Genomic DNA, 55,811 nt, shown 5'->3' on the forward strand with positions numbered 1-55,811 from the left:
CGGCGCCTTGCGGGGCCGCCGCGGTCCGCACCCGCCACCGGGAAACCGGCGCGCCGACCCGTTCGCGGGGCCGGGGCGCCCCGGTTCTCCGGTGGTGATTTTTTTGGAACCGGCCCATATAGGGCGCCATGACCTCCTACGCCAATTCCCTCGGCTTCGCCAAGCGTCCCCAGGACACCCGCGTGGTCGTCGCCATGTCCGGCGGCGTCGATTCCTCCGTCACCGCCGCCGTCCTGCGGGAGGAGGGCTACGACGTGGTCGGCATCACGCTCCAGCTCTACGACCACGGCATCGCCCTGCAGAAGCCGGGCGCCTGCTGCGCCGGGCAGGACATCTACGACGCCCGTCAGGTGGCCGACCGCATCGGCATCCCGCATTATGTGCTGGATTACGAGGGCAAGTTCTCCCAGGACGTGATCGACGACTTCGCCGACACCTACCTGCGTGGCGAGACGCCGATCCCTTGCGTGCGCTGCAACCAGCGGGTCAAGTTCCGCGACCTGCTGAACACCGCCCGCGATCTCGGCGCCGACGCGCTGGCGACCGGCCACTACGTGCGCCGCGTCCAGGGCGAGGCGGGGGCGGAGCTGCACCGCGCCATCGATCCGGGCCGCGACCAGAGCTATTTCCTGTTCGCCACGACGCGCGAGCAGCTGGAGTTCCTGCGTTTCCCGCTGGGCGGCCTGACCAAGCCGGAGACCCGCGCCCTGGCCGAGCGCCACGGGCTGGAGGTGGCGGCCAAGCCGGACAGCCAGGACATCTGCTTCGTTCCCAACGGCTCCTATGCCGACGTGGTGGCGAAGCTGCGCCCCGGCTCAGTCGAGCCCGGCGACATCGTCCATGTCGACGGGCGCGTGCTGGGCCGCCACCGCGGCGTGGTCCATTACACGGTGGGCCAGCGCAAGGGGCTGGGCATCGGCGGCATCCGGGGCGAGGAGGAGCCGCTGTTCGTCGTGCGGCTGGAGCCCGGCCAGCGCCGCGTCGTCGTCGGCCCGCGCCGGGATCTGGCGCGCCGCGTGGTGACGATCCGCGAGGTCAACTGGCTCGGCCCCGCCCTGGCCCCCGGCGAGGGGCTGGAGGTCGAGGTGAAGCTCCGCTCCGCCCAGCCGGCGGCCGCGGCGGTGTGGCGGCTGGGTGCGGACGGCACGGCGCAGGCCGAACTGCATGAGCCGCAATACGGCGTGGCTCCCGGCCAAGCCTGCGTCGTCTACCAGGGCGACCGGGTGCTGGGCGGCGGCTGGATCGCCGGAACGGGGACCTGACGAAAACTTCGCAAAAAGTGAAATTTCAGCGTTGACACCCCGGTCCCCCTGGAATACATAAGCGGCCCCGGCACGAACCGCGGCGGCCAACACCGAAACGGACCGCGCTGGGACATGATGGTAAGCACGATGGCAGCGTAGCTCAGTGGTAGAGCAGGGGAATCATAATCCCTTGGTCGGGGGTTCAAATCCCTCCGCTGCTACCATCACAAAAAGTCAGTCAATCCAACGGATTGGCTGGCTTTTTTATTTCCGCTCCATGCTCCATGAGTGCCGTTAGACCCGCGGTTAGACAGGTCAGGCACCGCAGCTGTTCCGCGCGTGTTGGAACCGACGGCAGGGACCTCGAAGCAGCGTGGTCGGAAGGACGTGCGCGAACATGTCGCGCCGGTTGGCAGGCGACGTTCGGATAGGGTCGGCACGCGTGCACACGCTGCCACCGCCTTTCGAAAATCGAGACCCTTCATCCCATCATGGGCGCCAAGACGAACCTGCAAGCCGCGTTGGCGAAGCATATGGCCGGGGATCTGCGTGGCGCCGAGGCGCTGTACCGGGACATGATCCGCCGCCATCCCCGCGCTCCCGAGACGCGGCACGCCCATGGCAACCTTGGCGCCATCCATTTGGTCGAAGGGCGTCTGGAGCAAGCGGAACAAAGCCTGCGCGCGGCCTTGCGGCTTGCGCCCAACGACCCAGGCGTGCTCGGCAACCTCGGGCTCGCGCTTCGTGGGCTTGGTCGTCTCGACGAGGCGGTGTCGTGTCATCGCAAGGCGCTCGACGGCGCCCCGACCTCCGCCAACGCGCTCAACAATCTGGGCGTGTCGTTGACGGAGCGTGGCGATACGGAAGAGGCGGTCGCTTGCTTCGAGCGGCTTCTCGGGCTGACGCCGGGCGCCCCGGATGCCCTGTTCAATCTTGGCGTCGTGTTCGAGCGGGCGAACCGGCTCGAGGAGGCCGCCCGTCACTATAGAAAGGTTCTGGACCGGGCGCCGGGGCACATGGGCGCGTTGAACAACCTGGGCAACACGCTGGGTGAACTGGGTGCCGTGGACGAGGCGCTGGATTGTTACGGTCGCGCGCTGTCCATCGATCCGGAGAGCGCCGACGCCCATTGGAATCGCGCGCTGACGCGGTTGCTGCTCGGCGATTTCGCAAACGGATGGCGTGAGTTCGAATGGCGCTGGAGAGCGCCGGTCATGCAAGGCCAGCGTCGCCGGTTCGACCAGCCGGTGTGGGATGGTGGTGGGCCGCTGACCGGCCGGACCATCCTTCTGCACGCCGAACAGGGGCTGGGCGACACGCTTCAGTTCCTGCGCTTCGTGCCCTTGCTGCGGGGCTCGGGAGCGACACGCGTCCTGCTGGAGGTCCAGCCGCCTCTTCTTTCCCTGTTGCGGGCGTCTCCGGCCGTCGAGGGCGTGGAGGTGATCCCACGTTCCCCCGACTTTCCAGGCGGGAGCAATCTGCCACCCTTCGACCTGCACGCGCCGTTGATGAGCCTGCCGTTGCTGCTGAACCGCAGCCATCCCGCAGCGCCGGACACCCCGTTGCTGCGCGCGTCGGAGGCCGCCACCCGCATCTGGACGGACCGCCTGACCGCCGCTGCGCCGAGCGCCCGGATCCGTTGCGGCCTCGTGTGGGCCGGGCGGCGCGAGCACGCCAACGACCGCCGCCGCTCCCTTCCCCTTGCCGCCCTCGCCCCGCTCCGGGAGGTGGCCGGAATTCAGTGGGTGTCCCTGCAGGTCGGCCCGGCGGTGGCTGATCTGGCCTGCTGGTCCGACGCTCCCTTCGACGCGTCGCCCTTCCTGACCGATTTCGCGGCGACGGCGGCGGCACTGGAGTCGCTTGACCTCGTCGTCACCGTCGACACCGCCGTGGCGCACCTGGCCGCCAGCCTGGGCCGGCCGACCTGGGTGCTGCTGCCTTTTGCGCCGGACTGGCGTTGGATGCTCGGACGCGCGGACAGCCCGTGGTACCCGACGGCCCGCCTGTTCCGTCAAAGCCGCGTGGGCGATTGGTCGGGCCCGGTGTCCGAAGTCGCCGTGGCGTTGCGACGACTGGCCGATGGGCGGAGCGTCCCTCAATCCTCCGTCAGCGCGTGCGCCATGGCGTCCTGCAACGGCGCCAGCACATAATCGATGGCCCGCCGCTGGCCCGTCGCGATCAGCACATCGGCGGGCATGCCGGGATGCAGGGCCGCCGGGCCGAGGCGCTCCAGCGTGCCGGGCAGGGGGCGGACGCGGGCCACGAAGTAGGGGGCGTGGGTCGTCGGGTCGGTCAGGCGGTCGGCGGAGACATCGACAACGGTGGCGTCGATCGACGGGGTGCGGCGCGGCTTGAAGGCGCTGAGGCGGACCTGCGCGGTCTGGCCGGCCTTCACCACGTCGATGTCCAGCGGATCGATGCGCGCCTCGATGGTCGGCGGGCCGCTGTCCGGAACGATGTCCATCAGCGGCTCGCCCGGCTTCACCACGCCGCCCACCGTGAAGACGGTCAGCCCGACCACGCGGCCCGGAACCGGTGCGCGGATCTCCGTGCGCTCCACCGCGTCGCGAGCCGCCTTCAGGCGGGCGGCGGTCTGGTCCAGGGCGTTCTGCGCCTCCTCCATCTCGGCGGCGATGTCGGAGCGGCGGGCCGTCTCCTTGGCGTGGAGCTGGGTGTCGGCGACCGTCACCGCCTGCTCGGCCAGCAAGGCGCGGGCGCGGGATTGGTCGCGGGTGCCGGCGAGGTCGGCCATGGCGCGCTTCAGCGACAGGACCCGCAGCTTGCGTTCCAGGCCTTTGTTGAAGAGGTCGAGAACGCCGGCCAGTTCCTCTTCGATGTAGACGATCTGCTCGGCCGCCGCGCGCTCCTGGGCGCGGTGGGCGGTCACCTCGCGTTCGGCCTGGAGGCGCTGCTCGCGCAGCACCGCCATGTCGCCGTCGTGGCGGGTCCAGCGGGCGGCGAACAATTGCTGCTGCACGGCCAGGGCCCGCCGGGCGGCGGGGGCGCCGTCCACCAGCTCCGCCGGGACGGAGAAGGCGCGCTGCCCGGCGTATTCGGCGCGCAGCCGGGCCATGCGGACCAGGGCGGCGGCCTGCTCGGTCGTCAGCTCCTCCAGGGTGGCGCGGCTCTGCGTCCCTTCCAGGCGGAGCAGGGTCTGGCCGGCGGCCACCGTGTCGCCGTCGCGCACCGCCAGTTCGGCGACGATGCCGCCCTCCAGATGCTGGATGGTCTTGCGGTTGCCGTCCACCACCACCGTGCCCGGCGCGTGGGCGGCGCTGTCCAGCGGGGCCAGGAAGCCCCAGCCGAGCCCGGCGCCCAACGCCAGGGCGATCACCGCGCAGCCCGCCCGCACGGCCCCGCCGATGGAGGGCGCGGCGCCGCGCGGCTCCGCCGGGATGGCGCCTCGGTCCAGCAGCGTGTCGGTCGTCGTCATCGTGAACTCTCCAGTCAAGGGGTGGCGGCAGCGGCAACCGGCTGCGGGGTGGCGGCGCCACTGGGGGTCCCCAGCCGCCGGACCATTTCGGCCCGCGTCGCGGTCTGGTCGATCAGGCCGTCGCGCAGCACGACGATGCGGTCCACCGCGTCGAGGACGCAGCGGCGGTGGGCGATCACCACCACCGCGGCGCCCCCGGCCTTGGCCTCGGCGATGGCGCGCAGCAGCGCCGCCTCGCCGGCCTGATCGAGGTTCGCGTTGGGCTCGTCGAGAACGAGCAGGCGGGGCTCGCCGTAGAGGGCGCGGGCGAGCGCGATGCGCTGCCTCTGACCGCCGGACAGCCGGGCGCCGCCCTCGCCGATCGCCGTTTGGTAACCGTCGGGGAGGCGGCCGATCATCTCGTGCACGCCGGCCCGCCGCGCCGCCTCGGTGACCAGCGCCGGGTCGGGCTCGCCCAGCCGGGCGATGGCGTCCTCCACGGTGTCGCCGAGCAGGCCGACGCCCTGCGGCAGATAGCCGACGTGCCGGCCGCAGTCGTCGCGGTGCCAGCGCCACACATTGTGGCCGTCGAGATAGACGCCGCCCTGGGTCGGCTCCAGCACGCCGACCAGCAGCCGGGCCAGCGTGGATTTGCCCGCCGCCGAGGGGCCGACGATGCCGACCGCCTCGCCCGGCTCCACCGAGAAGGAGAGGCCGCGCAGCGTCGGGCGGTCCGATCCCGGCGGGACGTAGGTCACGCGGTCCAGCAACAGGTGACCGCGGGGGCGGGGCAGGGGGACGCCCGGCGCGGGAGGCGCGTCCGCCGTGAACAGGCCGCGCAGGCGTCGCAGGCTCTCGCGGGCCGAGGACCAGTTGCGCCAGGAGTCGATCAATTGCTCGAAGGGGGCCAGCGCCCGGCCCATCAGGATGGAGGCGGCCAGCATGCTGCCCGGCGACACCTGCCGCTCCAGCACCAGCATCGTGCCGGCGGCGAGGATCGCCACCTGGGCGGTCATCCGGCAGACCTTGGCGAGCGAGGCGACGGCCTGGGCCCGTCCGGCCGTTTGGTTGACCAGATGCAGGTGATCGTCCTGGACCGCCTGCCAGCGGCGGCGCAGCGTGCCCATCATGCCCATGGCGGCGACGGCCTCCACTCCAAGGGACGCCGCCTCGACCTCGGCGCCGTGGCGGCACAGGGCGCGGTTGGCCTCGGCGGCACCCGGCATGGTCAGCACGCGGCCGAGCAGGCTCACCCCAACCAGACAGAGGATGCTGCCGCCGCAGACAAGGCCGTAGAGCGGGTGGATCAGCGTCAGGAACAGCAGGAAGACGAGGCTGAGCGCGGCGTCGAGCGGTGCCATGAGGCTCGGCCCGGACAGGAACTGGCGAAGCTCGTTCACGTCGCGCAGCACCTGGGCCGGGCGGCTGGCGCCGCCGCGCAGCAGGCCGCCCATCGACGCCTCCAGCGCGTCCATGGTCAGGCTGCGCGCCGCCAGATGGCCCATGGCCTGGGTCAGCCGTCCGCGGATCGCCTCGACCAGCCCGAACACGGCGAAGCAGCCCAGCGCCAGCAGCGACAGGGCGACCAGTGTCTCCACGCTGCGGCTGCCCAGCACGCGGTCGTAGACCTGCATCGTGTAGAGCGGCATCGCCAGCTGGATCAGGGCGAGAAAGACGCTGAACCCGCCCGCGGCGGCGAGGCCGGTCGCGATGCGCCGGCGGATCGCGCGCAACGACGGCGGGCTGGCGGATGGGCTGCGGCGGGTTTCCCGTGCGGCCATGGGAAGGGCGCTCCTGTCGTCTGAGGGAAGGGAAAGGGGCGCGCCGGGAAGGACGGCGCGCCCGGGACCTCGGTCAGGCGGATCAGTAGAAGGAGATGTCGCCCATCGGGTTGTCGCCCTTCACGATCAGATCGTGGAAGCCGGTGTCATTCGCCGCGTTCCACGTGACGACGTAGTAGCCGTCCTTCTGCCAGATGCTGTATTGGCCGTCGGCGGGGGCGCTGGTCGCGCCGGCGTAGCTGTAGCTGCCCTTCAGCCAGATCTGGTCCTCGTCCTTGAAGTCGGTGATGGTGTCGGCCTTGCCGGCGTAGATGTCGCCGCTGTCCTTCGTCTCGAAGAAGAACCAGTCGGCCCCGGCGCCGCCGGTCATCTGGTCCTTGCCCGTGCCGCCGTAGAGGTCGTCGAAGGTGTCGCCGCCGCTCAGCGTGTCGTCGCCGTCGCCGCCGTAGAGCTTGTCGTACCCGCTTTCGCCGTAGAGCTGGTCGTTGCCGGTGCCGCCATAGAGCGTGTCGGTGCCGTTGTAGCCCATCAGCAGGTCGTTGCCCGACTCGCCGTAGAGCACGTCGTTGCCGTTCCAGCCGTCCAGCGTGTCGTTGCCGGACCAGCCGAGGATGGTGTCGTTGCCGTCATAACCCTGCACGTAGTCATTGCTGACGCCGTACTTGATCATGTCGAGATAGTCGGCGTTGTTGGTGCCATAGACGTTTGCCATTGATGCGTTTCCTTCGGATCAGGGGATTGTGCCGTGCAGGGGGAGGCATTTTCTTCGGCGTTCCTTTTGCCGGTTCGTTCCGAAGACCTCGCCCTTGCACAGCCATTCTTCCCGGATCGGGCATCCGGCACTGTTGTCCACTTCACAGTTTTGCACAGGAGAGAAAAGGTGCGGCGGTCAGCGCCGCCGGTGCAGGATCATCCCGCCATGGTGCAGCACCCCGTCGATGAAGTCGCCGTCGGCGGTGAAGCCGGTGTCGTCCCAATAGTCGATGTGGTCGCCGGTGACCCGGTAGCGGCCCTGGTAGGCCTTCTCCCGGCTGCCCCGCGCCTCCACGTAGCGGTTGTTGGCGAGAAGCTCGTGGCGGACGCGGCCGTCCTCCGTCACCCACAGGCCGACATAGGGATGGTCCGCTTGCTCAACCCCAGGCGGGTCGGCGGTTTGGGCCGAGGCCCTGCGGTCGGGCAGGGCCTCGGCTCCGGAGGCGAGCAAAGCGGCGGTCAAGGCGACGGCGCGTTTCATGGCGTGCCTCCTTCCGCCGCGGGACGGCGTTCGGCGAACAGCTCCGACAGGGTGCGCGCGGCGGTGATCGCGCGGGGGAAGCCGGCCGGGACCGTCACCATGTAGACGATCTCCTTCAACTCGTCCTCGGAGACGCCGGCGTTGAGCGCGTAGCCGGCGTGGATCTTCATGAAGGCCGGCTCGCCGATGGCGGCGAAGGCGGCGACCGCGGCCAGCTGGCGGGTCCGCGTGTCCAGCCCCGGCCGGGACCAGACGTCGCCCAGCGCGTAGGCCTCGGTGGCCTCCGCCAGGAAGGGGAACTCCTCGCGCATCCGTTCCAGGGTGGGCTGGGGCTGGCCGTTGTTCAGGCTGCGGACCACATCGCCGCCGCGCTTGGCGCGCTCCTCGGTGGTCGGGGCGCTGGCCAGGGCCGCGGCGGGCATCGCCGGAACGGCGGCGAGCAGCCCCGCCGCGACGAGGGTGCGCAGGCGCGCGGGTGGACGGGTGAGGGTGTCGGTGCCGTGGGTCATGCTCGTCCTCCTCGATTGTGGGCTCAATGGCTGGCCGTGGGACGGACCACGATCTCGTTGGTGTCCACGTCGTCCGGCTGCTCGATGGCGTGCAGGATCGCCCGCCCGATGGCGTCCGGCTTGATGGAGACGGCGCGGTAGCTGCGCATCAGCTCCTCGGCCTCCGGGTCGGTGATGGTGTGGGCCAGCTCCGATTCCACGACGCCGGGGCAGACGCAGGTGACGCGCAGCCGCTCGTTCTCCTGGCGCAGCCCGTCGGAGATGGCCCGCACCGCGTATTTCGTCGCGCAGTAGACGGCGGCGGTCGGCGACACGGCGAGCGCCCCGATGGAGGCGATGTTGATGATCTGGCCGAAGCCCTGGCCGTTCATGATCGGCAGCACCGCGGCGATGCCGTAGAGGACGCCGCGGATGTTCACGTCGATCATGCGGTCCCACTCCTCGACCTTCAGCGAGGCCATGGGGGACAGCGGCATGACCCCGGCGTTGTTGACCAGCACGTCGATGCGTCCGAAGCGCTCCTGGGCGAAGGCGGCGAAGGCGGCCATGTCCTCGCGGTCCGTCACGTCCAGCGCGCGGACCTCCGCGGTGCCCCCGCCGGCCCGGATGTCGGCGGCGAGCGCCTCCAGCCGGTCGGTCCGGCGGGCGCCGAGCACCAGCTTCGCCCCGGCGGCGCCCAGGACGCGGGCGGTGCCCTCGCCGATGCCGCTGGAGGCGCCGGTGATGAGGATCGTCTTGTCGGTGATCGCGGTCATGGTCTGCTCCTCTCCGTCGATTGTTGCGGTGACGGAGAAAAGCTATGGCCGGCCGGTGGAATGTTCGAGTTGCCAATCATGAACGGGCTGGTTAGCATTCCTAACCAATGAACGATCCCTTCGAAGGCATGGCGGCGTTTCTGGCGGTGGCCGAGACGCTCAATTTCCGCCGCGCGTCCGAGCGTCTCGGCGTCACCCGCTCCGCCGTCAGCCAGGCGGTCCGCCGGCTGGAGGACCGCATCGGCGTGCCGCTGCTCCAGAGGACGACGCGCAGCGTCCGGCTGACCGACGCGGGCGCGCATCTCCTCGCCGCAACGCGCCCGGCGCTGGCGGAGGTCGGCACGGCGCTGGAGAGCATCGCTTCGGCGCACGGCGCACCGTCCGGCACGCTGCGGCTGGCCGTGTCGTCCATCGCCGAGAGCATTCTGGAAGGGGAGGCGCTGGCCGGCTTCCTGGCCGCCCACCCGTCGGTCGGCGTCGACATCCTGGTGACGGACGAGGAGTTCGACATCGTGGCGGCGGGCTTCGACGCGGGCGTCCGGCTGGGCGAGGCCATCGAGCAGGACATGATCGCGGTCCCGGTCTCCGCCCCGCAGCGGCAGCTGGTCGTCGCCTCACCGGCCTATCTGGCAGGGGCCGGCCGTCCCGCCCATCCGCGCGATCTTCTCGCCCACCGCTGCATCGGCTGGCGTCCGGCGCCGGATGTGGCGCCCTACCGCTGGGAATTCACCGAGGACGGCCGCGACTTCGACATCGCGGTGAATCCGAGGGTCGCCACCAACGACATGGGGATGATGGTCCGGCTGGCCCTGGCCGGCGCCGGGCTCACCTGCGGCATGGAGGAGACCTTCCGGCCCCATCTGGAGCGCGGTGCGCTGGTGGCCGTTCTGGAGGATTTCTGCCCCCCTTTCGCCGGCTTCCACCTCTACTACCCGAGCCGCCGGACCGTGCCGCCGCGGTTGCGCGCCCTCATCGACCATCTGCGGGCGCGGAACGGCGGACGACCGAGCCCCTGACTGTCTTCTCCGGAAAGAAAAAGGCGGGTGCCGGGGCCCGCTAAAGCGGATTGTCGCTGAGTATAGACGGAATTTTGGCTGGCCTGAGCGGTTGGAGGAAGACACAGCTGAAGGACCGCGCGCCATGGGCCAGCCATATTCCTCCGATCTGCGCGAACGGGTTCTGCTGGCTTATGAGCGCCACGAGGGCGGCCCCGAGTTGCTGGCGCGGCGCTTCCAGATCAGCCGAGCCTGCGCGTACAACTGGGTGCGGGCCGCACGCCTTGAGGGGCGGCGGGTCGCCAAGCCGCATGCCGGCGGCGTACCAGCCAAACTGGACGCGGAGGGCGTGAGCGTGCTGCGGGCCTTGGTGCGGGAGGATAATGACGCGACACTGGCACAGTACCGCGACCGGTTGGCCGCACGCACCGGCATCGCGCTGAGCCCGGCGGTGGTGTGCCGCACCTTGAAGCGGCTGGGGTTGGCGCGCAAAAAAAGACGCTGAGGGCCAGCGAGCAAGAGCGCGCGGATATCGCCGCGGAACGCGCGGCCTACCGGGACGATGCGGTGGTCCATGAACCGGCGCGTTTGGTTTTCCTCGATGAAACCGGCATCAACACCCAGATGACGCCCACCCAGGCCCGGGCGCCGCGCGGCCAGCGGGCGCTCGGATCCGTGCCCTGTGGGTCGTGGCACCGCGTCACGGTGCTCGGGGCGTTGAGCGCCGAAGGCATGCTGGCCGCCATGAGCATCGAGGCGTCCACCTCCTCGGCCGTGTTTCTCGCCTTTGTCGAGCAGGTGCTCTTGCCCGTGCTTCGGCGCGACAAACCCGGCGCCGTGGTCGTGATGGACAACCTTTCCGCTCACAAGCGGGCCGATATCCTCGCCGCCTTTGAGACGGCGGGGATCCGTGTCCGCTTCCTCCCGCGCTACTCGCCCGACCTCTCGCCCATCGAGCCCGGCTGGGCCAAGCTCAAAGGAATCCTGCGCGCCAAGGAAGCCCGCACCGTCGAGGCCCTCAACGAGGAACTCGGCCCAGCCCTCAATGCGATCACCGCTACCGACGCCAAAGCGTGGTTTAAGCTATGCGGCTACCCGAATCTAAACTGAACCGAAATCCGCTTTAGGCCTCGGCACCCGCCGTTTACGGATGGCGCGGTGCGCTGTCGTCGCTGCTCAGGCGAACCAGGCGGCGACGTTTCCGGTCTGGCCGAGGATGGTGATGCGGTTGCCGGCGCCGAGGTCGAGGGTGGTGCTTCCGCCCTCGACCCGGGCCGAGCGGATCACCGCGCCGAGGTCGAGGCCGGCGTCGTAGAGCGCCAGCCGGTCGACCCCCGCCTGGAAGTCCATCACCACCGACCCGCCCGACGCCCGGCCGAAGGCGAAGACATCCGCCCCGGCGCCGCCCCACAGCGTGTCCGCCCCGCCGTCGGCGAACAGCAGGTCGTTGCCCGCCCCGCCGTGCAGCACGTCGTTGCCCGCCCCGCCGAACAGCGTGTCGTCGCCCTCCTCGCCGAACAGCGTGTCGTTGCCATCGCCGCCCAGCCCGAGGTCGTTGCCCGTGCCGAGCCCGATCAGGTCGTTGCCCGCCCCGCCCAGCGCCGTGTCGTTGCCCGCCCCGCCGCTCAGCGTGTCGTCGCCCTCGTCCCCCAGCAGCAGGTCGTCGCCCGCCTCGCCGAACAGCAGGTCGTCGCCCGTCCCGCCGCTCAGCGTGTCGTTGCCCGCCTCGCCGGTCAGCGTGTCGTTGCCCGCCTCGCCGAACAGCACGTCATTGCCCGTCCCGCCGAACAGCCGGTCGTTGCCCGTGCCGCCGCCGATCAGGTCGTTGCCCGCCCCGCCGACCAGCCAGTCGTCGTCCTCGCCGCCATGCACCAGGTCGTCGCCGTCGTCGCCGTACAGCGTGTCGTTGCCGCCGGCGCTGGTGATCGTGTCGTTGCCGCCGCCGCCGTGCAGGATGTCGTCGCCGGCCCCCAGATGCATGAACTGCTCGTGGTCGTCGCCGTAGACGATCTGCTCGCCGTCGCCGCCGACCAGCGTGGCGTTGCCGACCACCGCCGCGAACTCGACGTTGTCGAGCTGGATGGTCACCGGCCCGGCCACCGCCGCGGTGTTGAGCACCACCGCGGTCGGCGCCGTGCTGGTGGGGCCGGTGCCGCCCAGCGTGGAGCCGGTCACCCGGGTCTGCACCGCCTGGCCGGCGGCCACGCCGGGGGCGCTGAAGTCGATGGCGCGGACCAGCAGCTGGGCCTGGGTGGACAGCACCGAGAGGAAGCCCGAGCCGCCGCCGGTCAGGGTGCCGCGCGCGGTCGTGCCCGCGTCGGTGCGCGCCTCGATGGCGGCGATCAGCCCGCTCAGGCCGCTCAGCGCCTGGGCGGCGGTCTGCCGCTCGGCGCTGCCGGTGGCGGTCACCGCGACGCCGGTGGAGACGCTGACCGTCAGGGTGGTCTGGGTGGAGACCTGGCCGGTCTGGCGGTCGACCACCTGCTCGCGCACCACCGGGACGTCGGCGAGGTCGGGGTTGGCGGTGCTGCTGTCCTCGACGCGGGCGGCGTTGCTGGCCGCGATGGTCACGGTGGTGGTGCGCGAGCCGTCGCTGCCGGTGGTGACCGCGCCGCTGACGGTGGCGCCGTCGACGGTGGCGACCGCCGGCGGGGCGACGGGGGCGGGCTTGTCCACCGTGGCGGTGAGCTTCTGCGTCGTCGCGGTGAAGGGCGGCGAGGCGTTGCCCGCCGGGTCGCTCAGGCCCAGCGTGAGGGTCAGCGTGCCGTCGCCCAGGCCGGAGAGGTCGAGGCCGTCGACCCGCGCGGTCGGACCGGCCATCACGCCGCTGCCGGTGACCTGGCCGCCGCCCGCCGAGGTGATCGTCCAGGTGAAGGCGGCCCCGGCCTCGCCGCCACTGATGGTGAAGGCGGCGCCGGTCTGTTCGATGGCGTCGATGCTGTCGTCCTCGAACAGGACGGTGGCGGTCGGCGGGGTGGTGTCGACGACCAGCGACCGCGTGCCGGCCGGGGAGGTGTTGCCCGCCGCGTCGGTGGCGGTGACCGACACCGGGTTGGCGGCGTTGGCGGTGAGGCTGAGCGTGCCGGCGGCCGGGATGGCCGTGGCGAGGTTGAGGCTCCAGGCGCCGGCGCCGGTGGCGGTGGTCGTGTAGGTGGCGCCGCCCACCGTGACGGTCACCGTGCTGCCCGCCTCGGCGGTGCCGGTGAGGGTCGGGGTCGTGCTGTTGGTCAGCGCCGTGGTGACGGTCGGAGCGTCCGGCTTGGTGGTGTCGATGGTCAGGGTCTGGGTGCCCGGAGCCGAGACGTTGCCCGAGGCGTCGGTGGCGGTGGCCGAGACCGGGTTGGCGCCGTTGGGGTTGAGGGTCAGCACGCCGGCGGTCGGCGTCGCGGTGGCGAGGTCCACGCTCCACGTGCCGCCCGTCGCGGTGGTCGTGTAGGTGGCGCCGCCGACCGTGACGGTGACGGTGCTGCCCGCCTCGGCGATGCCGGTCAGGGTCGGGGTGGCGCTGTTGCTCAGCGCGGCGCTGGTGACGGTCGGGGCGTCAGGAAGCGTGGTGTCGACGACCAGCGACTGCGTGCCGGCCGGGGAGACGTTGCCCGCCGCATCGGTGGCGGTCGCCGAGATGGGGTTGGCGCCGTTGGTGTTGAGGCTCAGCGCGCCGGAGGCCGGCGTCGCCGTGGCGAGGTCGATGGACCAGTTTCCGCCCGTGGCGGTGGTGGTGTAGGTCGCCCCGCCCACCGTGACGGTGACGGTGCTGCCGGCCTCGGCCGTGCCGGTGAGGGTCGGCGTCGTGCTGTTGGTCAGCACAGCGCTGGTCACCGCCGGGGCGCCGGGGGGCGTCGTGTCGATGGTCAGCGTCTGGGTGCCTGGAGCCGAGACGTTGCCCGCGGCGTCGGTGGCGGTCGCCGCGATGGGGTTGGCGCCGTTGGGGTTGAGGGTCAGCACGCCGGCGGTCGGCGTCGCCGTGGACAGGTCCACGCTCCAGCTGCCGCCCGTCGCGGTGGTCGTGTAGGTGGCCCCGCCCACCGTGACGGTGACGGTGCTGCCCGCCTCGGCCGTGCCCGCAATGGTCGGGGTGGCGTTCTTGGTCAGCGCGGCGCTGGTCACCGCCGGCGCGTTGGGCAGCGTGGTGTCGATGGTCAGCGACTGCGTGCCGGCCGACGAGGTGTTGCCCGCCGCATCGGTGGCGGTGGCCGAGACCGGGTTGGCGCCGTTGGGGTTGAGGGTCAGCGCGCCGGCGGTCGGCGTCGCCGTGGACAGGTCCACGCTCCAGCTGCCGCCCGTTGCCGTGGTCGTGTAGGTCGCCCCGCCCACCGTGACGGTGACGGTGCTGCCGGCCTCGGCGGTGCCGGTCAGGGTCGGCGTCGTGCTGTTAGCCAGCGCCGTGGTGATGGTCGGCGCGGTCGGCGCGGTGGTGTCGATGGTCAGCGACTGCGTGCCCGCCGTGGAGACGTTGCCCGCCGCATCGGTGGCGGTCGCCGCGACCGGGTTGGCGCCGTTGGCGTTGAGGCTCAGCGCGCCGGAGGCCGGCGTCGCCGTGGCGAGGTCGATGGACCAGCTGCCGCCCGTCGCGGTGGTCGTGTAGGTGGCCCCGCCCACCGTGACGGTGACGGTGCTGCCCGCCTCGGCGGTGCCGGTGAGCGTCGGCGTCGTGCTGTTGGTCAGCACGGCGCTGGTCACCGCCGGTGCGTTGGGTGCGGTGGTGTCGATGGTCAGCGTCTGGGTGCCCGGAGCCGAGACGTTGCCCGCCGCGTCGGTGGCGGTCGCCGCGACCGGGTTGGCGCCGTTGGGGTTGAGGGTCAGCACGCCGGCGGTCGGCGTCGCCGTGGACAGGCCCACGCTCCAGCTGCCGCCCGTGGCGGTGGTCGTGTAGGTGGCCCCGCCCACCGTGACGGTGACGGTGCTGCCCGCCTCGGCCGTGCCCGCAATGGTCGGGGTGGCGCTGTTGGTCAGCGTGGCGCTGGTCACCGCCGGAGCGCCGGGCAGCGTGGTGTCGATGGTCAGCGACTGCGTGCCGGCCGACGAGGTGTTGCCCGCCGCGTCGGTGGCGGTGACCGAGACGGAGTTGGCGCCGTTGGCGTCGAGGACCAGCGCGCCGGAGGTCGGCGTCGCCGTGGCGAGGTTGATGGACCAGGTGCCGGTCGGCGACGCCGTGGTGGTGTAGGTGGCGCCACCCACCGTGACGGTCACCGTGCTGTAGGTCTCCGCGATGCCGGTGAGCGTCGGCGCCGTGCTGTTGGTCAGCGTCGCGCTGGTCACCGTCGGGGCGTTGGGCGCGGTGGTGTCGATGGTCAGCGTGTGCGTGCCGGCCGACGAGGTGTTGCCCGCCGCATCGGTGGCGGTCGCCGCCACCGGGTTGGCGCCGTTGGGGTTGAGGGTCAGCACGCCGGCGGTCGGCGTCGCCGTGGCGAGGTCGATGGACCAGCCGCCGCCCGTGGCGGTGGTCGTGTAGGTGGCGCCACCCACCGTGACGGTCACCGTGCTGTAGGTCTCCGCGATGCCGGTGAGCGTCGGCGCCGTGCTGTTGGTCAGCGTCGCGCTGGTCACCGTCGGGGCGTTGGGCGCGGTGGTGTCGATGGTCAGCGTCTGGGTGCCGGCCGGGGAGACGTTGCCCGCGGCGTCGGTGGCGGTCGCCGCGACGGCGTTGGTGCCGTTGGCGTCGAGGACCAGCGAGCCGGCGGTCGGGGTGGCCGTGGCGAGGTCGATGGACCAGCCGCCGCCCGTGGCGGTGGTCGTGTAGGTGGCGCCGCCCACCGTGACGGTGACGGTGCTGCCGGCCTCGGCGGTGCCGGTGAGGGTCGGGGCGGCGTTCTTGGTCAGCGCCGCGCTGGTCACCGCCGGCGCGCCGGGCGGCGTCGTGTCGATGGTCAGCGTCTGCGTGCCCGCCGTGGACGTGTTGTTGGACGCGTCCTTGGCGGTGACCGACACCGCATTGGCGCCGTTGGCGTTCAAGCTCAGCGCGCCGGCGGCCGGCGTCGCCGTGGCGAGGTCGATCGACCAGGCGCCGCCCGTGGCGGTGGTGGTGTAGGTCGCCCCGCCCACCGTGACGGTCACCGTGCTGCCCGCCTCGGCGGTGCCGGTCAGGACCGGGGTGGCGCTCTTGGTCAGCGCCGCGCTGGTGACCACCGGAGCGGCGGGCGGCGTCACGTCGGCGACGCTCACCACCGTGCCGATGCCGGAGATGGCCGCGCTGCCGGTGGCGCCGCCGCTGTCGGTCAGGCCGGCGATGGCCACCGTGCGGTCGCCCAGCGTCGCGGTGGCGCTGGTGTTCTTGTAGGTGACGCCGCCCAGCAGCGCGCTCATCTGCGCGTCGTCGCGCTCCAGGCCGCTGACGGTCACCCTGGCGACGCCGCCGACCACCGAGACGCTCACGCCGGCGTTGCCGCCCGCGACGCCGAGACCGCTCAGGGTGGCGGTGGCGCCGTGGACCAGGGCGACGTCGGTGCCGCCGATGGTCAGGACCTCGGTGGCGTCGACCACGCCGGCGACGGTGAACTCCGCGCCGCGGAAGCTCTGCCCGGCTTCCACGGTGGAGGCCGCCACGCCGCTGAACAAGCTGGTCGCGCTGTCCACCCCGACGCCGAAGGTCTTGGCTCCGCCGGTCGCGGTCAGGGTCGGCACGGCGTCGACGGCGATCGTCGCGGTGGCGCCGCCGGTGCTGAAGGCGTCGGCAGCGGTGTCGGCGGTGGCGCCGGGGGTGCCGCTGGTGCGGTCCCAGGCCTTGAAGGTGATGGCGCCGGTGTCGGTGTTGGCGAAGCCCGAGCCGCTCGGCACGAAGCGCACGCGGTCGGACCCGGCGAGCAGCAGCGCCGCGCCGTTGGACGAGGCGGTGGGGATGTCGGTCCAGGCGCCGGTGCCGACCTTGTACTGCCAGGTGCCGTTGGTGTTGGTCACGCCGGTGACGGCGATGCCCAGCGGGACGACGGTGACCATCGGGACGGGGCTGTCGTACTCGGCGTCGGTGGCGGTGCCGGCGGAGGCGAGCAGGGCGGTGACGGTGGTGCCGGTGTTGGCGGCGTCGGCGATGCCCTGGTCGATGGCGGCGAGGCTGCGGACGTGGTTGGAGAGGATCGGGCTGTCGTTGGCGCCGGTGAAGTTGAGGGTGAGCTGCTGGGAGACGGTGCGGTTGCCGTCGGAGACGGTGAAGGTGCTGGTGCCCTGCATCGGCCCGGCGGGGACGCCGTTGAGGAAGGCGGCGTCGAAGACGTAGGCGTAGTGGCCGGTCTGGCTGTTGACGTAGGCGGTGCCGCCCGGGCCGGTGGACCAGGTGTCGTAGGTGACGCCGTTGCCGAGCGTGACGCTGCCGTGCTGGACCGGGGAGGCCTGCGAGCCGGCGATGGAGAAGGTCAGCGTGCCGCCTTCCAGGTCGGTGGCGGCGAGCTGGCCGTCGATCAGCGGGAAGCTGTCGGCGGCGGCGGTGTCGACCAGCGTCGGCGGGGTGGCGGGGACGGCGAGGACCGGCGGGGCGTCGGTGTCGATGCGGTCGTTGGTCTGGCTGATCGGGGTGGTGTAGGGGGCGTTGGCGTTGCTGGCGCCGTCGACCAGGACGATGTTGACCGGGATGTCGTCGCCGGCGGCGCGATTGCCGGTGCGCAGGCCGTCGGCGGTGACGGTGAAGGTGGCGGTGTAGGTGCTGGCGCTGATCTTGGTCAGGTTGGCCAGCGCGAAGCCGCCCACCGTGCTGCCGCTGCCCAGCGTGTAGGTGTCGCTGTCCGCCGCCACGGTGATCGTCACCGTCACCGTGTCGCCGACCTGGACCGGCTGGTTCGGGATGCTCACGTTGGTGATCGACGGCGGCGTCGTGTCCGGGGTGCTGTTCGTCACCGACCGGTTGGTGACGCTGGCCGCGTCCGCCCCGCCGGTCGCGTTCTGGATCGCCGCCGCGTCGTTGCCGCTGGTGGGGTCGGTGTAGCTGACGGTGACCGTCTGCCCGTGCTGGACCGCCTGGGCCAGGGTCAGAGTGACCGTCTTGTTGACACTGTTCACGGCGACGCCGGAGACGGTGACCGTGCTGCCGCCGACCTTGACCTCGAAGGCGCCCGCCGTCGGGCCGTTCGCGGCGTCCAGCGCGGTGTCGTAGGTCAGGACCAGCGCGGTCCCGTCGACCGTGGCGCTTTGCAGGACCGGGGCGGGCGGGGCGAGCGTCACCATGACGGATCCGGACGAGAACGCCGCCATTGTAGGATTAGGCATCCCGTCCTGCGACGCGAAGATACTGATGGGGAAAACGCCGGTGGTGTCTGTTCCGGACGCCGTCACATCGAACGTCAGCGTCAGGGTGCCGACCGGGTAGATGCCGGTCAAAAGCGCGTTCGGTTGGTTGTCCAGCTTGAGATTTGCGATTGTCCAACCGGCGGGAGCGGCGACATCGAAGTAGACCGACGTGCCGATCAGTATGATCGCTGACGATATGTTGACCGTGAAGGAAACTTGGGTCGGGGTGCCGGCGATGAACGTGGCCGTCGGGTTGTCCGGCGTCACCGACACGGTTCCAAATGCGGAGTTCTGCGTGCCAAAGGACGCCGTGGCGACTTTGTTCACCTCGGTGGTGTTGTTGGCTGAGCCGCTGTCGGTGATGGACCGCAGGACGACCGGGCGTGTTTCGCTGAGACCCGGCCGATATTGAGCAAGGCTGCTGACCGTCGTCGATGTGGTCTTGTAGGCGATGCCGTCGACCAGCGTGTTCATCGCGCTGTTGCTCAGCGCCATGCCGCTGATCGCCACCGTCGCGACGCCGTTCACCAGCGTCACCGCGTAGTTGCCGCCGGTGAAGCTGCCCGAGCTTCCGTTGCTCAGCGCGATGTCGGTTCCGGCGATCGTCAGGAATTCGTTGCTGCCGGTTCCCGCGACATTGTGGACGGTCAGCACCATGCCGGTGAAGGTCTGCCCGCTGTCCATGGTGGAGGCGCTGACGGCATTGAACAGGTCGAAAATCGGGTTGCCCGCCACGACATAGGCGTAAGCGTCGACCGGCGTGAGCGCCAGCGTGGGCGGGGTGGTGTTCGGGTTGGGCGTGTCGTTGGTGACCGGCTGGGCGGTGATGGTCGCGGCGTCGATGCCGCCCCAGGCGGACTGGACGGCGTTGACGTCGTCACCCACGGTCGGGTCGGCATAGGAAACGGTGACCGCGTTGCCATGGGTGACCGCTTGGGCGAGCGTCAGCGTCACCGTCTTGTTCGCGCCGTCCACGGCGACGTTGCTGACCGTAACCGGGCTGCCGCCGGCCGTCACGGTGAAGGCGCCCGCCGCCGGCGGGTTGGCGGAGTCGAGCGCCACGTCGTAGGTCAGCACCAGCGACGCGCCGTTCACCGCGGCGCTCTGCAGGACCGGCGCCGGGGCCGCGACGACGACGGTGGACGAAACGCCGCTGAGGTTGGAGGTGTTGTTGCTGCTGCCGTCGTCGGTGACGTTGGTGATGGAGATGACGCGGTTGCCGGGCGTGACGATGCCGGTGAGGACATCGCCGGAATTGACGTAGGCGATGCCGTCGATCAGCGTCGCCAACTGGGTGTTGGTGAGGCTGAACCCGCTCAAGGTGACGGTCGCCGTGGTGCCGCTGTAGGAGGTGGAGAGCGTCGCCCCCGGAATCGTCGGCACGGTCACCCCGGTGGCGGGGGAGGTCAGGGACACCGGCATGATGCCGTCGAGGGACAGCCACTCGTCGTCAACGACGTTGGTGACCGTCAGGGTCACGCTGGTGAAGACCTGTCCGGTGTTGGTGCTGGCGGCCACCCCGGAAAACAGGTCCACCGGCGCCGCGTTCTGAGTGAAGGTCGGCGCGTTGCCCGTAGCGGTCACGGTGGGGGCGTTGAGCTGGACCGTGAAGCTGGTTCTGAAATCCGGAATGTCGACGCCGGCCTGGTTCTGGATGGCGGTGGTGCTGTCCACGGTGTCCCCGTCGTAATAACGGAGGGAGACGGCATCCCCATTCTGGAAGATGTAGCCGTTGCCGACCTCGACGGTGACGGTGCTCCCAACGACGGCGACGCTCGAAACGCTGTGGTAGACGCCGTTGATGCGAATCTGCCCCTGCGTTGTCGAGGACCCGAAGAACTGCTGGGTGGACGGGGGGTTGTTGGCGTCCAGCGCCTGATCGAAGGACAGGACGACCTTGTTTGTCCCGATTTGCGCGGACGAGGAGAGGAATGCCGGGGGGCGAGCGGACAGAACCGTGACCGAGACGTCCACCGAATGGGTGTCCAGGCCATAGGGCGCCTGGATGACGCCGGTCAGGTCGTCACCCGCCGGGTCCTCGTAGCGGAAGGCGATGGCGTCGTTCAGTTGGAACTGGTGGCCGACGGTGAGGGTCACGACGGAGTCGGACACCACGGCGCTGATCAGGGTGACCGCGTTGCCATTGATCAGGATGGAACCGGTGCCCGCGTTCAGGGTGCCGTCGGTCGCCACGAAGTGAGTCAGCAGCGGGTTGCTCGTGGCGTCCAGGCTGTCGTCGTACCTCATGGTGATGGTGTTTTCGCCGGTGTAGGCGACCGCGTCATCGAAGAACGGTGCCGCCAGCACCCCGCGATACTGCTCGATCCGCAGGGCTTCGGTCCGCAGCGTGCCCCGGGTCCAGCCGAGGGTCCAGTCGCCGCCCAGCTCCGCGGCGCCCGTCAGGGTCCGGGACGCCGCCATGGCCGCGCCGGTGATGTCGGCGAGCGCGTCGAGGAACGACCCGCCATGGCCGCTCGCCACGTTGCAGCCGTACAGCAGGATGTCGCCATCATCGCCGAGGCAGGCGCCGATGGCGGCCAGTTCCATCCCGCGTGCCGACAGAGCCGCCTCGTCCAGCCGGGCCGTGCCGAGCTGCAGCCCGCCTTCAAAGCCGTGGCACAGCACATGGAGCGCCCGCACGCCGTGACGCCCGCTCAACGCCTGTGCCATCGCCGCCACACCGTCGCGGCCTTCGCCGATCAGCACCGCTTCCACGCCGGGCGGAAGCCCGGTCTGAAGGTCCCGCCAACCGGCAAGGGCGGTGTCGATGACGGCAATTTCGGCTGCCGCGCGGGGGAAGCGACCAGAGGTGGTGACGTGCGTGGTGTCGGCGGCGGACGCTTCGGTCATGGCGGGCGTTTCCTGAGTGGGATGCAATCCGGAGCGCTCGCTTCTCGAAAGAAATGGCTACCCCGTTTGATTTCACATACCCACAACCGCATGTCCGGGTCAATGCATCCAACACTCAATCATTGCATTTGACACAGGGGTCTTCTTCACAATGGCAAGCATAATGTTTCATTCCAATGTTACATATTGCGGCATATCGAGCTATTTGGCGCATTAATCTATTGTTAATTATCGATTGCTGGCTCGTCGATTAGGCATTGAGTGGCGTTTTTATTTTGAAAGGTTGCTTTGGTTTCCCGATTACTCAGTAAAGGTGGCGCAAGACAGAGTTGCGGCGGCAAGTGGCGCCGTCGGCTCTTTGCCCGTCAGGTCTTGGCGCGGTGCGATGATGGGAGGCGGCAAGGCCGCTTACCTGGGTTGGGCGTCCACAACTCTTCGTCCGACGCTGTCGGGCGATCCGTTCTATTCAACGAGGAATTGTGGAATTTCACTCCGGTCGCGCTCATCCGGTGGCGGTCGATTCCCGCACCCGGTCGGGGGTGAAGGGGAGGTCGCGCAGGCGCCGGCCGGTCGCCGCGCGGACGGCGTTGCCGATGGCTGCCGCGGTCGGACCCTGCGCCGCCTCGCCGGTGCCGAGGAAGGGATCGCCGGGCCGCTCGACGATGTGGACGTCGATGCGGTCGGGCACGCTGGCAAAGCGCAGGATGGGGTAGCTGGCCCAATCCACCGAGGTGACGCGGGTGTCGTCGCTGGCGACGCGCTCGAACAGGGTCCAGCTCATCGCCTGGATGATGCCTCCCTCCGTCTGGTTGCGGATGCCGTCGGGATTGACGACCTCGCCGCTGTCGATGGCCGCTGTGGCGCGGGTCATCCGCACCCGCCCGCTGCCGCGGTCCACCGCCAGCTCCACCGCCAGCGCCAGATAGGCGGCGTGATTCTTGTAGCGGGCGAAGGCGAAGCCGTGGCCGAAGCCCGGCGCCGGCGCGGAACCCGTCCAGCCGAAGCGCTCCGCCGCCAGCTCCACCACCCGGCGGGCGCGCGGGTCCTCCAGATGGCGCAGGCGGAACTCCACGGGATCGGCCCCGGCCAGCACCGCCAGATCGTCCATCATGCTTTCCAGCGCGAAGACGTTGGCGTAGGCGCCGAGCGACCGCAGCGCCGACACCCGCAGCGGCATGTCGGGCAGGAAATGCCAGAGGACGCGCGTGTTCGGAATGGCATAGAGCGGGATGGCGTTGCGGTCGCCGTTGCCGGCGGGGGTGATCTGCAGGGCGGCCGGTTCCGCCGGGAAGGGCCCGGCCAGATGGCGGGCGGCCAGCAGGGCGCCGGCCCCGCCGGGGCGGGTGGTGTGGGTGTTGGACCAGACGTCGAAGGTCCAGCGCTCGATGCGCCCGTTTCCGTCCAGGGAGGCCGCGGCCTCGATCATCATCGCCGGGCCATAGGGTTCCCCGGCATGCTCCTGCTCGCGCATCCATTGAACCCGCACGGGGCGGCCCGGCAGCTTGCTGGCGATCAACGCCGCGTCCGCCGCCGCGTCGTCGGCGCCGTTGTGGCCGTAGCAGCCGGACCCCTCCGCGTGGATCACCCGCACCCGCTCCGGAGGCAGGCGCAGCATCTCGGCGATGGCCTTGCGGTCGGGATAGACGCCCTGGGTGTGCGACCAGACGGTCAGCCCGTCCTCGCCCATCACCGCCACGCCGCAGGACGGCCCGATGGAACCGTGGAGCTGGTAGGGGCGGGTGAAGCGGGCGCGCAGGCTGCGCGGGCCGTCCGCGATGGTGCCGGCCTCGCCCCTGGCATCCACCGTGCCGACCTCGCGCTCCAGCCCGCGCAGCAGCTCGGGGATCGGGGTGTCGCCGGGCAGGGTCGCCGGCTCCTCCCAGCGGGCGGCGGCGGCAAGGGCGCGCATGGCCTTGACCGCCCGGTACTCCTTGTCGGCCACCACGGCGAGGAAGTCGCCGTCGCGCAGGACGGCGACCACCCCCGGCATCGCCTCCACCGCGGCGCTGTCCAGCGCGGTCAGCCGGGCGGCGGGGCTGGGCGGTCGGACGACGCGGGCGTGCAGCATGCCCTCCAAGCGCAGGTCCTGCACATAGGCCGCGCCGCCGGTCACCTTGGCCGGGATGTCGACGCGGGGCAGCGGCTTCCCCATCACCGAGAGCCGGTCCGGCGCGGTCAGCGGGGCGTCCGCCAGCACCTCCACCGTCAGGTCGAGCGACGCGGCCAGTTCCCCGTAACCGAGCGCGCGTCCGTCCGGCGCCGTCACCCGCCGGTCGGTGAAGCCCAGCGCGTCGGCCGGCGCGCCGAGGCGCCGCGCCGCCTCCTGCGCCAGCAGGGCGCGGGCCTGGGCGGCGGCGGCGCGGATGGCGGTGCCGCTGTTCTGCATGGACTGGCTGCCGGCGGTGTAGCCCTCGTTTGGGGTGCGGGCGGTGTCGGCGGTGACCAGGGTGATGGCGGCGGGGGGGACGCGCAGCTCCTCCGCCGCGACCTGGAGCAGGGCGGTGCGGATGCCTTGGCCGAGTTCGGCCTTGCCGGTGAAGACGGTGATGGCGCCGTCCGCGCCGATGCGGACCCAGGCGTCGAGCCGGGGCGTCTGGGCGAGGCTGCCCGGAGCGGGCTTGGACGGCCGGGCGCTTGCGCCGGTCTGGGCGGTCAGGGGGCGGGCCAGCGATGCGGTGACGACCAGGGCGCCGCCGCCGGCCAGCAGGCCGCGGCGGGTCAGGGGAAGCGGGCTGTGGTCGGTCATCAGCCGGCCCTCCCGTTGGGCGCGCCGGTCTTGGCGTGGCGCATGGCGTCGGCGGCGCGGCGGATGGCCCGCAGGATGCGCATGTGGGTGCCGCAGCGGCACAGGTTGAACTCCAGCGCACGGCGGATCGCCGCGTCGTCGGCGTCCGGCCGCTCCTGGAGCAACGCCTGCGCCCGCATCATCATGCCGGGAATGCAGTAGCCGCACTGGGCCGCCTGCTCCTCAATGAAGGCGCGCTGCATCGGGCCGGGCGCCTCGGCGGTGCCCAGCCCCTCGACCGTGGTGACGGCGCGGCCCTGCATCAGAAGGACCGGCGTGACGCAGGAGAGCACGGCGCGCCCGTCCACCATCACCGTGCAGGCCCCGCATTGGCCCAACCCGCAGCCGAACTTCGCCCCGTTCAGCCCCAGATCGTCGCGCAGCACGTAGAGCAGCGGCGTGTCCGGGTCCGCCTCCACCCGCTGCGGGGTGCCGTTCACCGTGAGGTCGATCGCCATGATGGGCTCCCTTGCTGGGTGCGCGTGCGGTCAGTCGGCGGCGCCGACGTTCCGCGGCGCCCGTTCGATGCCGTCGGCGGGGCGGACGGCGACATGGTGCGCGCCGCTGCGCGTGTCGGCCACCAGCCGTTCCAGCCCCTCCCATGGCGGCCGGTCGCTGAAGCGCGCGCGCAGGTGGCGCAGCAGGGCGACCATGTCGGCGTCGGACAGGGCGCCGCCGAAGGCCGGCATCACCGCGCTGACCGTGCCGTCGCCGGGGGGCAGGCCGAACAGCGTGACGTTGACGATGTTCTGCGGGGTCGTCGCGTTGACCGCCGTGCTGAGCGCGAAGGGCAGCCCGCCGAACGGCAGCGGCCGCCCGGACTCGTGGCAGATGGCGCAGGCCGTGCGGTAGATCGCCTCGCCCCGCCCGTCACCGCCGGTCCCGCCTCCACCACTTGCGGCGGGGGGACGGGCCAGGCCGTCGGCGGCGGGCAGGCTGGCGCCCGGCGGCGCCCCGGCGTCGGCGGTCCGGCGCGGAACCAGGGCCTGCAGGTCTTCGCCGCGGCGTCGGCGCTCGGCACTCGGAGCCCCCATGCGGTCGGCGACGTAGGCGGCGATGGCGGCCACGTCGGCGTCGGGCAGGCCGGCGAGGTTGCCGGTGACCTCGGCCATCGGCCCGCGCGACACGCCGTGCGCCGGGTGCCAGCCGTGCCGCAGGTAGAAGGCCAGGCTGTCCGCCGTCCAGGGGACGGGCGCCGGGGAGTCCCGGTTGATGGGGTAGGCCGTCCAGCCCTCGGCCTCGCCGCCGGCCCAGGCGCGGCCCTCGTCCACCGCGCCCAGCGCGTTGCGCGGGCTGTGGCAGGCGCCGCAATGGCCCAGCCCCTCCGCCAGATAGGCGCCGCGGTTCCAGACCTCCGTCTTGGCCGGGTCGGGGGTGAAGACGCCCTCGCGGAAGTAGAGCAGCTTCCACCCGGCCACCATCATCCGGATGTTCAGCGGGAAGGGCAGGTCGTTGGCCGGAGCCTCCGCCCGCACCGGGGTGCGCGTCATCAGGTAGGCGTAGAGCGCCCGGTTGTCGGCGTCGCTGACCCGCGTGTAGTGGTCGTACGGGAAGGCGGGGTAGAGATGCCGTCCGTCGCGGTCCACCCCGCGCCGCATGGCGCGGGTGAAGGCCGCCTCGCTCCAGCGGCCGATGCCGCTTTCCTCGTCGGGCGTGATGTTGGTGGAATGGATGGTGCCGAAGGGCGTCGGCAGGGCCAGACCCCCGGCGAAGGACCGCCCGCCCGGCACCGTGTGGCAGGCGATGCAGTTCCCCACCGCCGCCAGCCGGGCCCCCTCCGCCACCAGCTCCGCTGGAAAGGAGTCCGCCGCCGGGCGCGGCTGCGGCGGGATGGCCGTTTCCCACGCCCAAGCCACCGCCCCGACGCCGAGCGCGAGCAGCGCGACAGCCCCGCCGATCAGACCGCGCCCGAGTGAGTCATGCCGCGTCGTCCGTCGCCCCATGCGCGCGCCTCCCACCCTGCGAACAGGCGGAGCGGGCGATTGTTCTGAAAGCTCTCACCGCTCCATGACGTCGTCGAGGGTGGCGGCGAGGTCACCGGGCTCCACCGGCTTGTGCAGCAGACGGCAGCCGATCTTGCGGGCTTCGCGCAGCCGCTCCGGCGCCGTGTCGCCGGTGATGATGACCACCGGCACGTCCCAGCGGCGGCGGACCAGTTCCGCCACCGTGCGGCCGGTCTGCCCGCGCGGGAGGCGGTGGTCGGCGAGGACGACGTGCGGGCGGCTGCGCAGCCGGGGCAGGCGGTCGGCCAGCTCCTCGGCCGAACCGACGGCGGTCACCCGCACACCCCAGCGCTTCAGCAGCATGGTCATGGCGTGGCGCACCCGCTCGTCGTCCTCCACGAGCAGCACCCGCCGGCCCCTGATCCGCTCCGTCGGGGAGGCCGTGGCGGCCGCGCTGGTCGCGGCCACCGCCATGGCGCGGGCGGCAGCGGTCAGGCGGCGGTCGGGCTCGGAGGGAAGGGCGGCGCGCGGGACGGACACCGTGAAGACCGTGCCCCGCCCGACCTGCGAGCGCATGTCCAGCGTCAGGCCGAGCAGCCGCGCCATGCGGGCGACCAGCGGCAGGCCGAGCCCGAAGCCCTTGGCCGCGCTGCGCTCCGGGTTGTCGAGCTGGTGGAACTCCTCGAAGATGGCGGCGCGGGCGTCGGGGGGAATGCCCCGCCCGTCGTCCCACACCTGGAACTCCAGCGCGCCGGGGCGCCGCCGGCAGCCGAGGAGGACGCGCCCTCCGTGCCCTCCGCCGTGGCGGACGGCGTTGGACAGCAGGTGGGTCAGGATGCGTTCCAGCAGCCGCGCGTCGGTCTGCACCGCCACGCCGCAGGGATGGACGTGCAGGCTCATTCCCTCGGCCGCGGCGGCTCCCCGGAACTCCTGGGCCAGACGGCGCATCAGCGCATCGGGGCGGAATTCCGTGACCGTGACGTCCACCGCCCCGGCCTCAAGCCGGGCGAGGTCCAGAAGGCCGCTCAGCATCCCGCTCAGGCTGTCGATGGAGGACTGGAGGAGGTCCGCCGCCTCCCGCGCCGACGGGTTGGCGCCGACCGCGCCGCGCAGGATGTGGGCGTAGAGCGCCGCCGCCTGGATCGGCTGGCGCAGGTCGTGGCTGGCGGCGGTCAGAAAGCGCGCCTTGGCCCGGTCGGCGCGTTCCGCCGTCTCGTGGGCGCGGCGCAGCTCCTCCTCCCGGGCGCAGCGGCGGCCCTCGGCGCGGTGCAGCCGGTCGCGCAACCGTCCCATCTCACGGCGCTGCTCGACCAGTTCGGCGGCCAGGCGCGCGCTTTCCTCGACCAGCCGGCTGGCGTCGCGTTGAAGACGTTCCGCGGTCCGGACCCCTTCGGCAAGGTTGCGGTTCAGCGTCCCCAGGCTTTCACGCAACACGTCTCCGGTGGTTGACCCACCCTTGTCCCGTTCATCCGAATCCGCATGCTTCGGCATATACGTCTCCACGATGGCCCCCGCTCACCGCCGCAAGACAACTTCCGGCTCATGAGTCCACGTATGTCAGGTCACAACAGCGCAGAACGGGAATTGTTTTCGCTGGCATGACGATTCGCGCGCGTGCAAAGGTCCTCATCATCGCTTCCAGGATGTCGGTTGCGGAGCAGCGACACCTTGTGCCCAAAAGGGCGGCGGCGTGCCACGCATGCGGCGTGTCCCGGAGACGACGGAGTGATCGGCCGGCGGCACCGGGACGGTCGCCGCGCTGTTGACTCCGAGGGCGCCGTTCCGGCGTCGATGCGGGCGCCATGAAGCAATCAGGTGGACTTCCAACACGATACGGGAAGCCGGCGACGGGGCGGGGCGGCTTTGCGCCGCCGTTCCCATGCGCTGGCACGGTGATTGCTTCGTGTTCAAACGAATGCGGGTTTCCGCCATACGGGAAGATTCTTGATCTTGTTCGCCGCGCGAACAATCTATCGTCCCTGGCGCCTGCGCGGCCCGTGGCTGGTGCATTTGGAGGCAGGTTTGATCAACCCCATGATTACGGCCACCGCCGGCTGGTCCGAGGCGGTGGAGGAGCGGGCGCAGCGCTTGCTCCGCTTTCAGGTCGGGACCGAAGGGCCGGACGGCGTTCCGGTGACCGTGCAGACCATGTTCGAGCGTTGCGGCTTCACGCCGGTTGCCAGCGCCCGCTTTCTGATGTGCATCCCGCCTCTGACGGCGATGCACGAGCTGACCAAGACCGTCACGCGCTTCCGCATCGACGGCGAACCCTGCCCGGACCCGGCGGAGTTGGCGAAGGCGGCGCTCTCCTTCGCCGGGCGCGCGGTCGCGGTGCATGAGCTGCATCCGGAACGCCGCTTCGTCGCCGGCGTGATCTCCACCCTCCTGGGGTTGCAGGGGACCGGCCGGCGCTAGCGTCCACCGGGAGGCGGGCGCAGTCCCGATCGTTCGGAGAGCCAGGGGTCGTGCGGGTTCGCACGGCCCCTCGCCGTGTCCGGCTCCGGGGAATCTTCCATTCTTTAAAAGTTGTAACCGTCCTTTGGTTGCTCGTCCGCCGGACTCGCTTTATCAGTGGTCGACTGTATGACCATGGGCTGGTCCACCAGCTCTGGCGAAGGAGGGTGCGGCGATGGACAGGAAGCCGGTCGATTACGGGCAATACAGCATCCTGGTCATCGAAGATCAGCCCTTCGTGCGCCGGACCATCATGCAGATCCTGTCGCAAATCGGTTTCCGCTCGATCGCCGAGGCCGACAACGGCGAGACCGGCATGCGGGAATGCATCCGCGCCACCCCCGACGTGATCGTCTGCGACATCGACATGAAGCCGGTGTCCGGTCTGCAGTTCCTGGCCGATTTGCGGGCCAGCGCCGAGGTGAGCAACCGCCGCACGCCGGTGGTCTTCCTGACCAACCACACCGAATCCGAGATCGTGAAGAAGGCCATGGCCTTGGGCGTCAACGGCTTCGTCGTCAAGCCGCCGTCCTTCGGCGCCTTGAAGGAGCGGGTGGACCGCCTGCTGGCCGGCAAGTGAGGGAGAGGATGCGGGGCTTTTGGGTGGCGGCGATGTGCGGACTGGCGGTGCTGCCGCTGGCCGCCTGTTCGGGGGAGCCCGGCGAGTCCGACATGCGCAAGCTGGTGGAATCGCACACCAAGCGGGCGCTGGACGGCCAGGGGCAGGGCGGCTTCCGCGGCTTCGAGGGCTTCCGCAAGCAGGGCTGCGTCGACACCAAATACCGCAACGGCGTCCCGAAGCCGGACGACAAGCAGTATGATTGCTATTACGCGGCGACCTTCGCGCCGCAGCCGGGCGCCACGGCGATGACGGTGAACGGCAAGGGCCGCTTCACCCGCACCGACAAGGGTCTGACCTTCGAGGATCTGGGAGCCCAGCCTCGTTGATATGGCGCGCTGACGCGCCGGCAATTCAGCAAAGTCCGGAAAAGGAAACGGCCGGTCATGACCCTGTCATGAACCGGCCGCGTCAGATGGTGGAAGGGGCTGGATTTGAACCAGCGTACGCTTACGCGGGCAGATTTACAGTCTGCTGCCTTTAACCACTCGGCCACCCTTCCGCTGATGCTTGACGCGACCATCGGAGACCTGCCGTTCATCGGGCCTTGCTTGGCCTTCCGTCCGGCGGGTGGCGTTATCTAACGGGTAGCGGCGCTCCGGTCAAGCGGCTTTCTTCACCCGCCGCGCATCTTTGTTCGGAGCCCTTCGTTTAAAGCCCTTCGCCGCGGGCCACGCGGGCCAGGGCGCTCAGCGGGTCGCCGTCCTCCGCGCTGAAGCAGGCGCCGAAGTCGTCGCACACCTCGCAGTTCGGCGACTTGCACAGCATCAGCCCTTCGCGCTCGCACAGCTGGCGGTAGAAGAACTTCTTCCATTTCATGTCGCCGCTGTTCAGCGCGACCAGAGACGGGAAGTGGCGGCGGAACATGGCGTTCAGCTCGCGCCGGTTGGCGAAGCCCATGTCCTGCCAGAGATGGTTCGGCCCCAGCGCGCGGCGGGCGATGATGGCGGCCAGCCATTCCTCCTCGACCGTCCCGGCGGCGCGGTGGTCGAGCAGGAAGGCCCGCAGATCCTCCTCCTCGATGGCGTCCTCGCCGCCGCCGTCGGGCAGGATCGGGAGGAGATGGGTGAAACCCGCCGCGTGCCGCCGGATCAGTTCGGCCAGCGCCGCTCCCTGCAGCCCCAGCGCGGCGGCGAGGCCGCCTGGATGCTGCGCGGCCAGACCCACGATGCGGGTGAACAGCAGCCGGTCGAGGGCCGGTCCGTCGGCAACGCCGTCCAGGGCGTCGGCGGGCGGCTGGGTGGGGACGGCCAGGGCCGGAGCGGCGACGCCTGCGGTCACGGGGGCGGCAATCATGGTCGGCGAACTCCCGCATCGGGGGGTTGTTCGGTCATGACCCTGATGGTGGATCAAATTCCCGCAACTGCGAAGTGGTTTTTTGCAGGTGCGTTGTCGAAGCCTGCCCGGCAACCGCTTCAGCCGTTCAGGACCTCGGCCGTGAAGCATTCGAAGAATCCGTCGATGACGCGGTCGGCCTTGGCCTTGACCAGCTTGACCGCCAGCCGGCCGACGGCCCCGCCCAGCGCCGCCGCCAGCGTGAAGGACAGGTGGGTGTGGCCGTCCACCTCCTCCAGCGTGATGCGCGCCTCGCCTTTGACCGCTCCGGCCAGTCCCCCCTTGCCCTCGGCGTAGAGGATGTAGAAGCGCGGCGCGTCCTCCGGCGACACCCGGACGCTGCCGGCGAATCGCGCGTTCAGCGGCCCGACCGTGGCGCGCACGCGGGCGGTGTATTCGGTGGGCGACAGACGGTCCATCTCCTCCAGCACCGGGATGCAGCGTTGCAGCACGGCGGGATCGCAGAGCGCGGTGAAGACCCGCTCGCGCGCCGCCGGAATCCGGTACTGGCCGTTCAGTTCCATGAATCACCTGTTGTTGGTCGGGCCAGTTGTCGGGCCGGAAATGCCAAGCGATTTGGTGAATGGAAGACCCGCTTCCAAGACGCGCAATCGAGCACGGAGAGCGACAAACATGCGGCAGGCCGTCACGACGCTGACCACCCGGACCCGCGGCCAGGGCCTGTTCGAGGTGACCGAGCCGGTGGCCCGCTGGGTCGCCGCCCAGGGCATGGAGACCGGTCTGCTGACCGTCTTCTGCCGGCACACCTCGGCCTCTCTGGTGATCCAGGAGAACGCCGACCCGGACGTGCGCGGCGACCTGGAGCGCTTCTTCAAGCGGCTGGTCCCGGAAGACCCGGCGCTCTACGACCACACGATGGAGGGGCCGGACGACATGCCCGCCCACATCCGCAGCGCGCTGACCACGGTGCAGCTGTCCATCCCCGTGCTGGAGGGGCGGATGGCGCTGGGCACCTGGCAGGGCATCTATCTGTTCGAGCACCGCACCCGCCCACACGAGCGGACCCTGGCGCTGCATCTGCTGGGCGAGTGAGGGCCAAGCGCCCGCGCGTCTACCCCAGCCAGCCCGCGACATGGGGTTCGAGCCACCGGAACAGGACGACGGCGGCGACCAGCCAGATCCCGATCATCAGCGCGGCGGCGGCGTGGCTGACCGGGCGGTCGGCCAGCCGGGCGGCGTTGGCCCGGTGTTCCTCCAGCACCGCCGCCGGGATCAGGCGGATGACCAGCAGGATGCCGAGCGGCACGATCAGCAGGTCGTCCAGATAGCCGAGGATCGGCACGAAGTCGGGGATCAGGTCGATGGGGCTGAGCGCGTAGGCCGCCACCGCGGCGGCGGCCACACGCGCGTACCACGGCGTCCGCGGGTCGCGCGCGGCCAGATAGAGCGCGATCACGTCGCGCTTGATCCGCCGCGCCCAGCCCTTCGCCGCCGCGAGCATCGCGACCCGTCAGCCCGCCGCCGGGACGGGAGCCGCCGACTGGCGCAGCCGCTCCAGCAGGGTCTTGGTGGCGAAGCCGTCCGGCACGGCGCCGATCGACTGCTGGAAGCGGCGCACGGCGTTGCGGGTGTTGGCGCCGACGATGCCGTCCGCCGTCCCCGGCTCCATGCCCAGCGCGGCCAGCCGCTCCTGAAGCTCGATCCGCTCGTCGCGGCTCAGCGCCGGCTCGTGGCGCGGCCAGCTTCCCTGCACGCCGGACCGGCCGGCGAGACGGTCGGACAGCAGCGCCACCGCCAGCGCGTAGCTGGTCGAGGGGTTGTACTTCATGATCGCCCGGAAATTCTCCCGGACCAGGAAGGCCGGACCCTGCGCCCCGGCGAGCATCAGGACGGCGGCCCGTTCCTCCTCGCCGCCGCTCAGATCGCCGCCGCCGACCGGCCGGACGCCGAGGCGGCGCCATTCGGACACCGGCTTGGTGATGTTGTACTCGGCCTGCTCGTAGGGAAAGCCGGCGGGCAGCGTGACCTCCTCGCCCCAGCGCTCGCCGGTGCGCCAGCCGTTGGCCTGCACGAACTTGGCGGTGGAGGCGAAGACGTCGGGCAGGCTGCCCCAGATATCGCGCCGGCCGTCGCCGTCCTCGTCGGTGGCGTGCTTCAGGAAGATGGTCGGCATGAACTGGGTCTGGCCCATCGCGCCGGCCCAGGAGCCGCTCATCCGCTCCGGCGGGATGTCGCCGCTGTCGAGGATGCGCAGGGCGGCCAGCAGCTCCGTCCGGAAATAGCTGGCGCGGCGGCCCTCATAGGCCAGCGTGGTCAGCGCGTCGACGACCGAGAAGCCGCCGGTGAAGTTGCCGAAGTCGGTCTCCACGCCCCAGAAGGCCACCAGGATCTCCGCCGGGACGCCGGAGCGCTGGCTGATGCGGCGCAGCAGCGCGCCGTTGTCCTGGATGCGCTGACGCCCGGCCTGGATGCGGCGGTCGTTGACCGCGCTGTCCAGATACTGCCAGGGCTGGCGGTTGAACTCCGGCTGGGAGGAATCCAGCTCGACCACCCGGTCCGACAGCTTCACGTTGGCGAAGGCGCGGTCGAAGGTCTGGGCGCGGATGCCCTGGCCGAGCGCCTCGGCGCGCAGGGCCTTCAGCCAGTCGGCGAAGCTGACGGCGGGCTGGACCGGGGCCACGCTGGCCGGGGCGGCGGCGGACGCCTTCGCGGTTCCGGACGTGGTGGCGGCCGATGTGGTGGTGGCCGACACGGGCGGGGCGCCTGTCGTCTGGCAGCCGGCCAGGATCGTGGTGGCGAGCAGGAGGCGGACGGGAAGGGACAGCAGGGGGCGCATGCGCTCTCGTGACCATCAGGGAAAAGCTGCGCCGGAGCCTAGGACGGACGGCCCGCTCACTCAACGGACAAGTTCAGGGAAAACAGTCAGAAGAATTGTCGGAGCAGCCTGGGCTTGACCGTGAACAAAACTTGAACAAATGGGCTGAAATCCCCATATCCAGGGCATTCCGAAACCAGAGACGAGACGTTCGCGGCCCGCCCCCCGGCGCGCCGCCGAGAGGGTTCGCCATGCCGTATTTCCCGACCATCGAACTCACCCCGCAGGTCTCCCTGCTGCTGGCGCGGGGGGCTCTGCGCCTGAATCCCGGCCAGTGGGTGCGGGGTCCGAAGGGGCATGGCCGCTACCTGCGCACCGACCCGCGCAGCGGCACCACCTATGTGAGCTGGCTGCGCCCCGGCGACGACTGGGAAACCGCGTCGCAGCGCTTCAGCCGGGCCTGCCGGAAGGGCTTCATCGGGCGCTACCGCGGCGGCTACGAGGCCGAGAAGGCGCGCCAGGAGATGGCCCGGCTGATCGCGGACGCAGACCAATCGGGCGGCGCCGCACGGCGGGACGAGCGGCAGCCGACGCTGTTCTAAGGCGGGAACACACCCGCCCAGGGAGAGCAGAGGCTTGGCCGAAGGGACCATCAACGCCATCCGCATCGGCTGCGCCGGCTGGAGCATCCCGAAGCTCTCCGCCCCGGCCTTTCCGGCGGAGGGCACGCATTTGGAGCGCTACGCCCGCGTCTTCCCGATGGTGGAGGTCAACAGCCGCTTCTACCGCCCGCACAAGCCGGAGACCTGGGAGCGCTGGGCGGCCTCGGCGCCGCCGGACTTCCGCTTCGCGGTCAAGCTGCCGCGCGCCATCACCCACGAGCAGCGGCTGAAGGACTGCGCCGCCCCGCTGGAGCATTACCTGCACGAGCTCGGGCATCTCGGCGACCGGCTGGGGCCGCTGCTGGTGCAGTTGCCGCCGACGCTGCGCTACGAGGCGGCGGTGGCCGGCCCCTTCTTCGCGGCCCTGCGCGAACGCTTCGCCGGCCTCGTCGTCTGCGAGCCGCGCCACCCGAGCTGGTTCGCGGCGGAGCCGGACCGCCTGCTGGTCGACCACGCCGTTGCCCGCGCCGCCGCCGACCCGGCCCCGGTGCCCGCGGCGGGGGAGCCGGCGGGCTGGGACGGCTTCCGCTACTGGCGGCTGCACGGCTCGCCGGTGATGTACCGGAGCGCCTACCCGCTGGACGCGCTGGACCGGCTGGCCCGGCGCTTCCGCGTCGAGGCGCGGGACCGTCCGGTCTGGTGCGTCTTCGACAACACGGCGGACTTCCACGCGGTCGACGACGCGCTGACGCTGATGGGCCGTTTGGGTGCCTCCACAGGTCAGAGAGACAAGCCCGGCGCCTGACCGCTATCGTTGCGCGACAGCAAGCGCAGCCGGGGCGGTCGGGCATGGACGTCATTCTTCTGGTGCTGATCGGGGCCATCGTCGCCCACCGGTTCAACCGTCGGCTGACGGCGCAGGAGCGCGAGATCGCCCGGCTGCGGCAGGCGCTGGAGCAAATGCAGGGTCCGCTGGCGGTCGACGCCGCGCCGGTCGACGTTCCCGCCGCGGACGCCGCCGTCATGGCGGAGGCTCCGCCGGAACCGCCGCCGATCCCCCCGCAACCGCTGCCGGAGCCCTTGCCGCCCCCGCCGTCCGTGTGGAGCCGGCTGGAGGACGCGCTGGCCGGGCGCTGGCTGATCTGGCTGGGCGGGGCCACGGTCGCGCTGGCGGCCGCCTTCTTCATCAAGATGTCGGTGGAGCAGGGCTGGCTCGGCCCCGGCGTGCGCGTCGCGCTGGGCCTGCTCTCCGGGATGGCGCTGATGGTCGGCGGCGAATGGCTGCGGCAGCGCGGAAGGCGGGCGGAGGCGGGGACCCGCGATCCTGTGCCGCCGGCCCTGACCGCGGCGGGGCTGTTCACCGGCTTCGCCAGCGTCTATGGCGGCTATGTGCTCTACGACCTGTTCGCCCCGCCGCTGGCCTTCGCGCTGTTGGGCGGGCTGGCGGCGTTGGGCATGGCGCTGTCGCTGCTCCAGGGGCCCTACATCGCGGCGCTGGGGCTGCTTGGCGGCTTCGCGACGCCGCTGCTGGTCTCCTCCATCGGCGGATCGGCCTGGGGGCTGTTCGCCTATCTGCTGGCCCTGTCGGGCGCCGGCATGACGGTGGTGCTGTGGCGCGGCTGGCGCTGGCTGGGGCTGGGCACGCTGGCCGGGGCTGCGGGCTGGGTGCCGGTCTGGTACGTCGGCGGCTGGAACCCCGGCGACGCCCTGCCGGTCGGCATCTACCTGCTGCTGACCGCCGGGCTGTTCCTGATGCCGGCCTTCCTGGCCGGACCGGTGGAGGCGATGCCGCGCACCACCCTGTTCGACATGCTGCGCTGGACGGGCCGCCCGCGCGCCGACCGTCTGGCCGTGGCGGCGGTGGCGGTGCTCGGGCTGCTGATGGCGATGCTCGTCACCGTGGACGGGCACCGCACCGGCTCGCTGGTGATGCTCGCCCTGTTCGGGCTGCTCTGCGTCGCGGCGGGGCGGCGGATCGAGCGGATCGCCGGGGTCGCCTGGATCGGCGCGCTGGCGGTGCTGCTCGCCTTCGCCGGTTGGACGGTGCCGCGCTGGCCGCTGCCGCCCCCCGCCGTCACCGCCGACGGTCACCCCATCGTGCCGCCGCCCGGGTCGGGGTTGCCGCTGCAGTCCGGGCGGTTCCTGTGGGCGGTGGGCGGCTTCGCCCTGCTCTACGGGATGGGCGGCTTCATCGCCTTGTGGCGGTCGGCGCGGGCGGCGCTGTGGTCGTCGCTGGCGGCCTGGATGCCGGTGGTGCTTCTGGCGCTCGCTTATTGGCGGCTGGACCCGCCGCGGACCGACACGCTGTGGCCGATGGCCAGCCTGGCCCTGGCGGCGTTTCTGGTCGCCGGCACCGGCCCGCTGGCCCGCCATCGCCACCAGCCGGGCGTCGGTCTGGGGCTCGCCGCCTTCGCCGCCGGGGCCGCCGGGGCGCTCAGCCTCGGCGCGGTCATGATGCTGCGCGAGGCGTGGCTGACAGTGGCGCTGGCGGCCCAGGTGCCGGTGCTGGCGTGGCTGGAGCGGCGGATGGGGCTGCGCTCGCTGCGCGCGGTGATCCTGCTGGTGGCGGGCGCCGTCCTGGTCCGGCTGGCGCTGAACCCGTCCGTGCTGGAGTATGGGGAGGACGGGCTCGGCTGGATCGTCTACGGCTACGGCCTTCCGGCGGCGGGCTTTTTCCTGGCCGCCCATTGGCTGCGCTCCGCGCCGGACGGCAAGGGCGACGATGGCGTGGTCGCGCTGCTGGAGGCCGGCGGGCTGGCCTTCGTCACGCTGCTGCTGTCGCTCGGCATCCAGGCGCTGACCCGCGGCTCGCTGGACGAGCCCCCGGACACGCTGCGCGAGGTGGCGCTGCACACGCTGGTCTGGCTGGCGCTGGCCCTGCTGCTGGCGACGGGGCGGCGCTGGCGGACGCGCCCCGTGGCGGTGTGGGGGCGGCGCATCCTGGCCGGGCTGGCGGCGCTCCAGGCGGCGGCGCTGCATCTCGTTGTCCTGAACCCGCTGTGGAGCGACGAGGCGGTGGGGTCCTGGCCGGTGGCGAACACGCTGCTGCTCGCCTATGGCCTTCCGGCCCTGCTCGGGCTGCTGTTCCTGTGGGTGGAGCCGCTGCCGGCCCGCCTGCGTCCGTGGGTCGCGCTGCTGCCGCTGGCGCTGCTCGGGATGAATCTGGCGCTGGAGATCCGGCACGCCTTCCAGGGACCGATCCTCTCGGGCCCGGACCTGCCGGACGCCGAATGGTACGGCTACTCCGTCGGCTTCCTGGTGGCGGCGGTGCTGATGCTGGTGACCGCCCTGCGGTACCGGCTGGGCTGGCTGCGTCACGCCGCGATGGCGCTGATCCTGGCGGTGGTGGCCAAGGTCTTCCTCAGCGACATGGCCGAGCTGGGCGGGCTGTACCGCGTCGCCTCCTTCCTCGGGCTGGGGCTGAGCCTGATCGGCGTCGGCTATCTCTACCGACGACTCCAGGGTGCCGCGCCGCAGGGAGGGCAAACAATCGCCTGAGCGAACGGTCGGGTTGACAGCCGCGCCCACTCGCGTTCCGATGGTGGCAACGAACGCAGAAAAGCCAGGGAGGCCCGCAGCCATGACCAGTCCCATCGCCCATCCCATCCTGCCCAACGGCGACAGCGGCTTCACGGTGGAGGCCGCGTCGATGAAGTTCGGTCGCGGCATGCTGGCGGAGGCGGGAAACGACGCCAAGGCCATGGGCATGCGCCGGGTGGCCCTGTTCACCGACCCCCATGTGGCCGGGATCGCGCCCTTCGCGGCGGCGCTGGAGTCGCTGACGGCGGCCGGGCTGGACGTCGCCGTCTACGACCGCTGCGCGGTGGAGCCGACCAGCGCCTCCTTCCTGGAGGCGGCGGACTTCGCCCGCGACGGCCAATTCGACGGCTACGTCTCCATCGGCGGCGGGTCGGTGATCGACACGGCCAAGGCGGCGAACCTCTACGCCACCCACCCGGCGGACTTCCTCGCCTATGTCAACAAGCCGCTGGGCGAGGGGCGCCCGGTCCCCGGCCCGGTCAAGCCGCACATCGCCTGCCCGACGACCTGCGGCACCGGCAGCGAGACGACCGGCGTCGCCATCTTCGACCATGTGGAGATGCGGGTGAAGACGGGCATCTCCTCCCGCTACCTGCGCCCGAACCTGGCGCTGGTCGACCCGGCGACCATCGACAGCCTGCCGCCGGGAGTCATCGCCTCCACCGGCTTCGACGTGCTGACCCACGCCATCGAGAGCCACACCGCGCGCTCCTACCGCTCCCGCCCGAAGCCCGACGCGGCCAACCCGCGCCCGCCCTACCAGGGCGCCAACCCCTGGTCGGACATCGGCAGCCTCCAGGCGATCCGGCTCGGCGGGCAGTATCTGGAGCGCGCCGTCAACGACCCGGCGGACGAGGAGGCGCGCGACGCCCTGATGTTCGCGGCGACGCTGGCCGGGCTGGCCTTCGGCAACGCCGGGGTGCACATCCCGCACGCCATGTCCTACTCCGTCGCCGGGATGAACCACCGCTTCACGGCGCGCGGCTACGAGAAGGCCAACCCGATGGTGCCGCACGGCATCTCGGTGGTGCTGAACGCCCCGGCCGCCTTCCGCTTCACCGGCTCCGCCGAGCCCGAGCGCCATCTGCGCGCCGCCGAGGCGCTGGGGGCCGAGGTTCGCGACGTCTCTCCCGCGGACGGCGGCGCCGTGCTGGCGGCCCGGCTGATCGCCATGATGCGCGCCACCCATCTGCCCAACGGCCTGTCGGCGCTTGGCTACGGCGCGGCGGACATCCCGGATCTGGTGCGCGGCGCGATGGCCCAGCAACGGCTGCTCACCATCGCCCCCCGCCCGGTGACGGAGGACGATCTGCGCGGCCTCTACGCCGCCGCCATGACCTATTGGTGAGCGCGGCGGGCGGCCCCTTCCCCTGGGAGAGGGCCGCCCGCGACGGCGTTACGGACGGCTCGGATACAGGCCGGTCGTCGCGATGCAGACGGTCTGCCCGATCGCCGGGGACTGGGTGGAGACCTTCTGGGTGGCGCCGGCCGATGCGGGGGCGATGGCCACGGTGCCGCCGGTGATGCCGGTGTTGGGAACCGTGACGCTGCCGCTGGCCGTCCCGGCGACCTTGGCGCCCGTGCCCGGGCCGCTGGTGTTGTACGGACCCTTCAGGGTGATGCCGGCGCCGCCGTCGTCGATCGAGGCGGCGCCGAGATAGACGGTGCCCGAGGTCGGGGCCGACACCGGGTTGCCGCCGTTGGTGACGGGTACGCTGACGGTGCCGGTGAAGGGAACGGTGGTCGTACCGCCCGAGCCGCCGCCGGTGCCGGTGAAGGTGGCGGCGTGGGTGTGCGGCTGCAGCGGCACCTGGGCCGCTGACAGCAGAAGCTCCTGCTGGCCGACCTTGGCGCCGATGGCGATGGTCGCCAGGCCGGGGCCGGTTCCGCTGCCAATGGCGGCGCGGCCGCGCAGGTCGGGGACGGCGAAGAGATCCGCGTTGTTGCCGCCGTAGCGGTAGCCGATCAGGGCGAACAGCGCCTGGTTGTCGCGCACCGTCAGCGTCCGCCCGTCGGCCGCGACATAGCCCTGGGGGCACCAGTCGAACGAATAGGTGCAGATCGTGCCGATGTACGGCTCCACGTTGCAGGCGGCGGCGGGGGTGCTGAACAGGGCCATGCCGCTTGCCATGGCAAAGGCGGCGGAGAGCAGGGTCTTGCGCATGCTGTGTCCTCGGCGTTGGATGTGTTCGGCTTTTCTTGGGGCCCGTTACGGGCGGTTCGGGTACAGGCCGTTGGCGACGATGCAGACGGTCTGCCCGATCGCCGGGGACTGGGTGGAGACCTTCTGGGTGGCGCCGGCCGATGCGGGGGCGACCGCCACGGTGCCGCCGGTGATGCCGGTGTTGGGAACCGTGATGCTGCCGCTGGCCGTTCCGGCGACCTTGGCGCCCGTGCCCGGGCCGCTGGTGTTGTACGGACCCTTCAGGGTGATGCCGGCGCCGCCGTCGTCGATCGAGGCGTCGCCGAGATAGACGGTGCCCGAGGTCGGGGCCGACACCGGGTTGCCGCCGTTGGTGACGGGTACGCTGACGGTGCCGGTGAAGGGAACGGTGGTCGTACCGCCCGAGCCGCCGCCGGTTCCGGTGAAGGTGGCGGCGTGGGTGTGCGGCTGCAGCGGCACCTGGGCGGCCGACAGCAGAAGCTCCTGCTGGCCGGCCTTGGCGCCGATGGTGACGGTCGTCAGACCGGGGCCGGTCCCGGTGCCGATGGCGGCGCGGCCGCGCAGGTCGGGGATCCCAAAGGTGGTCGCTTTGTCGCCGCCGTAGGTGAAGCCGACCAGGGCGAACAGCGCCTGATACTGGTTGATCGGCAGTATACGGCCATCCGCCGGGATGTAATTGCGGGGGCACCAGTCGAACGCGAAGGTGCAGATGGTGCCGATGTAGGCCTCGTCGTTGCAGGCGGCGGCGGGCGTGCTGAACAGAGCCATGCCGCTTGCCATCGCAAGCGCGGCGGGAAGAAGAGTCTTGCGCATGATTGGTCGTCCCCGGAGCCTGGGTTGTTCTGCTCGTCAGTGCAGGGTTGTCATACGATCGGATGATATTTCTTATTCGCGTATTTATTCTCTCATATCCCGTTTGGGTGGTTAAACAACATTTTAATGCAAATTTTTTCACAATGAGGTTTTTCCCGATCCTTGCACGTTATGGATGCGAGTCCGGCAGGGTGAAGGACCGGCGCGCCGGTTCGGGCGACCGACCTGGGGGCACCCCCTACGCGCGGTCCCCGCGCCCGGAACTCGATCGGACGGGGCACGTTGTTCCGGAAGGGCCATCGGGATGGAGGCTCGGGGGCGGAGGCAGGGCGCCAACATCATGAAAATCATCATTTTCGGACAATCCATCAGCTCCACCTGGGGCAACGGGCACGCGACCTTGTGGCGGGGGCTGGTCAAGGCCCTGGCGCGGCGGGGCAACCGCGTCGTCTTCCTGGAGCGCGACACGCCCGAGCGGGCGGAGCACCGAGACCTGTGGGACATCCCCGGCGGCGAGCTTCTGCTCTATGACCGCTGGGAGGATGTGGCGGCCCAGGCGCAGCGCCACGCCGACGAGGCGGATGTCGCGATGGTAACCTCCGGTTGTTCGGACGGGGCGGCGGCGTCCCACCTCGTGCTGGGGTCGAAGGCGCAGCGGACGGTCTATTACGACCTCGACACGCACATCACCCTGTCCCGCTCCGCAGCGGGGGAGCGGCCGGCCTACCTGCCGTCGGAGGGGCTGGGCGGTTTCGACACCGTTCTCAGCAGCACCGGCGGGCGGGCGCTGGAGGCGCTGAAGACCGAGCTGGGCGCGCGGTTCGTGGCGCCGCTCTACGCCTGGGTCGATCCGGACCTGCACCGGCCCGCCGACCCGGTGCGGCGGTATCTGGGCGATCTCTGCCACCTCGGCGCCTGGGCCGAGGACCGGCGGGCGGCGTTGGAGGCGCTGTTCATCGAGCCGGCCCGGAGGCTGACCCGGCGGCGCTTCGTGCTGGCCGGCGGCGGCTACCCGGACGACGCGTCCTGGGGCGCCAACATCCAGCGCGTCGAACATCTGCCCCCGGCGGAGCATGCGGCCTTCTTCTGCTCCTCCACCCTGACGCTGAACGTGACGCGGCAGTCCCTGAAGGCGCTGGGCTGGTGCCCGTCCGTCCGGCTGTTCGAGGCGGCGGCCTGCGGCGTCCCGGTGATCTCCGACGAATGGGAGGGGATCGGGGCCTTCTTCGAGCCGGGGCGGGACATCCTGGTCGCGCGGGAGACCGACGACGTGACGACGGCGATGATGCTGCCGCGCGGCCATCTCGCCACGCTGGCCCAGCGCGCGCGGTCACGCGTTCTGGAGGAACACACGGCGGAACGGCGCGTGCGGGACCTGCGCTCCATCCTCGACATCAAGGGGGGCGGCGATGATTGATCCGATGTTCCTCGGTTGCCCGGCCTGCGTCTGTTGGAAGTAAGCCGCCCTGGGCGCCCTGGCCGTCCGGTCGGGTTCCCGGTTCCCTGGTCGGCAGCCCGGTGCAGGACGGCTATCCCTTCCGCGAGTCGATCCACTTCCAATACCCCGGTTACCGGAAGCCCTTTTTCGTAGAAAACAAAGAGGGGGCAATGGCAGCAGAACTGTCCCGATTCCGGCTTTTCTCCGGGCCGCCAAGATGTCGGAGAGAAAGAAGAGCGTGCGTCCGCCAATAAGTTCCAATGAATAACACCACAGGGACATGGGATGAACGAAGCGGTGAAGCGTAGGAACGGGCCGGCGGGAGAAGGTCACCCGAGCGTCGGCGCCCTTTTGGCCCTTCGTTTTGCGGAGGCGGCCCAATGGCATTGACCATCCTCACCGTGGCGTCGCCCTTCGCCCCGGTCGGCACCGATCCGGAGAGCGAAGGCACGGCGGAGCAGGTGGCCGGCGCCATCGACGCCGCCCTGGTCCGCGCCGGGCACCGCTCGGTCGTCATCGCGCCGGAGGATTCCGCGGTGGCGGGAACGCTGATTCCGCTGGCGCGCGTCCATGGCGGCGCGCACGGCCAGGCGCCGGACGAGCGGGCGCAGGCCGCCGTTCTGAGGCGCGTCGCCACCGTGGTCGCCGGAGCGGTGGAGGACCACGCGCCGGACCTCGTCCACATCCACGTCCGGGACTTCGATATCCTGCTGCCGCCGCAGGACGTGCCGGTCCTGGCGACGCTGTACCAGCCGCTGGACCGCTACCGGCCGGAGGCTCTGGCGTCCCGGCGGGCCAACCTGCATCTCCAGCCGGTGTCCGCCGCACAGGTGCGCGGCGCCTCGCCGGCGCTGTCCCTGCTGCCGCCGCTGGAGATCGGGGTGGCGGTGGACCGCCTGCACATCCGCGTGCCGAAGCGCCGCTTCGCCGTCTGCCTGGGCGACATCGAGCCGGAGATGGGCTTCCACATCGCGCTGGACGCGGCGCGGCAGATCGACATGCAGCTTCTTCTCTGCGGCGGGCTGTCCCGCAACGCGGAGGAGCAGCGCTACCTCCAGGAGGAGATCCGGCCGCGGCTGGACCCCAAGCGCCGCTTCCTCGGGCGGATCGGCTTCGGGCGCAAGCGCTGGATGCTCGGGGCGGCGCGCTGCCTGCTGGCGCCCAGCCTGATGTCGGAGCCGACCCCCGTCGCGGCGCTGGAGGCGCTGGCCTGCGGCACCCCGGTGGTGGCCTTCCCGACCGGCGCCCTGGCCGACCTCGTGGAGCCGGGCGTCACCGGCTTCCTGGTCAAGGACGCCGACGAGATGGCCCGCGCCATCGAGGACTGCGAGACTCTGGACCCCGACGCCTGCCGTGCCGTCGCCCGCGCCCGCTATTCGCTGGACGGCATGACGGAACGTTATCTGGCGCGGTTCGAGGAGCTGGTGGCCGGGCGGGCGGCGGCGGGTGTGGGGGTGGCCTAGCTCCGCCGGCCTGGGAGCCTATGGCTTGGCTCCGTAGAGCTTCGCCATCGCCACGTGATCGGTCAGCCGTCCGTCGATCAGGCTGTGGCGGCGGGCCACCGCCTCCTCCTGGAAGCCGTGCTTGGCGTAGAAGCGCCGCGCGCGGCCGTTGTGGCCGAACACCCAGAGCGACAGCCGGTGCAGCCGCCGCGCCCGCACCCAGAGGTCCGCCGCGGCGATCAGGCGTCCGCCGACGCCCAGCGCCCAGAAGTCCCGCCGCACCGCCAGCCCCAGACCGGCCTCGTGCGCGGTGCGGGCGTAGGCGCCGGTCCACAGCGAGAGGGACCCGGCGATGGTGCCGTCCGCGACCGCCAGCAGGGTGGCCGTCCGGTCGCCGATCCGCTGCTCGGCGAGGAAGCGCCGGGCCGCCGCGACGTCCGGCAGGGATTCGGCGGCGCTGCGCATCAGGAAGTGGGTTTCGCTGCGCACCGCGCGGTCGTAGGCGAGGTAGTCGGCGGCGTCCGCGGGCAGGGCGGGGCGGATCTCCAGCCGTCCGATCCGCGCCTGGGGCGGCGCCTCGACGGTCGGGTCGGAGGCCGGAGCGAGCCATTCCGAAACGCCCTCCGCCCCGATGATCTTGCCCATCAGCCGCTCGCTGCGCCACGCGCCGTTGACGCGCAGAACGTCGCGCATCAGCCCTTCGTCGAGGAAACCCAGCCGTTCATAAAGAGAGAGCGCGCGACCGTTGCTCTCGGCCACGGTCAGGTCCAGCCGGTGCGCCCCGGTGCGCCGCGCCCAACTCTCCGCCGCCGCAAACAGCGCCGTGGCGACGCCGCGACCGTTCCAGTCGCGCCGCACCCCGACCGCCAGGGTCACCGCGCCGCGGTTGCGGCGGAACCGTCCGCCATGGGCGCTGAGGTAGCCGACGAGGTCCGCAGGACGGCGTCCCACGGCCTCGGCGACGAAGACCGTGGAATTGCCCGGCGCCTGGAAGGCGGCGAGGTCGCGTCCCCAGAAGGGCCGCTCGCCGGGCTCGCGCAGGAGGAAATCGCTTTCGGCGTCGATCCGCGCGACCAGGGCCAGAAGGGCATGGCGCTCGCCGGGCCGGGCTTCGCGGACGGCAAAGCCGCCGATGGTCTGGATGTCCCGCATGGCGCGCAGCCTAGGCCCGCCCGCGGGCGATGGCAAAGCGGTTGTTGCCGTGTGGCCGGCGCGGCTATCGTCGCGCCATCGTTGAGACCTGGAGTTGCCATGCCCACCGTGACCGTTCGTCCGGCCGTCGAGGCCGATTGCCCGACCATCCTCCGTTTCGTCCGTGAACTGGCCGTGTTTGAAAACGAACCCCACGCCGTGAAGGCGAGCGAGGAGGATTTCCGGCGCGACGGCTGGGGCGAGCGTCCGGTGTTCGAGGCGCTGATCGCCGAACTGGACGGGGAGCCCGTCGGCTTCGCGCTGTGCTTCCGCAACTATTCGACCTGGGAGGGGCGGGCCGGCCTGTTCGTCGAGGATCTCTACGTCACCCCGGAGGCGCGGCGCTACGGCGTGGGCCGCAAGCTGCTGGCGGCGGTGGCCAGCCTGGCGGTCGAGCGGGGATGCCGCCGTGTCGACCTGAATGTGCTGCACTGGAACCCGGCGCGCGATTTCTATCTGCGCATCGGCTTCAAACAGATGGAGGAGTGGCTTCCCTACCGTCTCACCGGCGATGCGATCGCCGCGCTGGCCGCGCAGGCGGGGGAGGGGTGAGGGAGCAAACGCGCTGTTCCGTTTCGGTGGGCTGACGGTCGGGGCTTGTCGATGGCCCCGACCTCATCGCCACCACGCGGTACTCTATGCCCGGGCGCTGGTGCCCGGGTCGTCCGGAACCCTCAGGCGGCCTTGGCCGGCATCGCGGCGTTCAGCAGGTCCAGGTAGCCGGACCGCTCCTCGCGCAGGGTGGACAGCAGGTCGGCAAGGCTTTCGCGGACGAAGGGGTCGTTCTGGCCGTCGATCCGGTTCTGCGCCAGCTGGATGAACTCATCGACCAGGGCGATGTGAACGCGAGAGGACGAGGTAATCTGTTCGGCGGTGGTGGCGATGAGCATTTTAAAACTCCGTTTTGTCTTGTGTGTTCGTGATGTCTCTATTTGGCCATGTCCCGGTTAACGACTTACTAACGGGGGCTCCGCCGGGCTGGTGTCTTGAGGGGTAATCCCGCAACCGACAAATATAGGGAAGTTTTATCCGTTTGGATTACTACTTTTCTTTAGGCGCGCGAACGCGTTTTCAAGGCTGTGAGACTTTTCAAGGACTTCCGGCAAAGGTCATAGCGGCCGGACCGGCCTAGGCGGGATGGAGCGGAGCCTTAACGGCGGCGTCCGCAAGCCTTAAGCCGCCGCGGCGGGGCGTTAACAGGCCGTCCCGCCGAGCGGAGTACATCCATTTGCGGGGCCCGGCGTGCCGGGCGTAACCCCTTACGCGGCGCGCGGCAGCCGGCCCGCGGCGCGGTCCATGCGGTCGGCGCGCTCCAGCGCCTGGGCGACCAGATCGTCGAACAGATCGTTGACCAAGGCCGAGAGGCGCGTGGGCGCACCGCCGAGCTGCGGCCCTTCCATCAGCAGGGAGCCTTCCTCGCCGGGGCCGACCACACGCCAGCCCTTCGCCGTCATCTCGGCGACGCGGGTCTTGGCAATCAGGGCGCGGACATGGTCCAGGGCGACATCGCTCATTCGAATCTCCCAGGGCTGCAGGAGGGTGGCCGCGCGGGGCGGCAGGGCCGTTCACGCAGAAACGGTAACGCAGGAAGTGGAACGCAACAAGAACAAATTCGGACGGACCCTCGCCCAAAGGGCATTCTCCGCGAATTCCCCTTGCCCGGCGGCCGATTCGGGAAAAAATGCGCTGACCGGAACGATGTTCGAACCGACGAGGACCTGACCATGACCGGCAAGACCGGGATGCGCACCGAGACCGACAGCTTCGGACCGATCGAGGTTGCCGCCGACCGTTACTGGGGTGCCCAGACGCAGCGCTCGCTGCGCAACTTCCGCATCGGCGGGGAGCGCATGCCGCCGGCCCTGGTGCGCGCGCTCGGCATCCAGAAGAAGGCGGCGGCGCTCGCCAACATGGCGCTGGAGGTGCTCGACCCGCGGCTGGGCCGCGCCATCGTCGAGGCGGCGGAGGAGGTGATCGACGGCACGCTCGCCGATCATTTCCCGCTGGTGGTCTGGCAGACCGGCTCCGGCACCCAGAGCAACATGAACGCCAACGAGGTCATCTCCAACCGCGCCATCGAGGCGCTGGGCGGCGAGATGGGGTCGAAGAAGCCGGTCCACCCCAACGACCACGTCAACATGGGGCAGTCGTCCAACGACAGCTTCCCCACCGCCATGCACATCGCCGCGGCCGAGCAGATCCACCACGAGCTTCTGCCGGCGCTGGAGCACCTGCACGCGGCGCTGGCCGCGAAGGCGGCGGAGTTCGCCGACATCGTCAAGATCGGGCGCACCCATCTCCAGGACGCCACGCCGCTGACCCTGGGGCAGGAGTTCTCCGGCTACGCCGCCCAGATCGCCTACGGGATCGAGCGGGTGAAGGCGTCGCTGCCGCAGCTCTACCGGCTGGCCCAGGGCGGCACGGCGGTGGGCACCGGTCTGAACGCCAAGACCGGCTTCGCCGAAGCCTTCGCCGAGGAGGTGGCCTCCATCACCGGGCTGCCCTTCGTCACGGCCGAGAACAAGTTCGAGGCGCTGGCCACCCACGACGCGCTGGTCGACGCGCACGGCAGCCTGAACACGCTGGCCGTGTCGCTGATGAAGATCGCCAACGACATCCGCCTGCTCGGCTCCGGCCCGCGCTGCGGCATCGGGGAAATCTCCTTGCCGGAGAACGAGCCCGGCTCCTCCATCATGCCCGGCAAGGTGAACCCCACCCAGTCGGAGGCGATGACCATGGTCTGCGCCCAGGTGATGGGGAACCAGACCACCGTCAGCATCGCCGGCGCCACCGGCCATTTCGAGCTGAACGTCTTCAAGCCGGTGATCGCCTACAACGTGCTCCAGTCGATCCGGCTGCTGGCCGACGCCTGCAACAGCTTCACCGACAACGCCGTCGTCGGCATCGAGGCGAACCGCGAGCGCATCGGCCAGCTGCTGAACGAGAGCCTGATGCTGGTCACCGCGCTGAACCCGCACATCGGCTACGACAACGCGGCGAAGATCGCCAAGAAGGCCCACAAGGAGGGAACGACCCTGAAACAGGCCGGCGTGGCGCTGGGCCTGCTGACCGAGGAGCAGTTCGATCAGTGGGTGAAGCCGGACACCATGGTCAAGCCCCGGTGACCGGGGCCGCGCGCCGTCGATGAAAAAGCGCTCCGTCCTCATCGCCGGGCACCCGACCAGCGTCTCCCTGGAAGAGGAGTTCTGGGAGGCGCTGAAGGGCCTCGCCCAGGCGCGGGGGATGTCGGTCAACGCGCTGATCGAGGAGATCGATTCGACCCGCAGCGGCAACCTGTCGAGCGCGATCCGCGTCTTCGTGCTGAACGCGGTGCAGAGGCGGGGGTAAGGGGCGAGCGAAGGGGCCGGCCCCCGCCGGGGCGCCCCTGGACAGGCGGCGGGGGGACGGCTACACCCTTGCGCCGGACCGTCCCCTTTCCCTCGCGCCAGAGTGTCCGCCCGTGACGCCCGACATCACCCTCCTCGACACCGTCGCCTTCCTGTGGTTCCTCGCCTGCTGGGCGGGCTTCACGCTGATCCAGGACCACATGCTGACCGGGCGCATGGTGGTCAACCAGCATCTGAAGAAGGCGCGCCGCCACTGGATGGAGCGGATGCTGGAGCGCGAGAACCGCATCATGGACTCGCAGCTCGTCGGCCACACCATGCAGAGCTGCACCTTCTTCGCCAGCACGAACATGCTGGTTCTGGCCGGTCTGGTCGGCGCCTTTGGAGCGGTGGAGAACGCCCACAAGCTGGTCGGCACGCTGTCCTTCACGGTGCAGACCACGCGCGAGTTCTTCGAACTGAAGATGCTGCTGCTCGTGGCGATCTTCACCTTCGGCTTCTTCAAATTCACCTGGGCGCTGCGCCAGTACAATTATTGCTGCGCCCTGATCGGCTCCGCCCCGCTGCCGCCCGTGCCGCCGGAGGAGAAGACGGCGATGGCGGACAGCATCGCCGCCGCGATGACGCTGGCCGTCAAGGCGTTGAACGGCGGCATGCGCGCCTATTACTTCGCCATGGCGGCGCTGGCCTGGATGCTCGGCCCCTGGTTCTTCATGGTGTCCACCGCCGCGGTCATCGTCGTCCTGACCCGTCGGCAGGGCTTCTCCGAGACGGAGAAGGTCATCCGCGTGCAGGTGGATGCGCTGGAGAAGCGCGATCGCCGGTGATGCACGTTTTTGGCGATAAATAGGTTAAAATGTTCTAAATCTGCGACGTTATGGCCAATACGCTGCAGCGCAAATCAATGCTTTTGTCATAGCCGCCTGATGAACGCGTGCGATGCAGCACGCCACGCTTGAGGGGATGGGACATGGACATCGACACGGCGGTCTCGGTCTTGAACTCGCTGGACGAGGCGGAGCGGCTCCTGGCGGAGGTCCGGCTGCATCCGGGCGCCTGCGGCGCCGCCAAGGAGTTCATGGACCGCAACCGCGAGCTTCTCGATCAGGCGCGCCACTTCATCGACGCCGCGCACGATCTGGCCTGACACCGGACGGGGACACCGGACGGGGCTGCCCGGTCCCGCCGCGCGTCAGCCCTTTCTGAGGACCTTGCCCCCCGTGCCGGCCATCTTCGCCCAGTCCTTTGCGAAATAGGCGAAGTCGCGGGACGGGCGGCTGTAGAGGTAGCCCTGCGCCAGCGGCACCCCCAGCTCCGTCAGGAGCTGCGCGTGCTCCGGCCCTTCCACCTGCTCCCCGATCAGCCCGAGGCCGAGCTGGCCGCAGACGTCGACGATGGAGCGCAGCATCGCCATGTCGCGCCCGTTTTGCACGGCGCCGCGGACGAAATGCCCGTCGATCTTGGCGAAGTCCGCCTGGAGGCCGTAGAGCGACTGGAAGGAGGTCGATCCGGCCCCGACATCGTCCAGGCAGATGCGGAAGCCGGCGGCGCGAAGCTTCTGCAGGACCTCGTTCAGCTTGGCGATGTCGGTGACGACGACGGTCTCCGTCACCTCGACCAGCAGCTTGCGGGCCAGATCGCCATAGGGTTCGGTCACCGCCAGGAACTGGCGCAGGAAGATCGGGCTCATCAGCGTCTTGGCGGACAGGTTGATCGCCACGTCCGGCAGGGTCGGTTCCTTGCGGTGGGCGTTCATGGTGTCCAGCACCGACTGCGTCAGCAGCAGGTCGAAGTCGTAGATCAGCCCGACATCCTCGGCGAAGGTGATGAAGTCCGCCGGGGACGGCATGCCCTCCACCCGCGTCAGCGCTTCGAGATGGTGGACGGTCCGCGTCCCGATGTCGACGATGGGCTGGTAGACGACGAAGAAGTCGCGCTTCTCGATGGTCGCGCGCAGCCGGCCGATGCGGTCCACCGCGTCGGACAGCATGCGCTTGGCGCCGTCCTCCAGGCTGGAGATCGTGAACTCGCCGCCCTGGGCCGACGCGAAGGCCTGCACCGTGTAGACCAGCGCGCGCGCCGCGTCGGCGGGGTCCAGCCGCTCGTCCGACACGTCCAGCGACCAGGTGCGGATGCCGCCGGGCAGCTCGCCGCCGACGCTCTGGATGATCTGGGTGATGTGGTCCTGCACCTCCTGCCCGTCGATGTCGGAGGCGTGGACGATGCCGTAACGGTCGGTGGCCAGCTGCCCGGCGCTGTCGCCGTTGGCGGAGATTGCCCGCAGATACGCCTCGATCCCCTGCATCACCTCGCCCGCCGCCCCTTCCGGCAGGGCGTCGACCATCGATTGGAGCCCGTCGATCAGCAGCAGGGTCAGGGCGTTGTCCAGCCCCTTTTCCCGCGCCTTGAGGATCCGGTCCTCCAGGATGTGGCTGAAGGCGTTGCCGTCGAGAAGCTGGCCCGCCGCCGCCAGCGCCTCGTTGGTGTTGCGCGGGCCGGAGGCCAGCAGGACGGTCAGGAACAGCGATCCGGGGCAGGAGTCGAGCCGGCAGCCGCCGAGCAGCGCCGGAAAGCGGTTGCCGTCGCAGCCCTGGAAGACAACGCGCGCCGGCTTGATGCGGCCCTTGTCCTGGATGCGCTTGAACAGGACGGTGACGTACTTGCGGTCGTTGGGCGCGACGACGTCGAGCAGGCTGCTGCCGACCAGCCCTCCCACATCGCCTTCGGTCAGCCGGCAGCGCGCGCCGGCGCTGAACAGGATGGTGCCCTTCGCGTCGGTCTCGATCAGCAGGTCCGCCGCGGCGAAGGCGAAGCCGACGAAGCGGTCGCGCTCGCGGTGCGACGGGCGCCGGACCTGTGTGCTGGTCTGCGGCACCGGACGTCTGATCGAGTCATGCGCAAGCTGCATCGGCAATAGTCCGAAATTGAGAAAAAGTTTATCGAATTGCGTCATTCATTGAATGGAGACTAGCGGTGTTCCCGTTCTGAAAAAAGCGGCAAGATTCGTCCTATCGTACACAACGAAACATCGGAACTTAGAATTTTCAATGATTTAAAGGGAAATATGGTTTTGAGCCGCGCCGGATTATCGCACCCGTCGCGAGAAAAAAAGAAAGGCGGGCCGTTCCCGGAAAGGAAACGGCCCGCCGCAACGATCAAACGGGGGGATCGACCGGAACGGTCAGGCGCGCGGACGGAGCCGCGTCACATGGCCCATCTTGCGGCCCGGGCGGGATTCCGCTTTGCCGTAGAGGTGCAGGCGGGCGCCGGCTTCGCCCATGAGATCCGGCCAGCGGTCCGCGTCGGCGCCGATCAGGTTTTCCATCTCGGCGTCGGCCACCCGCTCCACCGAGCCCAGCGGCAGTCCGCAGACGGCGCGGACGAGCTGCTCGAACTGGCAGGAGTGGCAGGCGTCCATGGTCCAGTGGCCGGAATTGTGCGGGCGCGGCGCCATCTCGTTGACCAGCACGCCGCCGTCCGGAGTCACGAACATCTCCACCGCCAGCACGCCGACGAGGTCCAGCGCCTCGGCGATGCGCCGGGCGACCCGCTCGGCCTCCGCCGCCGTCTCCGCCGGAACGCGGGCCGGGGCGATGGTCCTGTCGAGGATGCCGTCCTTGTGCCGGTTCTCCACGGCGGGGTAGGCGGCCATGCGGCCGTCCAGCCCGCGGGCGACGATCACCGACACCTCGCAGGTGAAGGAGACGAAGCCCTCGACGATGCCGGCGTCGGAGCGGATGGCCGCCCAGGCCTCCGCCGGGTCGCTGCCCGGTTCGATCCGCGCCTGCCCCTTGCCGTCATAGCCGAGGCGGGTGGACTTCAGGATGCAGCGCGGGCCGATCTCCGCCACCGCCGTCGCCACCTCGTCGGCGCTGCGGGCGGCGCGCCAGGGGGCGGTGCCGATGCCCAGCGCGTTGACGAAGGACTTTTCCTCCACGCGGTCCTGGGCGACCGACAGCACCTTGCTGCCGGGATGGACGGGGGTGAAGCGGTTCAGATGCTCCACCACGGCGACCGGGACGTTCTCCCACTCCAGGGTCACCACGTCGACGGAGCGGGCGAAGGCCTCCAGCGCGTCGAGGTCGTCCCAGCCGGCGGAAGTGACGGCCGCCGCGACCTGGGCGCCGGGGCTGCCCTCCGATCCGGGCGCGTAGACGTGCGTCTTGTAGCCCAGACGGGCGGCGGCGAGCGCGGTCATGCGGCCGAGCTGGCCGTCGCCCAGCATGCCGATGGTCGAACCGGGCGGAAGGATGCGGTGGGCCATGGTTCAGGCGGGCTCGTCGACGGGGGCTTCGGCGACGGCGGCGGTCTGGCGGGCGCGCCAGGCGTCCAGCGCCTCGGCGACCGCCGGGTCCATCAGGGCGATGACCGATCCGGCGAGCAGCGCGGCGTTGATCGCGCCGGCCTTGCCGATGGCCAGCGTGCCCACCGGAACGCCGCCGGGCATCTGGACGATCGACAGCAGGCTGTCCATGCCCTTCAGCGCGTGGCTTTCCACCGGCACGCCGAAGACGGGCAGGGGGGTCATCGAAGCGGCCATGCCCGGCAGATGGGCGGCGCCGCCGGCCCCGGCGATGACCACCTTCAGGCCGCGCTCACGGGCGGTGGTGGCGTAGTCGACAAGGCGCTGCGGGGTGCGGTGGGCCGAGACGATCCGGACCTCGTGCGGGACGCCGAGCGCGGTCAGCGTCTCGGCGGCGTGCTTCATGGTGGTCCAGTCCGACTGGCTGCCCATGATGATGCCGACCAGCGGCTTGCGGTCGGTGGTGGCGGCGATGGATGCGGACACGGCGCGCGCTTTCCTCTAGGTCCGGAAAGCGGCGCATTATAGAAAGCGCGCGCGCGGAGTCCAGCGCGACGCGCGGCGCCGGGCCATGTTCCCCGCCGAAAACCCGTCTCAGGCGATGATGTCGGGCAGCATGCGGCTTTCCAGAACCGCGATCTGGTCCTTGAGCGCGAGTTTGCGCTTCTTCAGACGTTGCATCTGAAGCTGGTCGAACGGCGCACGTTCGTGCAGTCGGGCGATCACGTCGTCGAGGTCGCGATGCTCGCTGCGAAGCGTGGCCAGTTTTTCCTTCAGCATCTCTTGTTCGTTCATACGCGCGGGGCCCGCTGGCTGAGCGGCGGCGACTATACCAGATTTCCGGCGCAACGGCAGTGCGAAACCACGCATTCTTCGCAGGGTTATAATCCGGTCGCCGGATTGTAATATACTCGGAGGACCAGAACCATTGCGGTGGAGCAACGTTCTGGTATGACTACCTTTCGCAGCGGTTCCAGACGACACGGGACAGTCTCCATGACAGCAGGCAAGCGCATCGGCATTCTCACCAGCGGCGGCGACTGCGCCGGGCTGAACGCGGTCATCCGCGCGGTGGTCCACCGGGCCGTCCTGACCTACGGCTGGCAGGTCCTGGGCATCAAGGAAGGCACCCAGGGTCTGCTGCAGCGTCCGGTGCAGTACCAGGTGCTCGACCTGCCGCAGGTCGACGGCAACATGATGCGCATGGGCGGCACGATCCTCGGCACGACCAACCGCGGCGACCCCTTCGCCTACCCGATGGCCGACGGCACCCAGAAGGACCGGTCGGACGAGATCATCGGCGGCTACCGCGAGCTGGGGCTGGACGCGCTGATCGGCATCGGCGGCGACGGCAGCTTCGCCATCCTGAAGAAGCTGGCCGACAAGGGCGGCTTCCAGATGGTCGGCATCCCCAAGACCATCGACAACGATCTCGGCCTGACCGAGGTGTCGGTGGGCTACGACACCGCCGTCGGCGTGGCGGTCGAGGCGCTCGACCGGCTCCAGCCGACCGCGGCCAGCCACGCCCGCGTCATGGTGCTGGAGGTGATGGGCCGCGACGCCGGCCACATCGCGCTGGCCGCGGGCATCGCCGGCGGCGCCGACGTGGTGCTGATCCCCGAGATCGCCTATTCCATCGAGAAGATCGCCCAGAAGATCAAGCAGGTGCGCTCGACCGGCCGCAACTTCGCCCTGGTCGTGGTGTCGGAGGCGGTGAAGACCGTGGACGGCACCGGCGTGCAGAAGCTGTTCCAGGGCGGCCAGAAGCGCTACGGCGGCATCGGCGACTACATCGGCGAGAAGATCGCCGAGGCGACGGGGGCGGAGACCCGCGTCACCGTCCTCGGCCACGTCCAGCGCGGCAGCATGCCCAGCCCGCGCGACCGTCTGGTCGCCTCGGCCTTCGGCGTGCACGCGGTGGATCTGATCGCCGAGGGCAAGTTCGACCGCATGGTCGCTTGGTCGGACCGCGGCGTCATCGACGTGCCGATCACCGAGGCCATCGCCAAATACGCCTGCGTGGAGCTGGATGGCGCCATGGTCAAAACCGCCCGCGGCCTGGGCATCAGCCTGGGCGACTGAGCGGAAACTCCGGAGAGGCAGGCGCGGCGATGTCGGACAACCCGCTCTGGGACTTCGCGCTCGCCGTCTATGGACGGCCCGGCGTGCCCGCCGCCTGCCTCGACCTCCAGGACCGGCTCGGCCAGGACGTGAACGTCCTGCTGTTCGCCGCCTGGGCGGGCATGGCCTGCAACGCCGACCTGCCGGCCGAGGAACTGGCTCGGATCGACTCCGCGGTCGCTCCCTGGCGCGACGAGGTGGTGCGCCCGCTGCGCGCCGTCCGCCGCAGGGCGAAGGGCGAGGACGACGCCCTCTACAAGCGCCTGAAGGCCACGGAGCTGGAGGCGGAACGCGTCCAGCAGGACCGTCTCCATGCCCTGTCCGGGCTCACGCCAACGCCGGGGGGCGGCGTCGCGCTGGCCACGGCCAACCTCTACCGGCTGGTGCCGGAGGGAGACCCGGCGCTGATGACGCTTCTGGCGGCGCTCGACACGCCGCCGGAGCCCTGAGGGGAACCAAGGCGATGACCACACCGCCCGTCCTCACCTCCTCCCGGCTGATCCTGCGCCCCTGGCGTGACGGGGACGGCGACGCCTTCCACGCGCTGTCGCAGAACCCCGCGGTGATGGAGCATCTGATGCCGCTTCCCGACCGGGCGGCCAGCGACGCGGTGATCCGGCGCATCGGCGAGCATTTCGACCGGCACGGTTTCAGCTTCTGGGCGGTGGAGCGGCCCGGCCATAGCCCCTTCATCGGTTTCGTCGGGCTGGCCCACGTGACGTGGGAGGCGCCTTTCGCCCCCGCGGTGGAGGTGGGGTGGCGGCTCGACCCGGCCCATTGGGGGCAGGGGCTGGCCACCGAGGCCGCCGGGCTGGCGCTGGCCCACGGCTTCGACTCGGTCGGGCTCGACGAGATCGTGGCCTTCACCGTTCCGGAGAACCGGCGCTCGCGGCGGGTCATGGAGCGGCTGGGCATGGAGCGCGACGCGGCCGCTGATTTCGACCACCCGCGGGTTCCCGACGGCCACCGGCTGAAGCGGCACGTCCTCTACCGGATCGGGCGCGACCGCTGGAAGGCCGGGCGAAGCGCGGCGCTGGATACGGCGCTCAGCGGACCAGGATGAGGCTGTTGTGGTCGCCGGTCTCGTCGGACACCTGGAACGGCTTGCCGACGTAGAACGCCTGGCAGCGCTTGCCGCCGGACAGGCGGGTCAGCCCGGCTTCCCACTCCTGACCGCGCGGGCCGAGGATGCGCAGTTTCAACTGGTCGAGCAGCGGATAGATCTGATAGCCCTCGAGGTCCAGCGGCTCCCCCTTCGCGGAGAAGGCGTCCTGGTTCAGCGTGAGCGTCTTGCCGTTGAGGTCCAGCTTGACGTCCTGTGCCCAGGGGCATCCGCCGCCGGCGGGCTTCTCGTTGGCCGCGGCGGGCGCCGCGCTCAGGATCGCCGGGACGATGGCGCAGGTGAGGGCGAGGGCGCAGACGTTCAAGGTGCTTGTCATCGACGGAATGCTTTTCATAAGCGGGACCCGGCCCTCGGGCTGAATACCCTGGTATGCTTCAGGGCGTGGAGTGCAGCATAAGTTTTGCAAAAGTGAAAAGCAACGCGGGGCTTCTCGTGGGTGGGTTGCGGGAACGGCAGGACTTGTGACCAATCCGTCAGCGGACGCGCCCGTTCCATCGGCTTCCGGTACCCCCTCCACCATCAGGCACGTCCCATGGCGACGATCATCGAGGCCCTTCTGGCCGCCATCGACCATCACCAGTCGAGCCGTCTGGCCGAAGCCGCCACGCTCTACGAGCGGATTCTGGAGGCCGATCCGGAGCAGCCCGACGCCGCCCAGTTCCTGGGCGTGCTCCACGCGCAGACGGGCCGTCCGGCGGACGGGGCGCGGCTGCTGCGCCGGGCGCTGGCCTTGCGCCCCGATTCGGCGGCCGGGCATTCCAACCTCGCCGGCGCGCGTCAGACCATGGGCGACGCGGCGGGGGCGGAGGCCGGCTACGCCC

General features: G+C 70.7%; 48 protein-coding genes, 2 tRNA genes and 1 pseudogene (1 of these 51 cut by a window edge). 25 read left to right on the forward strand and 26 right to left on the reverse strand.

The annotated features are described in order from the left end of the window. Positions 1–128 precede the first annotated feature (128 nt). From mnmA to ABVN73_RS03175, 3 genes are all read left to right on the forward strand, one after another. On the forward strand, positions 129–1,262 hold the full coding sequence (mnmA, locus tag ABVN73_RS03165; protein WP_353858892.1) for a tRNA 2-thiouridine(34) synthase MnmA: 1,134 nt from the start codon (positions 129–131) through the stop codon (positions 1,260–1,262). A 131-nt stretch (positions 1,263–1,393) separates the two neighbouring features. Beyond that, positions 1,394–1,468 (forward strand) — tRNA-Met (locus ABVN73_RS03170). 267 nt (positions 1,469–1,735) lie between these two features. Beyond that, positions 1,736–3,394 carry a tetratricopeptide repeat-containing glycosyltransferase family protein gene (locus ABVN73_RS03175; protein ID WP_353858893.1) on the forward strand — a complete coding sequence of 553 codons (1,659 nt, stop codon included), beginning with the start codon at positions 1,736–1,738 and terminating at the stop codon, positions 3,392–3,394. Here ABVN73_RS03175 and ABVN73_RS03180 read toward each other — a convergent pair. The 6 genes from ABVN73_RS03180 to ABVN73_RS03205 all read right to left on the reverse strand — a co-directional run bounded on the left by ABVN73_RS03180 (position 3,340) and on the right by ABVN73_RS03205 (position 8,935). Then, positions 3,340–4,677 (reverse strand): HlyD family type I secretion periplasmic adaptor subunit, encoded by a 1,338-nt coding sequence (locus ABVN73_RS03180; protein ID WP_353858894.1) that lies wholly within the window; start codon positions 4,675–4,677, stop codon positions 3,340–3,342. The two genes, ABVN73_RS03175 and ABVN73_RS03180, sit on opposite strands and share 55 nt — an antisense overlap. A 14-nt stretch (positions 4,678–4,691) precedes the next feature. Continuing rightward, the gene (locus ABVN73_RS03185; RefSeq protein ID WP_353858895.1) at positions 4,692–6,437 is read right to left on the reverse strand and encodes a type I secretion system permease/ATPase; all 1,746 of its coding nucleotides are present in this window, start codon (positions 6,435–6,437) and stop codon (positions 4,692–4,694) included. A gap of 82 nt (positions 6,438–6,519) precedes the next feature. Further along, positions 6,520–7,149 (reverse strand): calcium-binding protein, encoded by a 630-nt coding sequence (locus ABVN73_RS03190; RefSeq protein WP_353858896.1) that lies wholly within the window; start codon positions 7,147–7,149, stop codon positions 6,520–6,522. Between the two features lie 177 nt (positions 7,150–7,326). Continuing rightward, positions 7,327–7,671, reverse strand: a complete 345-nt coding sequence (locus ABVN73_RS03195) for an Atu4866 domain-containing protein (protein ID WP_353858897.1) — start codon at positions 7,669–7,671, stop codon at positions 7,327–7,329. Beyond that, a complete protein-coding gene (locus ABVN73_RS03200; protein WP_353858898.1) occupies positions 7,668–8,180 on the reverse strand; it encodes a carboxymuconolactone decarboxylase family protein in 513 nt (170 codons plus the stop codon). The genes ABVN73_RS03195 and ABVN73_RS03200 overlap by 4 nt, the downstream gene beginning before the upstream one ends. A gap of 23 nt (positions 8,181–8,203) precedes the next feature. Further along, positions 8,204–8,935, reverse strand: coding sequence for an SDR family oxidoreductase (locus tag ABVN73_RS03205; RefSeq protein WP_353858899.1), 732 nt, complete (start codon positions 8,933–8,935; stop codon positions 8,204–8,206). A 107-nt stretch (positions 8,936–9,042) separates the two neighbouring features. On the opposite strand from ABVN73_RS03205, the gene ABVN73_RS03210 reads away from it, so the two are divergent. From ABVN73_RS03210 to ABVN73_RS03220, 3 genes are all read left to right on the forward strand, one after another. Further along, positions 9,043–9,951, forward strand: coding sequence for a LysR family transcriptional regulator (locus tag ABVN73_RS03210; protein ID WP_353858900.1), 909 nt, complete (start codon positions 9,043–9,045; stop codon positions 9,949–9,951). A 124-nt stretch (positions 9,952–10,075) separates the two neighbouring features. Next, positions 10,076–10,435 carry an IS630 transposase-related protein gene (locus ABVN73_RS03215; RefSeq protein ID WP_353857512.1) on the forward strand — a complete coding sequence of 120 codons (360 nt, stop codon included), beginning with the start codon at positions 10,076–10,078 and terminating at the stop codon, positions 10,433–10,435. Then, complete coding sequence (locus ABVN73_RS03220; RefSeq protein WP_353857768.1) at positions 10,387–11,040, forward strand: IS630 family transposase; 654 nt, start codon at positions 10,387–10,389, stop codon at positions 11,038–11,040. Before ABVN73_RS03215 ends, ABVN73_RS03220 begins: the two co-directional genes overlap by 49 nt. A gap of 66 nt (positions 11,041–11,106) precedes the next feature. Here the strand turns inward: ABVN73_RS03220 and ABVN73_RS03225 are convergent, their stop codons facing one another. The 5 genes from ABVN73_RS03225 to ABVN73_RS03245 form a co-directional block, all read right to left on the reverse strand. Then, positions 11,107–20,994 (reverse strand): Ig-like domain-containing protein, encoded by a 9,888-nt coding sequence (locus ABVN73_RS03225; protein ID WP_353858901.1) that lies wholly within the window; start codon positions 20,992–20,994, stop codon positions 11,107–11,109. A 502-nt stretch (positions 20,995–21,496) separates the two neighbouring features. After that, entirely contained in the window at positions 21,497–23,740 is a 2,244-nt protein-coding gene (locus ABVN73_RS03230) for a molybdopterin cofactor-binding domain-containing protein (RefSeq protein WP_353858902.1), read from the reverse strand. Continuing rightward, complete coding sequence (locus tag ABVN73_RS03235; protein ID WP_353858903.1) at positions 23,740–24,237, reverse strand: (2Fe-2S)-binding protein; 498 nt, start codon at positions 24,235–24,237, stop codon at positions 23,740–23,742. Before ABVN73_RS03235 ends, ABVN73_RS03230 begins: the two co-directional genes overlap by 1 nt. Before the next feature lie 30 nt (positions 24,238–24,267). Beyond that, positions 24,268–25,722, reverse strand: coding sequence for a cytochrome c (locus ABVN73_RS03240; RefSeq protein ID WP_353858904.1), 1,455 nt, complete (start codon positions 25,720–25,722; stop codon positions 24,268–24,270). A gap of 54 nt (positions 25,723–25,776) precedes the next feature. After that, positions 25,777–27,153 carry a hybrid sensor histidine kinase/response regulator gene (locus ABVN73_RS03245; protein ID WP_353858905.1) on the reverse strand — a complete coding sequence of 459 codons (1,377 nt, stop codon included), beginning with the start codon at positions 27,151–27,153 and terminating at the stop codon, positions 25,777–25,779. 603 nt (positions 27,154–27,756) lie between these two features. Between ABVN73_RS03245 and ABVN73_RS03250 the strand changes: the two genes are divergently transcribed. The 3 genes from ABVN73_RS03250 (at position 27,757) to ABVN73_RS03260 (ending at position 29,124) form a co-directional block, all read left to right on the forward strand. Then, positions 27,757–28,137 carry a hypothetical protein gene (locus ABVN73_RS03250; RefSeq protein WP_353858906.1) on the forward strand — a complete coding sequence of 127 codons (381 nt, stop codon included), beginning with the start codon at positions 27,757–27,759 and terminating at the stop codon, positions 28,135–28,137. A 214-nt stretch (positions 28,138–28,351) separates the two neighbouring features. Next, on the forward strand, positions 28,352–28,756 hold the full coding sequence (locus ABVN73_RS03255; protein WP_353858907.1) for a response regulator transcription factor: 405 nt from the start codon (positions 28,352–28,354) through the stop codon (positions 28,754–28,756). Between the two features lie 8 nt (positions 28,757–28,764). Further along, entirely contained in the window at positions 28,765–29,124 is a 360-nt protein-coding gene (locus tag ABVN73_RS03260) for a hypothetical protein (protein WP_353858908.1), read from the forward strand. Between the two features lie 87 nt (positions 29,125–29,211). On the opposite strand, the gene ABVN73_RS03265 is transcribed toward ABVN73_RS03260, so the two are convergent. From ABVN73_RS03265 to ABVN73_RS03275, 3 genes are all read right to left on the reverse strand, one after another. Then, a tRNA-Tyr gene (locus tag ABVN73_RS03265) sits at positions 29,212–29,297 on the reverse strand. A gap of 149 nt (positions 29,298–29,446) precedes the next feature. After that, a complete protein-coding gene (locus ABVN73_RS03270; protein WP_353858909.1) occupies positions 29,447–30,091 on the reverse strand; it encodes a nitrogen fixation protein NifQ in 645 nt (214 codons plus the stop codon). 119 nt (positions 30,092–30,210) lie between these two features. Beyond that, on the reverse strand, positions 30,211–30,654 hold the full coding sequence (locus ABVN73_RS03275) for a carbon monoxide dehydrogenase subunit G (protein WP_353858910.1): 444 nt from the start codon (positions 30,652–30,654) through the stop codon (positions 30,211–30,213). Between the two features lie 109 nt (positions 30,655–30,763). Here ABVN73_RS03275 and ABVN73_RS03280 point away from each other — a divergent pair, with 109 nt between their 5' ends. Beyond that, on the forward strand, positions 30,764–31,183 hold the full coding sequence (locus tag ABVN73_RS03280; RefSeq protein WP_353858911.1) for a secondary thiamine-phosphate synthase enzyme YjbQ: 420 nt from the start codon (positions 30,764–30,766) through the stop codon (positions 31,181–31,183). A gap of 19 nt (positions 31,184–31,202) precedes the next feature. On the opposite strand, the pseudogene ABVN73_RS03285 reads toward ABVN73_RS03280, so the two are convergent. Both ABVN73_RS03285 and ABVN73_RS03290 read right to left on the reverse strand, forming a co-directional pair. After that, positions 31,203–31,586, reverse strand: a pseudogene (locus tag ABVN73_RS03285) (YkvA family protein); the annotation flags it as partial. Between the two features lie 15 nt (positions 31,587–31,601). Further along, a complete protein-coding gene (locus ABVN73_RS03290) occupies positions 31,602–32,927 on the reverse strand; it encodes a lytic murein transglycosylase (RefSeq protein WP_353858912.1) in 1,326 nt (441 codons plus the stop codon). Positions 32,928–33,157: 230 nt separating this feature from the next. Here ABVN73_RS03290 and ABVN73_RS03295 point away from each other — a divergent pair, with 230 nt between their 5' ends. The 4 genes from ABVN73_RS03295 to ABVN73_RS03310 all read left to right on the forward strand — a co-directional run bounded on the left by ABVN73_RS03295 (position 33,158) and on the right by ABVN73_RS03310 (position 38,396). Beyond that, positions 33,158–33,508, forward strand: coding sequence for a hypothetical protein (locus ABVN73_RS03295; protein WP_353858913.1), 351 nt, complete (start codon positions 33,158–33,160; stop codon positions 33,506–33,508). Between the two features lie 34 nt (positions 33,509–33,542). Continuing rightward, positions 33,543–34,313: a DUF72 domain-containing protein gene (locus ABVN73_RS03300; RefSeq protein ID WP_353858914.1), complete on the forward strand. Its 771-nt coding sequence runs from the start codon at positions 33,543–33,545 to the stop codon at positions 34,311–34,313. 44 nt (positions 34,314–34,357) lie between these two features. Continuing rightward, positions 34,358–37,006 carry a DUF2339 domain-containing protein gene (locus ABVN73_RS03305; RefSeq protein WP_353858915.1) on the forward strand — a complete coding sequence of 883 codons (2,649 nt, stop codon included), beginning with the start codon at positions 34,358–34,360 and terminating at the stop codon, positions 37,004–37,006. Between the two features lie 82 nt (positions 37,007–37,088). Next, the gene (locus tag ABVN73_RS03310) at positions 37,089–38,396 is read left to right on the forward strand and encodes a hydroxyacid-oxoacid transhydrogenase (protein WP_353858916.1); all 1,308 of its coding nucleotides are present in this window, start codon (positions 37,089–37,091) and stop codon (positions 38,394–38,396) included. Between the two features lie 48 nt (positions 38,397–38,444). On the opposite strand, the gene ABVN73_RS03315 is transcribed toward ABVN73_RS03310, so the two are convergent. Next, positions 38,445–39,212, reverse strand: coding sequence for a tail fiber protein (locus ABVN73_RS03315; protein ID WP_353858917.1), 768 nt, complete (start codon positions 39,210–39,212; stop codon positions 38,445–38,447). A gap of 45 nt (positions 39,213–39,257) precedes the next feature. Continuing rightward, the gene (locus ABVN73_RS03320) at positions 39,258–40,025 is read right to left on the reverse strand and encodes a phage tail protein (protein WP_353858918.1); all 768 of its coding nucleotides are present in this window, start codon (positions 40,023–40,025) and stop codon (positions 39,258–39,260) included. 340 nt (positions 40,026–40,365) lie between these two features. On the opposite strand from ABVN73_RS03320, the gene ABVN73_RS03325 reads away from it, so the two are divergent. Continuing rightward, positions 40,366–41,442: a glycosyltransferase gene (locus ABVN73_RS03325; RefSeq protein WP_353858919.1), complete on the forward strand. Its 1,077-nt coding sequence runs from the start codon at positions 40,366–40,368 to the stop codon at positions 41,440–41,442. A gap of 401 nt (positions 41,443–41,843) precedes the next feature. After that, positions 41,844–42,926, forward strand: coding sequence for a glycosyltransferase (locus ABVN73_RS03330; RefSeq protein ID WP_353858920.1), 1,083 nt, complete (start codon positions 41,844–41,846; stop codon positions 42,924–42,926). 18 nt (positions 42,927–42,944) lie between these two features. Here ABVN73_RS03330 and ABVN73_RS03335 read toward each other — a convergent pair whose 3' ends face one another. After that, positions 42,945–44,057 carry a GNAT family N-acetyltransferase gene (locus tag ABVN73_RS03335; RefSeq protein ID WP_353858921.1) on the reverse strand — a complete coding sequence of 371 codons (1,113 nt, stop codon included), beginning with the start codon at positions 44,055–44,057 and terminating at the stop codon, positions 42,945–42,947. Positions 44,058–44,156: 99 nt separating this feature from the next. Between ABVN73_RS03335 and ABVN73_RS03340 the strand changes: the two genes are divergently transcribed. Continuing rightward, a complete protein-coding gene (locus tag ABVN73_RS03340) occupies positions 44,157–44,648 on the forward strand; it encodes a GNAT family N-acetyltransferase (protein WP_353858922.1) in 492 nt (163 codons plus the stop codon). Between the two features lie 122 nt (positions 44,649–44,770). Here ABVN73_RS03340 and ABVN73_RS03345 read toward each other — a convergent pair whose 3' ends face one another. Together ABVN73_RS03345 and ABVN73_RS03350 are read right to left on the reverse strand one after the other, a co-directional pair. Then, the gene (locus tag ABVN73_RS03345) at positions 44,771–44,986 is read right to left on the reverse strand and encodes a hypothetical protein (protein WP_353858923.1); all 216 of its coding nucleotides are present in this window, start codon (positions 44,984–44,986) and stop codon (positions 44,771–44,773) included. Positions 44,987–45,355: 369 nt separating this feature from the next. Then, positions 45,356–45,610, reverse strand: coding sequence for a hypothetical protein (locus ABVN73_RS03350; RefSeq protein WP_353858924.1), 255 nt, complete (start codon positions 45,608–45,610; stop codon positions 45,356–45,358). Positions 45,611–45,820: 210 nt separating this feature from the next. Here ABVN73_RS03350 and fumC point away from each other — a divergent pair, with 210 nt between their 5' ends. The 4 genes from fumC (at position 45,821) to ABVN73_RS03370 (ending at position 48,590) form a co-directional block, all read left to right on the forward strand. Next, positions 45,821–47,221 carry a class II fumarate hydratase gene (gene fumC, locus ABVN73_RS03355; RefSeq protein WP_353858925.1) on the forward strand — a complete coding sequence of 467 codons (1,401 nt, stop codon included), beginning with the start codon at positions 45,821–45,823 and terminating at the stop codon, positions 47,219–47,221. A gap of 19 nt (positions 47,222–47,240) precedes the next feature. Then, the gene (locus ABVN73_RS03360) at positions 47,241–47,444 is read left to right on the forward strand and encodes a ribbon-helix-helix domain-containing protein (protein WP_353858926.1); all 204 of its coding nucleotides are present in this window, start codon (positions 47,241–47,243) and stop codon (positions 47,442–47,444) included. A gap of 112 nt (positions 47,445–47,556) precedes the next feature. Further along, entirely contained in the window at positions 47,557–48,270 is a 714-nt protein-coding gene (locus tag ABVN73_RS03365; RefSeq protein WP_353858927.1) for a DUF599 domain-containing protein, read from the forward strand. 143 nt (positions 48,271–48,413) lie between these two features. Continuing rightward, complete coding sequence (locus tag ABVN73_RS03370; protein ID WP_353858928.1) at positions 48,414–48,590, forward strand: hypothetical protein; 177 nt, start codon at positions 48,414–48,416, stop codon at positions 48,588–48,590. Positions 48,591–48,635: 45 nt separating this feature from the next. Here the strand turns inward: ABVN73_RS03370 and ABVN73_RS03375 are convergent, their stop codons facing one another. The 4 genes from ABVN73_RS03375 to ABVN73_RS03390 all read right to left on the reverse strand — a co-directional run bounded on the left by ABVN73_RS03375 (position 48,636) and on the right by ABVN73_RS03390 (position 52,541). Beyond that, positions 48,636–50,351, reverse strand: a complete 1,716-nt coding sequence (locus ABVN73_RS03375; protein WP_353858929.1) for an EAL domain-containing protein — start codon at positions 50,349–50,351, stop codon at positions 48,636–48,638. A 273-nt stretch (positions 50,352–50,624) separates the two neighbouring features. Continuing rightward, positions 50,625–51,707 (reverse strand): 5-(carboxyamino)imidazole ribonucleotide synthase, encoded by a 1,083-nt coding sequence (locus ABVN73_RS03380; protein WP_353858930.1) that lies wholly within the window; start codon positions 51,705–51,707, stop codon positions 50,625–50,627. Between the two features lie 3 nt (positions 51,708–51,710). Further along, the gene (gene purE, locus ABVN73_RS03385; RefSeq protein WP_137140636.1) at positions 51,711–52,178 is read right to left on the reverse strand and encodes a 5-(carboxyamino)imidazole ribonucleotide mutase; all 468 of its coding nucleotides are present in this window, start codon (positions 52,176–52,178) and stop codon (positions 51,711–51,713) included. A 162-nt stretch (positions 52,179–52,340) separates the two neighbouring features. Beyond that, positions 52,341–52,541: a YdcH family protein gene (locus tag ABVN73_RS03390; RefSeq protein ID WP_109068049.1), complete on the reverse strand. Its 201-nt coding sequence runs from the start codon at positions 52,539–52,541 to the stop codon at positions 52,341–52,343. A 201-nt stretch (positions 52,542–52,742) separates the two neighbouring features. On the opposite strand from ABVN73_RS03390, the gene ABVN73_RS03395 reads away from it, so the two are divergent. The 3 genes from ABVN73_RS03395 to ABVN73_RS03405 are packed head-to-tail and all read left to right on the forward strand — an operon-like array spanning position 52,743 to position 54,930. Beyond that, positions 52,743–53,828: an ATP-dependent 6-phosphofructokinase gene (locus ABVN73_RS03395; RefSeq protein ID WP_014239910.1), complete on the forward strand. Its 1,086-nt coding sequence runs from the start codon at positions 52,743–52,745 to the stop codon at positions 53,826–53,828. Positions 53,829–53,857: 29 nt separating this feature from the next. Further along, the gene (locus ABVN73_RS03400) at positions 53,858–54,316 is read left to right on the forward strand and encodes a TIGR02444 family protein (protein WP_353858931.1); all 459 of its coding nucleotides are present in this window, start codon (positions 53,858–53,860) and stop codon (positions 54,314–54,316) included. Positions 54,317–54,330: 14 nt separating this feature from the next. Next, the gene (locus ABVN73_RS03405; protein WP_353858932.1) at positions 54,331–54,930 is read left to right on the forward strand and encodes a GNAT family N-acetyltransferase; all 600 of its coding nucleotides are present in this window, start codon (positions 54,331–54,333) and stop codon (positions 54,928–54,930) included. Here the strand turns inward: ABVN73_RS03405 and ABVN73_RS03410 are convergent. Beyond that, the gene (locus ABVN73_RS03410) at positions 54,914–55,306 is read right to left on the reverse strand and encodes a hypothetical protein (RefSeq protein ID WP_353858933.1); all 393 of its coding nucleotides are present in this window, start codon (positions 55,304–55,306) and stop codon (positions 54,914–54,916) included. The two genes, ABVN73_RS03405 and ABVN73_RS03410, sit on opposite strands and share 17 nt — an antisense overlap. A gap of 216 nt (positions 55,307–55,522) precedes the next feature. Here ABVN73_RS03410 and ABVN73_RS03415 point away from each other — a divergent pair, with 216 nt between their 5' ends. Then, on the forward strand, positions 55,523–55,811 hold the start of the coding sequence (locus ABVN73_RS03415; RefSeq protein ID WP_353858934.1) for a tetratricopeptide repeat protein. The gene runs 1,484 nt beyond the window's last position; the window shows 289 of its 1,773 coding nt (coding positions 1–289); the start codon lies at positions 55,523–55,525; the stop codon falls past the right edge of the window.

Source organism: Azospirillum formosense (assembly GCF_040500525.1).
GTDB lineage: Bacteria > Pseudomonadota > Alphaproteobacteria > Azospirillales > Azospirillaceae > Azospirillum > Azospirillum formosense_A.

Coding starts and splice junctions, on each gene's coding strand:
- mnmA (WP_353858892.1), top strand. CDS start 129: ATGACCTCCTACGCCAATTCCCTCGGCTTCGCCAAGCGTCCCCAGGAC.
- ABVN73_RS03175 (WP_353858893.1), top strand. CDS start 1,736: ATGGGCGCCAAGACGAACCTGCAAGCCGCGTTGGCGAAGCATATGGCC.
- ABVN73_RS03180 (WP_353858894.1), bottom strand. CDS start 4,677: ATGACGACGACCGACACGCTGCTGGACCGAGGCGCCATCCCGGCGGAG.
- ABVN73_RS03185 (WP_353858895.1), bottom strand. CDS start 6,437: ATGGCCGCACGGGAAACCCGCCGCAGCCCATCCGCCAGCCCGCCGTCG.
- ABVN73_RS03190 (WP_353858896.1), bottom strand. CDS start 7,149: ATGGCAAACGTCTATGGCACCAACAACGCCGACTATCTCGACATGATC.
- ABVN73_RS03195 (WP_353858897.1), bottom strand. CDS start 7,671: ATGAAACGCGCCGTCGCCTTGACCGCCGCTTTGCTCGCCTCCGGAGCC.
- ABVN73_RS03200 (WP_353858898.1), bottom strand. CDS start 8,180: ATGACCCACGGCACCGACACCCTCACCCGTCCACCCGCGCGCCTGCGC.
- ABVN73_RS03205 (WP_353858899.1), bottom strand. CDS start 8,935: ATGACCGCGATCACCGACAAGACGATCCTCATCACCGGCGCCTCCAGC.
- ABVN73_RS03210 (WP_353858900.1), top strand. CDS start 9,043: ATGAACGATCCCTTCGAAGGCATGGCGGCGTTTCTGGCGGTGGCCGAG.
- ABVN73_RS03215 (WP_353857512.1), top strand. CDS start 10,076: ATGGGCCAGCCATATTCCTCCGATCTGCGCGAACGGGTTCTGCTGGCT.
- ABVN73_RS03225 (WP_353858901.1), bottom strand. CDS start 20,994: ATGACCGAAGCGTCCGCCGCCGACACCACGCACGTCACCACCTCTGGT.
- ABVN73_RS03230 (WP_353858902.1), bottom strand. CDS start 23,740: ATGACCGACCACAGCCCGCTTCCCCTGACCCGCCGCGGCCTGCTGGCC.
- ABVN73_RS03235 (WP_353858903.1), bottom strand. CDS start 24,237: ATGGCGATCGACCTCACGGTGAACGGCACCCCGCAGCGGGTGGAGGCG.
- ABVN73_RS03240 (WP_353858904.1), bottom strand. CDS start 25,722: ATGGGGCGACGGACGACGCGGCATGACTCACTCGGGCGCGGTCTGATC.
- ABVN73_RS03250 (WP_353858906.1), top strand. CDS start 27,757: ATGATTACGGCCACCGCCGGCTGGTCCGAGGCGGTGGAGGAGCGGGCG.
- ABVN73_RS03255 (WP_353858907.1), top strand. CDS start 28,352: ATGGACAGGAAGCCGGTCGATTACGGGCAATACAGCATCCTGGTCATC.
- ABVN73_RS03260 (WP_353858908.1), top strand. CDS start 28,765: ATGCGGGGCTTTTGGGTGGCGGCGATGTGCGGACTGGCGGTGCTGCCG.
- ABVN73_RS03270 (WP_353858909.1), bottom strand. CDS start 30,091: ATGATTGCCGCCCCCGTGACCGCAGGCGTCGCCGCTCCGGCCCTGGCC.
- ABVN73_RS03275 (WP_353858910.1), bottom strand. CDS start 30,654: ATGGAACTGAACGGCCAGTACCGGATTCCGGCGGCGCGCGAGCGGGTC.
- ABVN73_RS03280 (WP_353858911.1), top strand. CDS start 30,764: ATGCGGCAGGCCGTCACGACGCTGACCACCCGGACCCGCGGCCAGGGC.
- ABVN73_RS03290 (WP_353858912.1), bottom strand. CDS start 32,927: ATGCGCCCCCTGCTGTCCCTTCCCGTCCGCCTCCTGCTCGCCACCACG.
- ABVN73_RS03295 (WP_353858913.1), top strand. CDS start 33,158: ATGCCGTATTTCCCGACCATCGAACTCACCCCGCAGGTCTCCCTGCTG.
- ABVN73_RS03305 (WP_353858915.1), top strand. CDS start 34,358: ATGGACGTCATTCTTCTGGTGCTGATCGGGGCCATCGTCGCCCACCGG.
- ABVN73_RS03310 (WP_353858916.1), top strand. CDS start 37,089: ATGACCAGTCCCATCGCCCATCCCATCCTGCCCAACGGCGACAGCGGC.
- ABVN73_RS03315 (WP_353858917.1), bottom strand. CDS start 39,212: ATGCGCAAGACCCTGCTCTCCGCCGCCTTTGCCATGGCAAGCGGCATG.
- ABVN73_RS03320 (WP_353858918.1), bottom strand. CDS start 40,025: ATGCGCAAGACTCTTCTTCCCGCCGCGCTTGCGATGGCAAGCGGCATG.
- ABVN73_RS03325 (WP_353858919.1), top strand. CDS start 40,366: ATGAAAATCATCATTTTCGGACAATCCATCAGCTCCACCTGGGGCAAC.
- ABVN73_RS03330 (WP_353858920.1), top strand. CDS start 41,844: ATGGCATTGACCATCCTCACCGTGGCGTCGCCCTTCGCCCCGGTCGGC.
- ABVN73_RS03335 (WP_353858921.1), bottom strand. CDS start 44,057: ATGCGGGACATCCAGACCATCGGCGGCTTTGCCGTCCGCGAAGCCCGG.
- ABVN73_RS03340 (WP_353858922.1), top strand. CDS start 44,157: ATGCCCACCGTGACCGTTCGTCCGGCCGTCGAGGCCGATTGCCCGACC.
- ABVN73_RS03345 (WP_353858923.1), bottom strand. CDS start 44,986: ATGCTCATCGCCACCACCGCCGAACAGATTACCTCGTCCTCTCGCGTT.
- ABVN73_RS03350 (WP_353858924.1), bottom strand. CDS start 45,610: ATGAGCGATGTCGCCCTGGACCATGTCCGCGCCCTGATTGCCAAGACC.
- fumC (WP_353858925.1), top strand. CDS start 45,821: ATGACCGGCAAGACCGGGATGCGCACCGAGACCGACAGCTTCGGACCG.
- ABVN73_RS03360 (WP_353858926.1), top strand. CDS start 47,241: ATGAAAAAGCGCTCCGTCCTCATCGCCGGGCACCCGACCAGCGTCTCC.
- ABVN73_RS03370 (WP_353858928.1), top strand. CDS start 48,414: ATGGACATCGACACGGCGGTCTCGGTCTTGAACTCGCTGGACGAGGCG.
- ABVN73_RS03375 (WP_353858929.1), bottom strand. CDS start 50,351: ATGCAGCTTGCGCATGACTCGATCAGACGTCCGGTGCCGCAGACCAGC.
- ABVN73_RS03380 (WP_353858930.1), bottom strand. CDS start 51,707: ATGGCCCACCGCATCCTTCCGCCCGGTTCGACCATCGGCATGCTGGGC.
- purE (WP_137140636.1), bottom strand. CDS start 52,178: ATGGGCAGCCAGTCGGACTGGACCACCATGAAGCACGCCGCCGAGACG.
- ABVN73_RS03390 (WP_109068049.1), bottom strand. CDS start 52,541: ATGAACGAACAAGAGATGCTGAAGGAAAAACTGGCCACGCTTCGCAGC.
- ABVN73_RS03395 (WP_014239910.1), top strand. CDS start 52,743: ATGACAGCAGGCAAGCGCATCGGCATTCTCACCAGCGGCGGCGACTGC.
- ABVN73_RS03400 (WP_353858931.1), top strand. CDS start 53,858: ATGTCGGACAACCCGCTCTGGGACTTCGCGCTCGCCGTCTATGGACGG.
- ABVN73_RS03405 (WP_353858932.1), top strand. CDS start 54,331: ATGACCACACCGCCCGTCCTCACCTCCTCCCGGCTGATCCTGCGCCCC.
- ABVN73_RS03410 (WP_353858933.1), bottom strand. CDS start 55,306: ATGACAAGCACCTTGAACGTCTGCGCCCTCGCCCTCACCTGCGCCATC.